A 54,989-nucleotide genomic window follows, 5' to 3' on the forward strand; every position below is an offset into this window, starting at 1 on the left:
TTTAACCACTTTATCCGCTTGTCGTTAAGCCATACAGAGATCATAACATATTTTGACCGCAGTCGCACCAAGATCCATGCGAGCTGTGACGAAAAACGAATCACTCCATGCGTGACGTAATCATCATGTGGAATTTTCCCAAAAATGGGCTTTAAAAAACCAAAGAGGCAATGCCTCCTTGGTTTCACTTCAACCCTTTTTACATTTCTTGATCAACTTCAGCTTCAGCTGTTTTTGTATCAAATTGAATGCCAACGACATGAATGTTAATTTCATTAATCGTTAAGGCCGTCATGTTTAAAAGGGTTTGACGGATATTTTCTTGAACAGCAGTGGATACCTTTGGAATGGATAGGCCAAATTCAACCACACAATACACATCAATTGTGATGCCTTCATCAGAGACATCTACTTTCACACCTTTACGGTGATTTTTCTTCCCAAAGCGTTCTGCCACATCAGCAGCGAAGTTGCCGCGCATTTCCGCAATTCCTTCGACCTCTGATGCAGCGATCCCAGCAATGACTTCAATCACTTCTGGCGCAATTTGCACTTTTCCCAATTGATCTTCATCAAGGTTCATTTCAAGCAAATTGTTTTCTGACACGATCATTCACCTCCGAAAGCTGTTATTATTTCATAATTTGATACGTTTCTAAAAACTTCGTATTAAAATTACCGCTCACAAATGTTTCGTGCTCTAGTAATCTGAGGTGGAATGGAATCGTTGTGTAGACTCCTTCAATGACGAATTCTTGAAGCGCACGTTTCATTCTTGCAATTGCTTCTTCTCTCGTTTTACCATATGTGATCACTTTCGCAATCATACTATCGTAATATGGCGGAATCACATAACCAGGATAAGCGGCAGAATCAATACGTACTCCTAAACCGCCTGGCGGAAGGTACATTTTAATTTCACCAGCAGAAGGCATGAAGTTTTTCTCAGGGTTCTCTGCATTAATACGACATTCAATCGCCCAGCCTTCGTATACGACATCCTCTTGCGTAAGGGAAAGCTTTTCACCTGAAGCTACTTTGATCTGTTCTTTGATCAAATCAACACCAGTGACCATTTCCGTTACAGGATGCTCTACTTGGATACGTGTATTCATTTCCATGAAGTAAAACTTCTCTTCATTATAATCGTAAATGAATTCAACCGTTCCGGCACCTGTGTATTCAACAGCTTCGGCTGCTTTTACGGCAGCTTCACCCATTTGCTCACGAATATCTGCATTTAGTGCAGGTGATGGCGTTTCTTCCAGAAGCTTTTGCATTCTTCTTTGGATAGAACAATCACGTTCACCTAAGTGAATGGTATTCCCATGCTGATCAGCAAGGACTTGAATTTCAACGTGTCTAAAGTCTTCAATGAATTTCTCCAAATAGACACCTGGGTTCCCGAAGTTTTGTGCTGCTTCCTGCTGCGTAATGGTGACACCGTTAATGAGCTCTTCTTCTGTGCGAGCCACACGGATACCTTTACCACCACCGCCTGCAGTTGCTTTAATAATGACAGGATACCCAATACTAGCTGCTGTTGAAACAGCATCATCAAGATCTTTTACAATTCCTTGAGAACCAGGGACAATTGGAACTCCAGCTTGCTTCATTGTTTCTCTTGCCACATCTTTCGTTCCCATTTTGGAAATTGCTGACGCAGTTGGTCCAACAAAGATGACATTACATTCCTCGCAAAGCTCTGCAAAGTCTGCATTTTCAGCAAGGAAACCATATCCTGGATGGATGGCATCTGTACCTGTTAGTTTTGCGACACTGACAATATTTGTCACATTTAAATAACTATCTTTTGAAGCAGTCGGTCCGATGCAATATGCTTCATCAGCCATTTGAACATGCAGCGCATCACGATCCGCTTCAGAAAATACCGCAACTGTTTCAATTCCAAGCTCTTTACAAGCACGGATGATTCTAACTGCGATTTCTCCTCTGTTTGCAATTAATAGCTTTTTAATCATGATCGTACTCCTTACTCTGCTTTCACTAGAAAGAGGGGTTGTCCGAATTCTACAAGCTGACCGTTTTCAGCTAATACTTCGACGATTTCGCCTTTTACTTCTGCTTCGATTTCATTAAACAGTTTCATCGCTTCAACGATACATACAACTGAGTTTTCCTTCACTTTAGAACCTGTTGTCACATATGGATCTGCTTCTGGTGAAGAAGAAGCGTAAAATGTGCCAACCATTGGGGATGTGATTTTATGCAGGTTTTCAGACGCGGCTCCCTCTTGTGCAGGGGCTTCGGTCTGAGCTGGAGCTTGTGCTTTAGGAGCTTGTTGAGCTGGAGCTGCTTGGACAGGAGCCACTGGTGCTTGTGCCGCAACTTGCTGAATGACTTCTTTATTTTTCTTTAACTTGATTTTTGCGCCTTCATTTTCGTACGTAAATTCATCAATTGTTGATTCGTCAATTAATTTAATTAGTTCATGAATCTCTTCAATTTTTAACATGGATTTGCACCCCTATGTATGGATTTATCTTTTTTTATAGGCTAGTACTAAAAGTACATACTATAACCATCTTACAGGAGGATTTCGTTGAATTCAACTATTAATGTGATGAGACACCTCGCGCAAGCACCTGAAAAAGGGCGTCAACCCGCATGAAAAAACGCCCTTTTCAGAAAAGGGCGCTTGTGCATTTTTTATTGATTCGATGGCTCAAAAGTGACGGCTACGTTATCAAGCCCTCTCATTTCTTTTGTGACCAAATCAATAATATCTGCTGCTTGGGACTTTGATTTTTTATCAGAACGAACCGTGATGTTCACTTTATCTCCTTCTGCACTGACGAGCGCATCTTTATATCCTTTTGTTTTGATCAATGTCTCCAGCTGACGCTCTGTTCCTTCTGCCTCACTAAGCGCTGTCATTTGATCATAAGCTTCACTTTTTTCTTGCGCTGTTGCATCATCGCTAGACACGATTTCGTTATACTCTTCACGCTGCTTGCTGCGCTTATCTTCCAGTTCAAGTCTGTAGGTTGTGAAAAGTTCATCGTCGGTCTGCTCTGATACAGCCTTTCCTTCTTCTCCACTTGTTTCAACATCTTCTTGTTTCGCATTGGTTTCTTTGTCAGTTGATTTCTCTTCTGCGTTCTTTTCGGTTCCTTTATCAGTCCCTTTTTCTGGCTCAGTCTTTTTCTCTTCCATTCCTTTTGATTTTGTATCTTCTACTGTCACAGCATTCTCACCTTGTGGGGACATGATATAGTACACACTTAATACGACAACTAAACTTAGCATCGTTAATAGCCAAACCGTTTGTTTTTTTAACATCATTCCGAATCCTCCTTGATTTTTTTAGGGGCAACAGCCACTCTATGGCTCGGTACATCAAGCACTCGTGTAACCGCTTCAATGATGGTTTTCTTTATTTGAACGTTGTCTACTCCTTGAGCAACAACGAGGACACCTCGAATGTCTGGCTTTTTCGTTTGGACAACAACAGGTGTTTCTTCATTGCCACTTTTAATAATGACAACCTCTTCTTCTTTTGTTTGATCCGTGACACTTCGCACGCCGCCTTCTTTGTCTGTTTCCTCGGTCGTAGTGCTTTTATTGGATTTGTTTTTTTCAAACACTTTTAAAGAAGTTGCGTCTACATTTACCACGATGGATACATCCTCAACACCAATGATCGTTTCTAAAATCTCTTTCAGCTGATTTTCGTATTCTTGTTCAACATCCTCTATCGAGTTGTTTGACTTACCTGAAGAGGATGGTTTGAACACCGCCTGCTCTTCTGAGGATGTTTTTTTAGACGCAGGAACAGCAGCCTCTTGTTTGCTTGATGGCGGTGACAAAATTTGACTGACTAACATGAATGACACGCCGATGATGAAGACAAGCAGTAAGTAATGGTGCTTCGTTAATTTTGGTTTCCCTTCACCTTTTTCAGGTGCTTGGAACATTGATTTCAGTTTTTGTCTCCAGTCCTTGTTATTCATGATCTGCTGCGTCACCTCCCTCAATGTTGAGCGCAATGTGTTCAGGCCGTGTATTCCAAACATCTGCAAGCGTCTCTTTCACCCTAGCCATCTCTTTTGCTGACGTCTCGGCGCTTTCCTCCTTTTGCCTGGAGAGATCAATGTCGACCTTTGCCACCGTTTCTACAGCATCACCTGTGAGCGGGACAAGGACTGCTTTGATGCGAAATTGATCTGCCTCCATATTCTGATCAAGGTGCTCCTCATCTGCCAACACTTCTACGTGTTTCATTTCATAGCTCTCCTTCTCCAGTGGCTCCTTTGCGCTTTTTTCTAGTTGGACAGCCATTTGCTTTAAAATATATGCACGCTGTGAAGCTTGTATTTCTTTTTTTTCTAAATTCATCTGATTTTTTATTTCTTCTGATTGCGCTTGGTCCTTCCCTTTCATGATTTCTGAGAAAATTTGGTCCGGATCTGCCCGGAATAACGCAAAGATCGGATTGAGCATCACGACAATTAACAATAAGCTGACGACCATTTTTGCATACTTCTGCATGCTTGAATTGGGAAGCAAAAGATCAATCACAATCGCAAATAAAATAAATAGGATAATACTTGTGATCCATTCTGTGAGAAAACTCAAATGGTGTCCCCTCCTTACTTCATCATCATGGTGAGGTTGCCAGCTGTGATGATAACGGTAATGCTTAAAAAGAACATAAGCGATACAACAGCTAATGCAGCAAATATATAAAGAACACTTTTTGAAATGACATCAAGGCAGCTAATAATCGGCCCGCCCCCTAATGGCTGAAGAATCGCAGCGGCCAGTTTATAAATCAGAGCGAGCGACAGCACTTTAATCGCTGGGAAAGCCGCAATTGAAATCAAAATGGCGACGCCTACAAGGCCAACCGTATTTTTCAGCAGCACAGAGGCGCTGATAACGGTATCTGTCGCATCAGTAAACATTCTGCCAAGGACAGGGATGAAATTTCCGGTAATAAACTTGGCTGTACGAAGAGCGATTCCATCAGTGATAGCAGCAGATGCCCCCTGTACAGAAATGACGCCGAGGAATACAGTTAAAAAAACAGCGAGCCCGCCAATGGCGACATTTCTTAACAGCTGGGCAAGCTGGGTCACTTTGTATTGTTCGGTCAATGTACTGACTATGCTCAAGATCGCTGATAAAAAGATGAGCGGAAGAACGACATATTGAATAAAAACACCGCTCGTGTTCATTAAAAACAAAATCACAGGATGAAAGAATCCGGCTGAGACAAGCCCGCCTGATGAGGCAATAAGTGCTAATAAAAGAGGAATAAGAGCAAGAATAAAACTAGTCATCGTTTGAATGGCTTCTGTTGCATAAGAGATCGCAACATGAAAACTGTTTAATGCAATAATAATAAGCACCATATAAACAAGAGCGTATGCAACTTTACTAACAGTGCTTTGTTCAAACGCATTTTGCAAAAGCTGTAAAAGCGAACAAAAGATGGTGAGTAATATAAGTGTGCCTAAGAGCTTTCCATTGGCAATCAGCTCATGAAACAGATAATGAACAAAAGCCTTCAGCCACGTTTGGGGAGACAGCTCTTTATCGCCATCGATCATTTCCTTCACTGTACCTTTTTGACTTTCAGGCAGAAAGCCGCCATACTCGCCCAATATCGTTTCCCAAAAATCACTGATAGAATGAAGTTCTAAGGCATCAGCCTGTCCACCCGCAACTTCTTCTGCGACCGGTTCTTCACTTGATAAAGGCACACTTTCTTCTGCACCTGCATACGGAACAATCATCCAAAAGAACATCATAAGCCCTAGCACAGCTGTCACCCGTTTCATCATCATCACCTCTTTTCCATCAAGTCATGGACGGGATCATACCTAGGATCGTCTCAATGATGACCGTTAAAATCGGTACCGCCATGACCAAAATAAGAATCTTGCCGCCAAGCTCTATTTTTGAAGCGATGGCGCCTTGTCCCGCATCCTTTGTGAGCTGGGCACCAAATTCTGCAATATAGGCAATGCCAATGATTTTCAAAATGGTTTCCACGTATTTCATATTGACGCCTGCACTTGCTGCAATTTTTTCAATCATGGAGATAATGGCATAGATTTGATCGATTAAATAAAGGAAAATGACACACCCAGTAAACACAACAAGCATAAAGGCGAAGGTTGGCTTTTGTTCTTTGACGATTAATGCTAGAAAAGTAGCGATTAAACCAAGTCCAACAATTTGAATAATTTCGATTTGTAAGCCCTCCCCTATCCTTGAAATAGAAATACGGCTTTAATCTTCTTAAACAAATCATCCACAATGGTAGCAACCATAAATAAAATGTAGATAAATCCAAGCAGTGTGACCCACTGTGCGTACTCTTTTTTCCCCATTTGATCTAAAATCGTATGGAGAAAAGCCACGACGATACCCACTCCCGCAATTTGGAAAATGACGTTTACATCAACGCCCATGCTCTCGACTCCCTTCCTCTCACATCAATAACAGAATCAGTAGTAACCCACTTAGAAAACCAAGACTTCTCACCATTTTTTCATTTTTCGCTTGGGCAACTTCAGCTTCTTTTTCCTCTGATTCCAAATGGCCTAAAGCTAGCTTGATATATTTTTGCTGAGCCGTCACATCATGCTGACCAAGGGTTTCTCCAAAGTGCTTCAGCGCCTCATATTCGCCTTTTTTTAATACGGTTTTTTTCCATACATCCTCTAGACTTTCATTCCATGCATGCCTCGCAGAAAAGGTTCCGACGTTGAGTTTTTCTGCAAATTGTTCAAATAGCCGATTCACAGGCGGTCCTACTTGGGACGCAATTTGGTCAGCGGCTCTAGCTAAAGGTGTTTGACCATACATAATTTCAGCTTCAAGAGATTGGAGTGCAAACCGGAGCTGGCGGATTTGCTTTGGCCGATCACTGTACCGCTTCGCAAACTCGAATCCTCCCCATGTCGTAGCCGCAACAATGAAAATAGCACCAATAAGCTTTAACATACGTCCACTCCCCGCTTCCGCTTCAGCTCTTGTCCCTCTTGGTCAAATATCCGTCCGATCGTGCCAGGCCCTTTTTCTCTATTTAATTCCACATATCGATCAAACACACGAAGCTGCCATAACGGTTCAAATGATGGCCGTTTAGATAAGTCTTCAAGAGAATACCCATGAGCTGAGACGATAATGGTGACTCCCGCATGGATTGCTTCTAACAGTGCCTGTACATCTTCACTTTTTCCGATTTCATCGACAATGATGACTTCTGGGCTCATGGATCTGATCATCATCATTAACCCTTCAGCCTTTGGGCACGCATCAAGTACATCAATCCGGTGCCCAAAAGAATGCTGCGGCACTCCTCTTATACAACCTGCGATTTCAGAGCGTTCATCTACAATCCCTGTTTTTCTAGGAGAAATGGCTGTTGTTCCTGTACTGACAAGACGTGCTAGATCACGCAGCAAAGTCGTTTTCCCGGTTTGCGGCGGACCTATAATCAGTGTGTTACACCAATGTTTTTCATATAAATAAGTGAGAAACGGCAGAGCAATTCCGATCTTCTCTTTTGCGATGCGAATATTAAATGAAGAAATATCTCTTAAGCCTTTGACGAATCCATTTTCGACGATGACCTTTCCAGCAAGCCCAACCCGATGTCCGCCAGATATGGTGATATAGCCCTGTTTTAACTCTTCCTCCAGTGTGTACATACTGTAATTACTGAGCCTTCCTAATAACTGAGCCGCATCTTCACCTGTTGTATGATAGGAAAGAAAGCGGGGTTTTCCTCCTTGCATCAGCTCAATTGGGCGATCGGTGCGAATGCGGATTTCTTCTATTTGCGCCCACTCTGCTTCTTTTAACATGCTGAGTTCTTGTCCAATTGAGTGCGGGAGAATATCCAACAAACTCCGCAACGAATTCCCCTCCTTTTTTTCTTCTCTAAAATGTATGATGCATGCCGTTAATTATGCCAAGCCATTTCACTTATAAATTCCAACAAGTATAAATACGACACCAATGAAAATAAACACAAGCTTCGCATAGGATAACTGCCCTGCAATTTGGTAGATTCCAATCGTCATCGTGATAATAAAAATGAGCGGCCCAATGATCGCTAATATACTATTGATGACAACCGCTTTACGCACATCATTTGTCACTAAAATGAGGATGGCGGCCGTCAGTTCAATCGCGGCAGATAAAAACCTCATCCCAGCCATGGCAGCGACTGATGGGTGTATACCCGGGAGAAATTGTTTCATATAGAACCTCCAGCTTTTTTTACACTATATGCTTCACTAGCTAGAAGTAGTCTTGTTTTTCAAAAGGAAGAGAGATGGATGAGAGAATAGAGTAAGGGGTGTCATAACGAGGCGTCCTATTTTTCAAATAAAAAAAGACTGTAAACACGAAGTTTACAGTCTCAGATAGTTGACAAAGGGATAAAATGAACTTGATTTTATCCCTTTGTCTTCTTTTCAGCGTGATAGAAAACCTTTGCAGTCTAGGAAGAACGAGTACTGGCGCGGAGCGAATTTGACATTCGTGAGCACCAGCACGCAGGACTGACAAAGAATGCGAGGGTTTGCCTACACGCTGAGACTGTAAACACGAGGTTTACAGTCTCTCTCCGTTCATTACGCTCTTGAAACGTATGAACCGTCAGATGTATTGATCACTAGTTTATCACCTTGGTTCACAAAGAAAGGAACGTTCACGATTAAACCAGTTTCTGTTTTTGCAGGTTTTGATCCACCTGATGTCGTATCACCTTTAATACCAGGCTCTGTTTCTACTACTTCTAGTTCTACAGTGTTTGGAAGTTCTACTCCAAGTGTTTCATCACCGTACATGACGATTTGAACCGACATATTTTCAAGCAAATATTTCAGCTCATCTTTGATTTGCGCTTCGCTTAGTTCAAGTTGTTCGTATGAGCTTGTATCCATGAATACATGCTGATCGCCATTTGCATATAAATACTGCATTGTTTTTGTTTCAATTTGAGCTTTCGCTACTTTTTCACCTGCACGGAATGTTTTCTCTTGAATCGCACCTGTACGCAGGTTACGCAGTTTCGAACGGACAAACGCTGCGCCTTTTCCTGGTTTTACATGTTGGAAATCCACTACACGCCAAATACCGCCGTCCACTTCAATTGTCAGGCCTGTACGAAAATCGTTTACTGAAATCATTTTGTCATCCTCCTACATTTCACCATCATAATATGATAAGTTCTTTCGGTGAGTGGGTCAATCGTTTATTGCCGTCAGCTGTCAGGACAATATCATCCTCAATTCTCACGCCGCCGACATCCGGCAAGTAAATGCCTGGTTCAACTGTCACAACCATTCCCTCTTCTAACACGACATCTGAGCGTGAGGAAAGGCCAGGTGCTTCATGTACTTCCATACCAAGACCATGTCCAGTCGAATGCCCGAAGTATTGACCGTAGCCATACTTTTCAATGATGTCTCGTGTGATGCGATCAGCTTCTTTTCCTGTTAAGCCTGGCTTGATTTTATCCACACCAGCGTTTTCTGCTTCTAATACGATATGATAAATTTCCTTTAATTTGTCGCTTGGTGTTCCTACAGCAATGGTTCTTGTCATGTCTGAACAATAGCCTTTATAATAGGCACCGAAATCCAGTGTCACCAAGTCGCCAGATTCAATCACCTTTTCGCTCGCTCTCCCGTGTGGCAGGCTTGAACGAACGCCAGAGGCAACAATCATATCGAATGAAGATCCTTCTGCCCCTTCTTTTCTCATGAAAAATTCAAGCTCGTTCATGACCGCAATTTCTGTCAGGCCCGGCTTGATGTACGTGAGAATATGATCAAAGGCATGATCTGCAATCTTCGCAGCTTCCTCTAATATCTTAATCTCTTCATTAGACTTAATCAAGCGCAACTTTTCAACTGATTCCGAGACTGGAACAAGCTCGATACCGCTTGCTTTCCCCGAGTACTGCTGGTAGGTGGCAAATGTCATATGGTTTTGTTCAAAACCAAGACGTTTCACCCCAAATTCGTTTGCCGTTTGGACAGCAGTTTCCACAATGTTTCCTTTATGTTCAATGATGTCATAGCCCTTTACTTGATCCTTGGCTTGCTCCGTGTAACGGAAATCCGTAATAAAGGCGGCTCGATCCTTTGAAACGATGGCAAGACCGGCTGATCCAGTAAAACTCGTCATATAATGTAAATTAAAGCTGCTCGTAATCACTAAACCATCTATGTCTAATTCGGCTAAAAGTTTTCTTAGTTTTTCAAGTTTCATGATACTGCTCCCCCTTCACTGACTAAATAACGAATCGCCAATTTATATCCTTCTAAACCAAGTCCAACGATTTGACCTTGGCATACTGGAGCAAGAACCGAATGATGGCGGAATTCCTCTCTCTTATGAACATTTGTGATATGTACTTCGATGACAGGTAACGTAATACTTGCAATGGCATCTCTCAGTGCATAGCTATAGTGGGTAAAAGCACCCGGGTTAAACACGACGCCATCGTACTGATCTTCTGCTTCATGGAGCGCATCGACCAAATCTCCCTCGTGATTCGATTGAAAGAACGTCAATTGAATATTTGCTCTTTCTGCAAACTGAAACAAATCCGTTTCTAAATCTGTTAATGTTTTACTTCCATAAACTCCTGGCTCTCTCTTGCCGAGCCTATTTAAGTTGGGCCCATTCAGCACTAGAAAATGAGGCATATGACCACTCCTTCACCCTAATTCACTCTATATCGATGTCTGTTTCTTTTTCCTTAGAAACCTTTCGTTTCCAAAAATAATTTTATCATATGAATGGTGGATTTACACTTTATTCTGTCTTTTTCCCGAGTGCCCTTGCAAGCTTCTGACTCGTTAATTCATTGTATTCAAATGAAATACTGTATCCGACAAACATGCCATATAAAATATATAGGCAAAATGTCGTCACAATGGTGCTTTGCTGCAAATCTTGCACTTGCTTCACATCGGGGAATATAGGATTAAATACATAAAAAACAAGCAGCCATAAAATCGCGCCATAGATCAGCCCCATCCAAAAACCTTTGATCCGTTTGAGCAGTCCATAATAAATAAAGGCTGCTCCAATAGATAAAATCCCTAAAAGTACAATACTCATAAATGTACCAAGTCCGCCTTTTTTCCATTCACCAAGCACAAATGGCTGCAACAGCATATTTGGACTCACCTCTGAAAAATGAAACATATGGGTCAGAAATCCGATAAAGCCCCAAAAAACTCCGCCGGCAAAACCTGTAGCTGCTGCCCTTGCCACCATTGAAGACGTTTGTACTGATTGATTTTTTTCTTCTTGGTTTTTCTTTTCATCACGTTTCATATGAACACCTCCAGCAAGTAGTATGTCCAAAATGTCATGAAAAAAAAGGATTTCCGTGCGAGAGTGTAAAATTTTTATAACAGGGTATACTGGCTAAAAAGAGGTAGATAGAATTCTAGTAGATAATCGACCTGTGAGCTAGTGATTTCCCCTCTTTTCCTGTACAATAAAGGTATAAGGAAATGCATGTAAATTACAGGAAACAGGCAGGTTGATGAAATATGTCCAATCAAACAAAACCTCCAGCATATGGAGGGCAGGCAGTTGTGGAAGGTGTCATGTTCGGAGGTAAAAAGAACTATGTGACAGCGATTCGGCGTAAGGATGAGTCGATTGAGTTTTTAAAGCTTCCCCGGACCTCCAATAAACGAACCGCCTTTCTTAAGAAAATCCCTTTTGTCAGGGGTGTTGCTGCACTTGTTGAAGCAAGCGCAAACGGCAGTAAGCACTTAAACTTCTCCAGCGAGCGCTATGACTTAGATCCTTCTGAAGATCATTCTCTTGAAAAAGAACAAAAAAGCTCGAAATTATCAATGATCTTTGGCATTGCTGTGATCGGAGTTCTCTCTCTTCTTTTTAGTAAATTTGTCTTTACTTTAGTGCCTGTCTTTTTAGCCGAACTTGTGCGTCCGGTGTTTTCTGGAAACTTCGCACAAATTGCAGTGGAAACATTCTTTAAATTGATCCTGTTATTAGGCTATATTTACTTTATTTCCATGACCCCTTTAATTAAAAGGGTATTTCAATATCATGGGGCAGAACATAAAGTCATAAACTGCTATGAACAGAATCTTGACATCACAGTGGAAAATGTCCAAAGCCAATCTCGCCTGCATTATCGATGCGGCAGCAGCTTTATTTTATTCACTGTCATTGTCGGCATGTTCGTCTATTTACTCGTACCGACAGATCCTTTATGGGTGAGAGTTCTGAATCGCTTGGCGCTTATTCCGGTTGTTCTGGGCATTTCATTTGAAGTGCTTCAGCTCACAAACAAACTCCGTGACGTGCCAGTGCTTAAAGTGCTTGGCTATCCTGGCCTTTGGCTGCAATTGCTCACAACAAAAGAACCCTCTGATGATCAAGTCGAGGTAGCCATTGCAAGTTTTAATGAACTTCTTCGTTTAGAGGAAGCATCTGCGAAACAAGCATCAGATTCTGCTCATCAAGTGATCTAGTTTATAAATCCGGTAAATTCTTTCGGAGGTGGACAGTTATGAATCGCCGAGTACATCCTGCTTTTACCATTATTTTCGCTTTAGGTGTTTTGGGATTTGTGTATTTACTCACAACGAATCCAGGCAGACTCTTTACGATGCTGCTATCAGTTGTGATCATTGGAGCGGTTCTATTTTTCTTATTTAGATGGCTGATGAATCGAAGAACTGGAACAGAAGGAAATCTTTATCGTAAAGCAGTCAAACAATCAAAACGTCGCTACCAGCAGCCTAAACCAAAAACGAAAAGCCAGATGAAAAACCGGGTCACTCATTTGCGAAGCGTGCCGACTGACCACAAGTCTAAGCCCGTCCTTCTCAAAAAGAAAAGCCAAACACATTTGACAGTCATTGAAGGCAAGAAAAACAAAAAGAAAAATCGCGCCTTATTTTAAAATGTCCAGCTCTTTAAAAATTGCTCGGCCTTCTGTCTGCCTAGATCGACGAGCGCCTTTTTCTTTTCTGTCATGAGATGAAAATCAGTGGCAATGACGTGTTCTACAGGGATAAAAATAATATGACGTTCGTGTTTTGTGGCAATATGTCTTTCGTCATGAGCACCACGCATCGTTTCAAATAGAGCGCCAAACAGTTCAAACGCATTGCGGATGGAATGTTGAGGGCGTTCTTTTTCGTTTGGGGTTAATGTGACACCGACAAACGGTCTTTTTTTCTCTTCAGCAAAAAGCCAAATCGGAAAGTTGCTGAGCACGCCGCCATCCACTATGGTACAAATTCCTTTTGAAGACCTCAGTTTGACAGGTTCGAAAAAATACGGCAGACTGCAGCTCATCCGAATGGCTCTGGCAACAGAAAACCGTTCTGGGTTTAATCCATAGGAAGGAAGGTCATCTGGAAGGACGAGGATTTTGCCATTTGTTAAATCAGAAGCGACGATTTTGAGCGTATCTTTTTTCAGATCTCCGAATACGGTGACGCCTTTTCGTTTTAACACGTCTGTCAGCCATTTTTCTAGACGGTCACCTTTGTAAAGGCCAAGACGCCAATAAATAGACACCCACCTGAGCATTTTAAACGGGATGAATTGACACCTTCGGTCAAGCAATTGATGCTCATCCATTTCGTCTAACAGCTCCCGAATCTCCTGACTCGTAAAACCCGCTGCGATGAGTGAAGCAATGATCGCTCCCGCACTTGTTCCAGCGAGACGGACAAATTGAAATCCTCTTGCTTCAAGCGCTTCATAGGCGCCTGCAAGTGCTGCACCCTTAATGCCTCCACCTGAGAACACACCATCTATCTTCATCAAGGAGCCCCCTTTTCTGTCACACTATTAATAGTGTAGGAGCATTTGCCTTTCATTAGAACTATATTCAAAAAGGACACCCATGCTAAGGGTGTCCTTTTTCTTAAGATTCTTGATTTGTTTGTTCGTTTTTCTTTTGAATCGCTTTCAGCTGAACGGATCGCTCATCATTTTCTTCAAAGAATTGGACGAGGTCGCCGATGCGGTCAATGCTGTTCCAGCTGAGATGATGCTCAATACCTTCTACATCATCATAAATTTTCTCTTCATCTACACCAATGATTCTTAAAAATTGCTCTAGCAGTTCATGTCTGTATACGAGACGTTTTCCAATTTTTTTGCCTTTCGGGGTTAAAATTAGACCACGATATTTCTCATAAATGAGGTATTCATCTTTATCTAGCTTCTGAACCATTTTTGTTACAGAGGAGGGATGGACAGCGAGGGCTTCTGCAATATCAGATACTCTTGCATATCCTTTTTCTTCTATCAGCATATAAATTTGTTCAATATAATCTTCCATACTAGGTGTAGTCATAAAACCCCTCCAAAATGCACCTTTACTTAATAATCATAACAATTCTACACCATCGCCCATTAAAAAACAAGAAGAGTCCTTCGTCTTAACGCTTGTAATTCCAATCATCTGTGGCGTATTTCGTTTTGGCGAGGTGATGAACAAATGCCAACTCTTCATCTGTCAGCTCATAAGGCACAAGCTCGATATTTAATCCTTTTTCAAACCCTCGTTTAAATGCAACACGCGCATCGTCTATCGTACATGTTCGATCTGAAATTTCATTGATCGCCACCGCTTTGTTTTTAAAGCTACGCTGCATCCGCTCTCTCACCCGGTCGTTTGGATACAGAAATAAATCAAACAATTTGTCCTCATCAAGATCAATTAAAATCGAGCCATGCTGGAGGATCACACCTTTTTGTCTTGTTTGCGCACTGCCTGCTACTTTTCTGCCTTCTACAACAAGCTCGTACCATGAAGGCGCATCAAAACATACAGACGATCTTGGATTTTTTAAGCTTTCTTTTTCTTTTTCTGTACGAGGAATGGCAAAATATGCATCGAGTCCTAGTTCTTTAAAGCCCTCTAAAATCCCTTCTGAAATGACGCGGTATGCCTCTGTCACCGTCGCCGGCATCTCTGGGTGCTCTTCTGACACGATCACACTGTAGGTCAATTCCTGATCATGAAGAACGCCGCGGCCTCCTGTAGGCCTGCGAACAAATCCAAGACCATAGCGCTCAACCGCTTCCATGTTGATTTCTTTTTCAACATGTTGAAAATATCCAACAGATAATGTCGCTGGATTCCAACCATAAAAACGGATCACAGGCGGGATCAGCTTCTCGCTATGCCAATAAAGCAAGGCTTCGTCCATGGCCATGTTAAAGGCTGGGTCTTGGTTTCCTGTATCAATGAAACACCATTTCTCTTTTTGCATATAAAATCCCTTCTCTTTTACGTAGTCAATGTTAGATAATGGTGGTGACCACCGATTTTCTCTCTTCATCAGTCTATCAAATAGGGAAGGAATTGAAAATAATTCTTACCATTTATGATGACAAGTTTCTTTTGCTTTACTATAATAGTATTTGTCTAAAACGTACCATCAGACAGGTGACTGTGCTGATGCTCAAGAAGGAGTCGAGTCGTATTGCCAATATTCAACTATATCGTCCTCTCACTTTGTGGACTTTTCGTTCTTTATTCCATCGGCAGTTACATTTATCAGCAGCGCATAATGAAAACGCTGACGGAAGCAGAATTTATCAAAGGTTACCGCAAAGCCCAACTCATTGATGTGAGAGAACCAAATGAGTTTGAAGGTGGACATATTTTAGGCGCAAGAAACATTCCCCTTTCACAATTAAAGCAGCGCAAAAATGAAATACGCCCTGACAAGCCTGTTTATCTCTATTGCCAAAATAATTTGAGAAGCGGAAAAGCTGCTCAAACGTTACGTAAAAATGGCTGTCGTGAGATTTATAATTTAAAGGGCGGCTTTAAAAAATGGGGTGGCCGCATTAAAACAAAGAACTAACAAAAAAGACTCTGGGAGCTATTGCCCCCATGAGTCTTTTTATTTTCTTTCAAAAACCAGCACTGGATTCCGTGCAGCCTTTGTTTCATCCATTCGTTTCACAACGGTTGTATGTGGTGCTTCCTGTACGATTTCTGGGTTCTCTTCCGCTTCTTTTGCAATTTGAATCATCGCTTCAATAAATGCATCAAGGGTTTCTTTTGATTCTGTTTCAGTTGGTTCAATCATGATACATTCCTCTACATTTAGCGGGAAGTAAATCGTTGGCGGATGATAGCCAAAATCAAGTAATCGTTTGGCAATATCAAGTGTCCGCACACCTAGTTTCTTTTGACGTTTACCTGAAAGGACAAATTCATGCTTACAGTGGCGGTCAAATGGCAAATCATAATGAGCACATAAGCGGCGCATCATATAGTTTGCATTCAACACCGCATGATCCGTTACAGCCTTTAAGCCGTCTGGTCCCATAGAGCGGATATACGCATACGCTCTGACATTGATACCAAAGTTCCCATAGAACGGTTTCACACGACCGATGGATTCTGGACGATCGTAATCAAAGAAATAACGACCTTCTTTCTTCACAAGCACTGGCTTTGGCAAATATGGAATCAAATCCTTTTTCACGCCAACTGGACCTGAACCAGGGCCTCCTCCTCCGTGTGGACCTGTAAAGGTTTTATGAAGATTTAAGTGAACCACATCAAATCCCATATCCCCCGGTCTTGCTCTGCTTAATACAGCATTTAAGTTCGCTCCATCATAATAAAGCTTCCCGCCTGCTCCGTGGACGATTTCAGCCATTTCTAAAATATTTTCTTCAAAAAGGCCGAGTGTATTTGGATTTGTGAGCATGAGAGCCGCCGTTTCTTCATTGACAACACGGCGCAGGTCGTCTAAATCGACAAGCCCATGTTCATTAGATGCCACCGTAATCGTTTCAAATCCAGCTACTGTTGCAGATGCGGGATTTGTTCCATGAGCAGAATCAGGCACGATGACTTTTGTTCGTTTAAGATCTCCTCTTGCTTCATGGTATGCACGAATCATCATGAGCCCCGTCCATTCGCCATGTGCTCCTGCCGCAGGCTGTAATGTCACGGCGTCCATTCCTGTAATTTCTTCTAAATGGTCACCTAAATCATAAAGTAACTCTAATGCACCTTGCACAGTGTCTGCCTCTTGAAGTGGATGCACGTTCGAGAAACCTGCAAGACGTGCCACCTTTTCGTTAATCTTTGGATTATATTTCATCGTACAAGAGCCTAGAGGATAAAAGCCAGAATCGACCCCGTGATTACGCCTAGATAATGCTGTGTAGTGACGCATAATATCCAGTTCAGAAACCTCTGGCAGCTCTGCATCTTCATGGCGGATATACGCTTCATCAAATAAATCTGGGAGCTTCTCCTCAGGTACGTCTAAATCAGGCAGGCTGTAACCAATTCTTCCTTCTTTGGATAATTCAAAAATAAGCGGCTGATCTTGTTTATTCATGACGATCCCCCAATTCCTTGATGAACGTATCAATTTCTTCTTTTGTTCTTAGTTCTGTCACAGCGACGAGCATATGCTGCTGAAGCTCTGGATAATCCCGTCCCAAGTCATATCCGCCGATGATTCCTTTTTCAAGCAATCGCTCATTCGCTTCTTTCACAGGTTCATTCAGTTTCAACACAAATTCATTAAAATGAGCACCCTCTATTTCAGCCTGTAACCCATGTTTTTCTGCCTGCGTCTTGGCATAATGGGCCTTTTGTACGTTTTGATAGGCAATGTCTTTGATACCTGTTTTCCCAAGCGCCGTCATCGCAACAGAAGCGGCTAACGCATTTAATGCTTGGTTTGAACAAATGTTTGAAGTCGCTTTGTCTCTTCGGATATGCTGCTCGCGCGCTTGAAGGGTCAGCACAAATCCTCGCACACCGTTCTCGTCTTCTGTTTGCCCGACTAAACGCCCCGGCACTTTCCGCATTAATTTTTTCGTCACAGCGAAATATCCACAATGAGGTCCGCCAAATGCAGCTGGAATGCCAAATGGCTGCGCATCACCAACGACAATATCTGCCCCAAGCTTTCCTGGTGGTGTCAGTAAACCAAGTGCAAGCGGGTTACTTGAGACGATGAATAAACTTTTCCCTTTATGCGCAATCGGTTCAATGTCCTTTAATGGTTCAACAACACCGAAGAAGTTTGGGTATTGTACAAGGACCGCTGCTGTTTCGTCGCAGACGGCTTCTTCTAATGCGGCTAGATCGGTCTGACCTTTTCGCGCAGGTACCTCGACGACTTCAATATGCTGTCCTTTCGCATATGTTTTCAGCACCGCTCTTGATTCAGGATGAACCGTCTCAGATACCACAATCTTTTTCTTTTTTGTATGTCCTGCTGCCAGCATAGCCGCTTCAGCTAATGCCGTTCCGCCATCATACATCGAGGAGTTGGCAAGATCCATGCCAGTCAGCTCAGCAATCATTGTTTGAAATTCAAAGATTGCCTGCAATTCACCTTGAGAAATTTCAGGCTGATAAGGTGTGTACGCTGTATAAAATTCAGAACGTGAAATCACATGGTCGACAATCACAGGCTGGTAATGATCATACACACCAGCACCTAAAAACGAGGCATAAGCCACTGTATCTTTATTTTTTGCAGCAAGACGAGACAATTCCCGCACTAGCTCTGTTTCAGATGCGGCTTCTTTGATGTTGTACGCACCTTTGAATCTGACTTTCTCTGGGATATCTGAGAAAAGCTCATCAATTGACTGAACACCGATGACATCCAGCATTTCTTTTTGATCTTGCTCTGTTTGCGGCAAATACCTGTGCTTCATCCTCTATTCCTCCTCGTTATTTGGCTCTTTTATAAAATGGTGTGGCGACGATTTTGGCTTTTAGACGTTTTTTACGAACTTGCACTTCCACTTCTGTCCCAAGCTGCGCCTCTGATGTTTCAATCAAGGCAAGCCCAATATTTTTCTTTAATGTTGGAGATTGTGTACCGGTTGTGACTACACCAATCTGCTTATCTCCTGAGAAGACCGGATAGTCTGTCCGCGGAATCCCCTTATCTATCATTTCAATCCCGACAAGCTTTCGCTTCGGTCCTTCTTCTTTTTGTTTTTGAAGTGCATCTTTTCCGATAAAATCTGCTTCTTTATCCGTTTTTACAGCAAAACCAATGCCGCCTTCTAAAGGAGAAATATCCTTCGTGAGCTCTTGGCCATAAAGCGGGAGTCTTGCTTCAAATCTTAAGGTGTCACGTGCACCGAGTCCACATGGGATCAGTCCTTTCGGCTGTCCGGCTTCTAATAAAGCGGTCCAAAGGTGAACAGCATCTTCTGACTGGCAGTAGATTTCAAAGCCATCTTCTCCTGTATAGCCAGTTCTTGATACAAGCACCTCTTTTTGCGCAATTATTGCTTTTGATAAAAACGTAAATGGCTTCAGTGATGTTACCTCTTCATCCGCAACATCTTTGATGATGTCAGCAGCAAGAGGTCCTTGAAGGGCTAACAAGGCGGTTTGATCAGAGACATTTTTAATGAAAACGTCTTCCTCACCTTGATGTTTCAGCAGCCAATCCACATCTTTTTCAATATTTGAAGCATTGATCACAAGCAAATAGTTGTTCTTTTCTTTTTGGTAGACAAGCAGATCATCCACCGTTCCGCCATCTTCATAACACATGGCTGTATATAGTGCCTTACCGTCTGTCAGCTTTGACAGATCATTGGTTAATAACCTTTGTAAAAAAGGAAGGGCTCCCTGACCTGTGACTTCCACCTCACCCATGTGAGACACGTCAAACAGCCCTGCTTTTGTTCGAACAGCTTCATGTTCTTCTTTAATGGAAGAAAATTGGACAGGTAATTCCCAGCCCCCGAAGTCAATGGTTTTTGCGCCAAACGTTTCATACGCATGAAAAAGCGGTGTTCGTTTCAACATCAATCGTTTCCCCCTTTTTTCTTACAGTGCATCACAAGCTGAATTTTCAGAAAAAAATCACAGCAAAAAAGGACAGAGCGCTCCCTTTTATCAAAAAGAAGTCTCTGTCCTTGCACCTGAAAGTTTACAGCACAACATCATTGTGCGTTTTCCCCTTTGGTGGTTTGCTAAAAATCGCTGCGCAAACACTCTCCAGAGTTGCGTCCGGTAAGAGTACTTTTGCCTGAGAGATTCACTGAACCAATTCAGCTTGCTCCTTCGGCGCCTGTCAGTGCAAAATAACCGCTAGGTCTCTCCCCATACCATCATCCGCTCATATTCTTCACCTTTATTGGACATACTATCAAAATGGGTGACTTATTCTCTAGATCACTTACCAACATCCTACCATTAGAAATGGATGAAGAGCAACAGAAAAATCATTAACATTTTTAAAATAATCATTCATTATCGTTCGCTTTTATTGATATATAACATCTTTTAAATCGCTATGAAAAAATGAAGCGTTTAAAAACAGAACGATTTTATCATCACTCTACCAGAAAGGCAGGCGGTCACATTGAATATTCAAACGATATTTGATCAAAAATGGGCAAGTGAATTTCAAAAGCGGCTTACAGCAGACGGTCCCTGGGCGAATTGGGATATGTACCGTTTAGCAGCACAAGTACAAAAAGTGACAGCCATTGATTCATTTGAAGGACTGCAAGCACCTGCGCACCTGCCTGCATTTACTCCTTTAAAACACCAGCTCGAAGTCGCTAGAAGAGTTGTAGAAGAGATGAATGGGAAAGCCATTTTAGCAGATGAAGTGGGTCTTGGAAAAACCGTTGAAGCAGGACTGATTATCAAAGAATACATGATTCGCGGACTTGCCAAAAAGATTCTCATTCTCGTACCCGCCTCCCTTGTGTCCCAATGGGTACAAGAACTGCGGTCGAAATTTTACATAGATGCTGTCGAGCAAAAGAAGAGCTATGTGTGGGAGCAGTGCGATGTTGTGGTTTCCTCAATTGATACAGCCAAAAGACAGCCACATCGAGACACGATCTTATCCATCTCCTACGATATGGTCATTATTGATGAAGCACACAAACTGAAAAACAATAAAACGAAAAACTATGAGTTTGTGAGAAATTTGAATAAAAAGTTCTGCTTACTGCTCACAGCCACACCTATCCAAAATCGAATAGGAGAAATTTTTAATCTCGTTTCTCTGTTGAAGCCAGGCCATTTAGGTAATGAAACACAGTTTAAAGACCTCTTTGCCAAAAAAGACCTTCAACTTGAGGACCATGACCGGCTAAAACAGTTAGTCAATAAAGTCATGATTCGGAACCGGAGACAAGACACTGGCATCGAATGGTCAAAGCGGCATGTAAAGACGATTTCTATTGATTTCTCCCCAACAGAACAAGCACTATATGATGAAATTTGTAAGTTAAAAGAAAACCCTTCCTATACGAAGCACATGTTTTCAATTATGACCTTAGAAAGAGAATGCTGTTCGAGTCGTGAGGCCGTCTATATGACCATTAAAAAAATGCAAGAAGAGGAAAAACACATTCTAGGTGCTTCTGCGATGATGCACATCATGGAGAAAATTAACCAGGTAGAACAAAATTCTAAAGCACTTGAAGTCGTTAAACTCATTCAACAATTAAATGAAAAAGTCATTATCTTCACTGAATACCGTGCGACACAAATTTATTTACAATGGTTTCTCCAGCAAAACGGCATCAGTTCGGTTCCTTTTCGAGGCGGGTTTAAACGGAGTAAAAAAGACTGGATGAAAGATTTATTTAGAGAGCGGGCGCAAGTGCTCATCGCGACAGAAGCAGGCGGCGAAGGGATCAACCTTCAGTTTTGCAACCAAATCATCAACTACGACCTTCCGTGGAACCCAATGCGCTTGGAACAAAGAATTGGACGTATTCACCGGCTCGGTCAAGAGCGGGATGTCCACATTTACAATATGGCAACTAGCGGGACAGTTGAAGAACATATTTTAAAACTTTTATATGAAAAAATTCAGCTGTTTGAAAACGTCATTGGTGATCTAGATGATATTTTAACCCGAATTGATATCCAAGATGCTGAAACAGAATTGCATCAAATTCTCTTCCAGCACGAGTCTGACGTAGACATGAAAAAGAAATTAACCCAATTTGCTTCCTATTTAACAGAAACACAAACACCGCTTTTAGAAGAAAGACAGCAAGGTTCATAAAGGAGAGTTGACCAATGGAGCAGCGCGAGATTCACACATTTCTTCTCCGTTTCTTTCAGGCAAATCAATGCGACATACTTGAAGAAAGTGCAGGGCACATGACCGTACAGCTGACAATCGAAATGGATAAATTGATCATGAACCGTCCTTTTTATTGGCATTGGCTCGAAAAAACGGGAGGCGTACCTGAGCCGCGGCAATTGACTTTGATCACCGATCAAAAAAAAGCTGATGACTCGGTCGAAGGAGAATTTGTCCACTTCGGCTCCCCTCGTTTATTCCAAATATTCGAGGTTGTGAAACAGCAAGGCCGTTTTATTCGGCTGTACGAAAAAGTCAGACCGCTCACAAACAGCCAGATCGCACTGGAGCCGTGGCTTGGTCTCAATGTCAAAATATCCTATCTGGCAGACCGTAAAAAAGACAAACTGCTGTCTCTTGGACTTCATCTGATACGCGGAGAAGTCATTGAACAATTTCAAGAGAAGCTGGAAGCGCGTGAGCTATCGTCTCGAATTCCTGATTATTGCTTCACAATGAGTACGATGATTAAGCCAGAGAGCGGCGTCAAACGGCTTTACAGCCTGATGGAACGTTATGCCAATGAAGAGCCGGATGATTGGGCGGTAAGAGCTGTTCAAAAGTGGAAAGAAGACTCGGAACTTTTAAACCAATTTTATGAAGGGACTTCAGACACATCTGTAGAATATGAAATAGAAAGACAAGCACTTAAAACTTTATACGAACCAAAAATCAGTCTTACGATTGAAAATGGCGGACTTTTTTACTTACAGCAAAAAAGAGGAGGCTGACTTAGCGAGTCTCCCTCCCTTTCATGTGATATCAAATTTTCGATCAATCAAAAGCAACGTTTGTCTGTTTGTATTGGGCGGAAACATGACGCAAGCAATCTATGAGGTCTTATCACCTGTGTTTTTCCATTTCATGCGTTAAGTGCCTGAAATACACGATTCAGTATTTTAGGAGGGTATTTGTATGGAAAAGAAAACGAAGTTATTAGACAGTGAATGGGTTCAATTATTACGCGAAGCGCGCAAAGCAGGACTAACAGTAGAAGAAGTCCGTCATTTTCTCAAATCACGCGAAAAGTCCTCTGAGTCTCCCCCTATGGCAAGAAGTCATTCTATCAAACCTTTCTGAATGTGCTATAATATCGAAAGGAAGGTGATGACATTGATTGGCCAGCGTATTAAACAATACCGCAATGAAAAAGGCTACTCACTATCAGAACTGGCCGAAAAGGCTGGGGTAGCGAAGTCTTATTTAAGTTCAATAGAAAGAAACTTGCAAACAAACCCCTCCATTCAATTTCTTGAAAAAGTCTCCGCTGTTCTGGACGTCTCGGTTCATACACTGTTAAACGAAAATGATGAAACCGAATACGATGGTCAATTAGATAGTGAATGGGAAAAACTAGTTCGAGATGCAATGACATCAGGGGTTTCGAAAAAGCAATTTCGTGAATTTTTAGATTATCAAATCTGGAAAAAAAAGCAAGAAGAGGAGTAATGCGCATGTTTTAGCGCATACTCCTCCAATTGCTATGCAGATCTTGTTATCAGTCTAAAGACTGACTTTATTTTTTATCTTCGCTGTGTGCTTTTTCGTTTTCTTTCACGTAGCCTTTTTCATCCGTATGCTTTTTTGGATTGATCGTTAAACCATTCCACTGAGTCGCTTCGAAGGAAAGATCAACTTGAATCGCATCGCCTTGGTATTTATTTTGGATATAGTTACCCGCTTTATCCTTCGTCTGGTCATTGACAAATTCAATGATCATTTCCATTTTATCGTAATCAAACGGATTCTTTGGAATGCCGTCATACTCTGGAGCTGTTGATCCATCAACGGTGGCAACATTAATTTTACCACTTTCATGTAAAAACTTCTCATCGACGGCATGACGAAGCTTTTCAAATGCGGTCTGATCCTGCTTTGACGTTAATAGATGCAGGTCAAGCAGGTTTGCATGGTCTAAAATAATATTTTTCGGGTATCCATTCCCACCTTCGGCTCCAACCGTTAGAACACTCACCTGAAATTGGCTGAGGAATTCTTCAGCTGTATTCTTCCCGCCATTCTTCGCTGATGTTCCATCTTGAAACTGGCTATAATCAAGACTCATCAGCACTTGATTAATTGCAAGAGACCCTTTATTTTCAAAATTAAATTCCTTCTTTATACGGTCACCAGGTTTTATGTTCGCAAGGTTGATGGCGCCGGAATTCTCTTTTGCAGATAGATTCAGCTCTCCTGTAGAGTAGACCGCGTTTGCCGTCTCAACATCATTAAATGCAGCCCACGTTCCCCCTCCAATTAAAGCAAGACCTAACGCTCCCGATAAAACACCTAAACGAATTGATTTTTTCATTGCCATGATTGAACCCCCTAATAAATTGTTTTATTGAAACCTGATTTAGGTTACAAACGAAAATTTATGCTTGTTCCTCTGACATGTGTAACTCAGCCGTATGTCTTCGATGTTTGGCAGCACCAACAAAATGAATGGTTGAATAAACAAGCAGCATCACCCCTGGAATAATGAGCAAAAGAGCGGTCCCAGCAGAAGTTCCTGCATACGAAAGAAGCTTTCCTGCATAAGGAATGTTCACGCCCGTATACTGCGCAGTCACTTGATTCGCTTTGACGAGCGTGCCGTCTTGATACATATTGTGGTCTCCTTTTGTCTCAAAGGCTTTATTTACTCCTTTTCCTTTCACCCCAACAATGCGGTGAGTCACAAAGGATTGGTCTTGCTTCGTTTGAAACGTAATAATATCCCCTTTTTTGAGTGTTTCAGGTGAGGTGACATGTTTCACAACAATCAATGAACCAGTCGAAAATTCCGGTTCCATTGATCCAGATAATACTTGCTTGAACTCATAACCAAAGATCTGAGGATCTCCGCCTGTTGTCCTTGATGACAGCACGACAATAATACACACAATCATCATCGTGAAGACCAGCGCGTAAAGAATACTCCCAGACATTTTCATCCACTTTTTCATACCTTTCTCCCCTTTACATATCATATTTCATTCAGCAAGCAACCCCTATTTAGGACGCCTTTTCTTGACAGTTTGAAAGCTGCATATGTTGAGACGTAAAGAATGGCTTTTCAGCACCACCAAACCCTTTAGGATAATAGATTTTAAACAAATAAATTCCATTTGTTTTTGCTTTAACTGCCGTGACAGTCGTCGTTTCTTCTGATGAGAGGGACTGTATAGCACCTTTTTCAATAACATGGCCATCTTGTAATGGCACCTGAACACTCTCTACTTTATGTAGTTCCCACTTCCATTCAGAGTGCGCGATGGGTTGTCCAATATTTTTTAGTGACATGCTCAGCTTTTGAGGCGCACAGACTGTCCCCTCAATGATCGTTTGATCGATCAGTTTCAAATGACTTCTATCCCATTTCTTCGGCTGGCAATGCTGATCTGTCTCTTCGAAATTTTCACATGTTTTCATGACAAAATTCGAATGCTCAACATCGTTAAAAGAAGCGTTAGTAGACGTAATAAAAAAAGAAGTGAAAATCAAACAAATAGCACAAAATAGTACAAAGAGCAGCTGTTTCATTGAATCTTTCAACTCCTTGAACAATTGTTCTTTAAAAAGAACGATTACACTCAGTATAAGGAATTACCTATAAAATCCAAAACGTCAAATTAGTCCATTTTGTTCTTAAACAAGAACATTACCGAGAAAATTCTTCCATTTTCTCATTCTTTCGCCATATTCAATATTTTTTTCTGTGACATTTGTACTTCTTAAAAATTTACATAAAAGTGCAGGATTTGGTCAGGATAATAATTGGTGAGGTGATGTTAGTTGAAATATGGAAGAATCATGATCATGCTCAGTTTACTGTTAAGCCCTTTGATCCAAAGCGCCCATCTAGCTGAGGCAAAAGGAATCACTGCTGCCGCAGATCAATGGGAAATAAGGGCAGTCAAAGAAGCAAAAAAACGGTATCCGTTAGCACATGTTTTATTCAAACAAAAAGTGTGGGATCGGCACCGGGAGAAAGAATCCGTGAAGCAATATCATATTATGTTGAAAGATCAGGCCAAAGAATTTGGGGTATATGTCACCATTTCCTATAACCCTTACTCGAACAAGGTCAATAAAGTCATTGTTGTGGAAGAATACAGCTAAAATGGCATGAAAAAAACCGCCTGCTGGCGGCTTTTTACTTTTGTCGATGACGTTGACGTTTTTTTAGCATCATTGAGAAGCCAAAAGGCAGAACACCGAATAAACGCTGAGAAAATGGTGGTTTTGTCTCCATTTTTTCCTGTTTATGTTCTTTCCGCTCGTCACGTGGTGTATTCATATATTTAATGATTTCCTGCGTCATATATTTTACATAATCATTTGTCTTCATCGAACACTCACCTCTTCTTCCTTAAAGTGTTACCAAGAAGAGTATCGTTTTATACACTCGCTAATAAGTGCTGATCCATTGATTGATTTCTCCTGTCTCCTTATTCATCTCTAGTTCCCGCTCATCAGTTACACCACCCTTTGTCTCGATGTTAACCAAGAGGCGGACTAGCTTTTTTCTGTCATCGCACCCAATTCGCTTCAACGTCACTCGACCTTCTTCTGTGACAATTGGGCTCAATGGCTGATCACAAATACGATTTAATTTGTTTGCAGCTTCACTTAGACCTAAACGAAATAACTGCTGTTTTTGATAAAAAGAAATCGCGAGCTCTGCACTTTTCAACTCTTTTTGAAACCCAATGGTCATCGATCCTAGAATCAATAAAAATAAAAGAATGACAGCAAATACGTGTGGATAAATAAACCCATCTTCTCTTTTCACGTTTTAGGAATCACTCCTTTGTAAGTGAAAAAAACAGCTTCATGTACTTGACCAAATACATCTGTGACTTGGAGAGTGGTGGTTTGCTCTTTTGTTCTTACATGGAATTGTTTCACCTTTTGTAATAAGGGGAGATGACCTGCCTGATCCGTTCGTTTACGAAGCATCTCTTGATAAGGCTCAATCGTCACCACTCGCCCTTGATTTGAAATATACTCCAGTGCTGTTCCATTTTTCACCGCTCTTACAGCGACAGCACAATTTAGATCCTCCTCTAATTGCAGGACCGTTTGTTTCCACTCCATTTGCGAAAATTTGTTGATTTCTGCAAACGGATGAGCTTTTTCAGCAATTGATAAAAGCAGCATGCAGCCAAAAGAAAGCAGCAAAAATAGCTGCAATTGCCATATTGCTTGAGCGAGTGTAAAGCCTTGTTCATCGCTCCAAATGTCGAAAGCAAATCGTCTTCTTTTTTTGTACTTTGTATGAAACACATCCCTTCTCCTGACCCCAAATGAATTCATATGTGATCTCGCCTCGTTTCTTTGTACTTGATTCATTTTGACCTTCTATAAAAGCTGTATTCATATACTCATGTAAGATTTGATAAGCTTCCAGTTTAGCCCTTAATTCTTCTTTCCCAATTGTCAGTTTTTCAAAGGATGGCACGAGCACAAGAGCAGCAAATAGAAAGAGGTGGCAAGAAAAGAGCATCTCAAACGTACTAAATCCTTTATTGTTTCTGAACATGAATCCGCCCGCTCCCTAAGTAAATCGTGAGTTTATATATTTGACTGCCAAATTGAACAATGAGAGAACCGCCGCTATTTGGATGTCCGTTTTTATTAAAGTGAAGGCCTTTTTGAAATGTGGATTGCTTGATGGTGCCTTTTTTGTGTGGATTAGAAGCAATGATCTGCTCACTATTCTGCTCGATGACTTGATAAGATACATTGGTCGGGTGAAACTCAACTTTCACTCGTGTTTTTTTAATAAATGCAGTATAAGATGCCAATTGAAGATCTTGTTTTAGCAAGTTCACTTGCTTTTTTGCTTCAGCACTTTCTAATATATTGGGCACTTTTCCACCTATTATCGATAATAAGATAGAGAAAATCATGACGATCAAGAGCTGCTCAATGAGTGTAAATCCTTTCTCCTGGAAAAGCGATTTATTCATTTTTCACATCGCCGTTTTGAATGAAAATTGCCTTTCCATTCGGACAAGTTAATCCTTTTTTGACATAGCCTTCTTTTTCTAATTCAGCTAAAGATGGCGTCTTGCCGTCATGCTCTAATTCATATGCCATTACCTGTGTACTCACCATTGATTTCAGCCCTTCACAGCCCTTTGCTTGAATGCTTTGATGATGCCGAGTGATATTTGGAATGGTGATCAATAAAAGAATGGAGATCACAAGCATGACAATTAACATTTCTAACAGTGTAAATCCTTTATCATTCATGCCTTAGTCCTCCTTTTCACACTTGTTCCATTAGTTGATACATTGGTAAAAGAATAGATAAATACACAATGAGTATAAGAAATGCTGTTAAGCCATAGATGACAGGCTGCAGCCATGAAACCCATTTTTCAATTTTCAATTCTGCATTGTCTAAAAGAAATTGACTATACGTGTACATTTCTCTTGCTAGCATCCCACTTGCTTCCCCATGCTTAATGACAGCCGCAAAATGCCTTTCGAAAAAAGGAGACCGGCTTATTTGATGTTCCATACTCTCACCTTTTCTTAACTCTCTTATCAGTTGTTCAGACATTTCTTGAAGGAAAGGTAAATAGGTCTGCTGTTTAAAAGCTTGCAAACTTTCGTAAATCGATAACCCAGCTTGAAGAAGTCCGCTAAGCTGAAGAGAAAAAAGATACGTATGCATCAGCTGCACCCCTTTAAATACCACCGGCAGCCTGCTGATGACTTTCAGTTTCTCAAGGGTCGATTTTTTCTTAAAAAAGAGCTCATAATATCCAAAAAGACAGATGCATATACAACCGATCATGAGCAGCAAAGCGTGTAGGAACTGGAAGAGGCCAAACATCCCTTGAATCAGCCATGTCATGCTTGTATTCATAGATGAATATAATAAAGAAAATTGAGGGACGATCATTTGCTGAACAATGATGAGCACAACAAAAACCGTAAACATAAGAAAAATCGGATATCGTAACATACGCTTGAATGTGTCTACCTGCATGATTTTTTTCTCTAGAAATCGGGCGCTTTGTTCAAGAGCTCGCGCTAGGCTGCCATGTTTCTCTGAAAAACAAAGAATAGCGACGGCTTCCCGCTGAAAATGAAGTCGCTCAAGTACAACGTAAAAAGGCTCCCCTTCAAGCAGCCACTGAATGCCTGGCGTTAATCGCTGTTGCTGTTTTTTTGATAACTGAATATTCACCATTGTTAATGCCTCAACCAATGTATATCCAGCTTGAATCAATTGAGCCAGTTTCGATAAGAATTCAGCTTGTTCTTTTTTAGACCATGCTTTAGAGGTTCGCTTCTTCATAAACCCAGCGATGATATGTGCTTTTTGATAAATAGCCGAGTGCCACTCCTTTCCGAATTAACCTTTGCAGTGTTTCGTATGACGAATGAGCGTATTCTCCTTTTGCCTCTTTGATACACTCACCAAGCTCCTTTCCGTAAAGCAATTCAAATACATTTGTTCGTCTGACTGGCCGATTTAGTTTGCAATAAAGCTCACACGTTTCGCCGCAAAATGGACATGCGAGTTCGATTAACCGCTGAGCAGCAATAGCAACCATTGTTTGTTCGAGTTCATTCATCGTCACACCAAATTCGAGCATTCGATAAAGAGCTCCTTTTGCATTCTTTGCGTGCAATGTGCTCATGACTAAATGACCTGTCAAAGCTGCTCTAATAGCTGTTCTGGCTGTTTCCGCATCTCTTATTTCTCCAAGCACAATCATATCTGGATCATGTCTTAAAATAGCGCGTAAACCTGCCGCATACGTGATACCAGCTTTTTCATTTACTTGAACCTGCAGCACTTCTTCATTTCTTGTTTCCACAGGATCTTCAAGGGTAATAATATTCCGATTAAAATGTTTTTTGGCAAACTGAATCAATGAATAAAGTGTTGTCGTTTTCCCTGAATTTGTTGGTCCTGTAAATAAAATGAGCCCATGCGAATGATTCAGAAACGATAATAATCTCGCTGAAGCCTTCGGGAACAGTGACAAATACTTTGTTTTCGGCACATGATCCTGCGGTAAAATCCGAATCACTAGACTTTCATCATTTACAGTTGGTAGTGTAGAGAGCCGAACAAACACTTGACCGCGTCTTAACATCACAGCCAATGATCCATTTTGTGGTCTCCTTCTTTCACCAATATCCATAGAAGATAAAAATTTGAAATGAGCAATGAGCCGCTCTCCGCTCTTTTTGTCAATGATCCGCTGCTGAATGAGGTCAGCGTCTACACGAAAAGAGACTGAAGCTTCCTTTTCTCTCGGAACAATATGCACATCAGATGCTCTCATGCGGCACGCCTCTTCTAGCAGCTCTTGCCCCAAATATTCAATACCATACAAGTGGTTCACTCCTTTCAGTGACCATATTGTATGATGGCGGAACGTGCCTGACAAAAACGCATTTCATGATTTTCATGACTGAAAAGGGTTAAAAATGTTCAATTTGAGGTGTATTTCATCTATAAATAACAGAAGGACATATCAAAAAATTTGACTTTTACAACAACGGGTTCCGTTCAGAGGAGAAAATAAAAAAGAAGTGCTATTGGCACCTCTTTTTTGATGATCATTTCATTTGGTTCTTTCACTATGGATGATCTGTTACAAGGAGGTGTCTCCAAATTTAATCCTCCTTAATAGATTACTGATTTGAAGATAAAGAATAGCCTTTCGTGTCTGATTTATGGATAAAAAAAGAGACCAAATCTGTATACGAATTGGTCATCTCATTCATATGCTCATTATATTGTTTCTCCTTGTCAACGGACCCGTTACTTTTACTAGTAACATTTTTTGGTTCACGTTGCTTCTTGCTGCTGCTCTTCAAAGATACGAAAGCCTCTTTTTTCTAAAGCTTTTGCAAGGCTGTGTTCAGTATTTACTTTTGAGAAATCAATGCCGAGTTTCACTACAGTTTGAGCGATTTCTGGACGAATACCTGATATAATCGTCTCAATTCCTAGCAACTTCGCACTATCAACCACTTTAAACAGCTGATAAGCAACCATCGTATCAACAACGGGAACGCCAGATATATCAATAAATAAATGGGTTAGACGCAGTCTAGATGCCTGTTCTAGTACTGATTCCAAAATGATTTTCGCCCGGTACGTATCAATTTCACCAATCAGCGGCAAAATACCGATCTCTTTTGAAACTGGAATAACAGGCGCACTAAGCTCTTGAATCATTTCTCTTTGTGCATTAAGCTGATTGATTGTCACGCGGTCATACTCTTCTGATAAACGCGCAATCATATCATCAAATGTAGCGTGAAAATGCTGATTCCAATCGCACACATCTTTGAGTGTCACTTCAAGCTCCGTTTGTTGTGTAAAGGTCTCAATTCTGGAACAAAAAATGTGGCGGAACACCTTAAATTGTCCGATGATTTCATATAAAGGTACTTCATGAACAGCTCGATCGCGGGCAATATCAACTGACCACTTTTTTAGATGATCTTCTACTTTATCTGATAGCGTGACTAACGTTGCTGCAATGGTTTGGATAAATGCTGTGTTTTGTTCTTTCAGCTTCTTTTCTGTCTCCTCTGAAGCATGTTTGGAATATAATGAGCCTTCTTCTGTTCTTGTTTTCAGCCATTCTTCGGTCATGACAGGGGCTTCTTTAAGAATAAATTCATATAATTGCTCAGATTTTTCATTTTTCATTTCTGTCGTTCGCTCCTTTTTCACTTACAACTAGTGACAACCAACTTTTTATGTATAAATGACCGTAGATGGTGAACAATAGCATTACACGTTTCATATTGGGCTATAGCCAAGTGGTAAGGCAATGGACTTTGACTCCGTGATCGTTGGTTCGAACCCAGCTAGCCCAGTTCAGCACAAAAACGAAGACGGCTGAAACATCATTCAGCTGATCTTCGTTTTTGATTAGGAAACCGATTGATGAATCGCTTTCTTTTTTGAAATTTTCATGAGTTCTCCTGGATTATAGCCGACCACTAATTTATTTCCATCAATGATAATAGGTCTCCGGAGCAGCTTCGGTTTTTCAATGAGAAGCTGAAGTACCTCATTTACTTTTAGATCATTAATATTTAAATTTAAGCTTTTAAAAGCTTGGCTTCGAGTAGCTAAAATTTCATCCATTCCTTCTGTTGTTAAGGAAAGGATTTTTTTCAATTCGTCTAGTGTTGGCGTTTCTCTGAAAAGGTGACGCTCTTTAAAATCAATTTGATTCGCCTTTAACCAATGTTTTGTTTTGCGGCAAGACGTGCAGCTTGGGTATGAATAAAAAGTAATGTCACTCATTAGTCTTCCTCCTTAGGTCGTTAACCTTTTCTCTTATGGACTAAGTACCCTCATGCATTTAGGCATAAACACTTTTTCATCACTTTTTCAAAAAAATTTTTTCTAACGAAAGAATGAATGTTCACACGTTGTCAAAAATGTAAATGTTTACATAACAAGTGATCATCAGCTATAATATGAATCAAAGGGGTTTTTTAAGGGGAGGGAAAGAAATGAATCGCATGTTCCGCGTTCTTGGGTTTTGGACGGGTATTTTTGCTGTCATGTTCTATTTAGGACATATGAAAGATGCATCCTTGCTGTTCTTCGGTCAAACCGTTCTTTTTGTATTTTTATCCTACTTGAATTTATCCGAAAGAATGTATATTTACATTTTCGGAGCGTACTTGACGATTTTCTTTGCCGGATTTACATATTATTCGATTTTCATCATGGTTCCCGGTACCGGACATTAATAGAAAAAAGCATCTCCTTTGAAAGAGATGCTTTTTTCGTGCGTGCTATTATAAAGAAAACCCATTGATAAACGGATTTTGCTCCTGTTCTGTAAGCACAGTTGTTTCCTCTCCATGTCCACTTAACACAAGAGTTGATTCTGGCAATGACAACAATTTGTCATGTATCGATTGAAGCAGCACTTCTTGATTACCGCCAGTTAAATCAGTTCTCCCGATACCGCCTTGGAATAAAGTATCACCAGAAATGACAAATCCCTCTTCCGCTGAATAGTAAGACACACTGCCAGGTGAATGACCTGGTGTGTGGAACATTTCTAATGTAAACGATCCAATTTGAAGAGGTCCTTCTGACGTAATCAATTGTTCAGCTTCTTTGACCGTAATTCCGTTACCAATTAGTCGAGCTGAACCGTTTAGCTGAGCATTTGTCAGCCATTCTTTTTCCTTTTCATGGACATAAAGCGGAATTCCCCATTCTTGACGCACCTCATCTGCTGCACCAATATGATCAAAATGGGCATGTGTCAATAAGACAGCAAGTGGTTTCAGCTGTTTTTCTTTCACATAAGAAATTAGCTTTTGCGCTTCGCCGCCTGGATCAAAAATTAAACATTCTCCCTGTTCATTTTTCCAAATATATGCGTTCGCTTGCACATAGCCTAGCGGCATTCTTCTCCAATTCATTTTCATCACCTACTACTTTTTTCATTCTTTTTTATTATGAAGGCTATTCAATAAAAATTCAAACAATCGTCAACTTGAATGTACTCGACAAGCTTTATGAAAACGGTTAAAATGAAAAGAAAGGAAATCAAGGGGATTGATGACAAAGGGGGACTTTCATATGATGCTCGTCATTATTTTTGGTCTAGTCACGATTTTAGCCGCTCTCGGCATCTATCGCTCACTCAAAAAAGTGAACGTACTGGCCATTGCTTTCGCTGGCGCCACATTTTTGGTTTTTGGATGGTTTACCGTCATGACCATCATCTATAGCGGTTATCCAACTGCACATTAAAAGCCTGCAATAAGCAGGCTTTTTCTATTGATTCAAATGTTTATTCACGCTTTCTAATTTGCTTGAAAGGGTGGTCGTTTGATCTCTTCTGTCATCTATGCGGATATTGGTTGCTACTCGGTGTAAACCCTTTTCAAACGGAGCTTCATGAATACGCTGAATGACCTCAAATAAAACGGATAGCTCCCCTTCAATTAATGTATTCATTGGTGTGAGCTGATATTTGATTTTCCCTTCTTGTTGAAAGCCCTCTAACAATCTTTGTACGTCTGCTACATATGCACTCACGCTTGGTGTCTCAGTGCCTATTGGAATGATGGTGACATCTGCTATTGCCATGGTTCTTGCTCCTTTCAATGACATCCTATTTCTTTCTCGTTCTCATTGTAACCCATCGTGATTCAAAAATGCCATGATCATGTGGCGTTTAAGCTTGGTTTGTCCCGTTCTATCGTCAAATCTGCTCTCTCTACCTTCCCAATCTTTGTGAAAAGGAGTAAGCATATACCTGAAATAGCCTCTATCAGTCCTCCTGCTGCAATGACATAACCTGAACCGAATAACGTCGCCATATAACCACCAATGAGAGCGCCTAACGGTATCATTAAATAAGAGATCATGTTAATAATCGCATACACTTGTGGCTGATCCTCCGCTTTTACTGACAATTGAATCATTGTATGTTCAGGTACATTGACTGCACTGATGGCTGCACCTAAGGCAAATGCAGATATAAACACAAGTGGTAATAAGGCATTCATCCCTGTAATGAAAAATGCAATTCCATCAACGATCCCTGCCCCGATAAACAACAGACCGTATCGATTCACTTTCACCTTTGTTAAAACGAATCCCATCAAAAATGCACCTAATGCCGTGGTCACTTTGATGAATGAATATACTACTGGTCCACTATGTAAATCTTCTGTTAAATAAATAACCGACAATGCCTCCCACGGTGCCGCAGCAAAATTGGAGCAGACACAAAAAATGGCTAATGGAAACAAAATATGATGACTTTTCACAAGTGAAAATCCTCTTATTAATCGTTTTCCGTATGATAATCCTTTTTTACCTTTATCCATGATCGCTTCCGTTTTATATGTAATCAGCAAAACCAGCAAAGCGGACATGAGGTAAAGAGGAATAATCACAAGCATTGTATATCCTACCCCTACAAATGCAATCATGACACCACAAATCGTCACAGTCACAAGCCTGACCACATGACTGGCTGATTGAATGGTTGCATTCGCCTTTTGTATCACATCTTCATGCACAAGCTTTGGAATAATGGACACCGAAGCTGGTTCATAGGAACCACCAGTCGCTGAATGCAGCAACATACCGCCAATGATGAGTGCCAAAGGAGAAAAATCATAAAAGTAACTCACCACAATCACAAGTATAATCGCCGCCCGAGTTAAATCAGCAAAGCACATCCAAAATTTCAATTGATGCGGCTTCATCATTGGGGTAATAAACGGCCCAATAATGGCTTGAGGGACAAAACTAACGGCAATAAAAAATGCTGTTCCAATTGCTCCTTTTCCCCCTAGCACTAAAAGCCACAAAATGGTGTTAAAAGACAAACTATCAGCAGTAATTTTACACATTTTAGAAACAAATAGATAAGTAAAATTCCGTTTCCACAGGCTTTGAGCATTCAATCATCGACATCTCCCTAATTCATATCCTTTTTTTTACATCCACTCTTTCACAATAGCTTACAGGAATGCTCTCGTCAATCACATCAGCACGGTTTTTATTGACCATAAGAAATTGATTGGTTTGAACGTATTAAATGATTGTTGACAAAGGGCGAAAATGAACTTGATTTTAGCCCTTTGTCTTCTTTTCAGCGTGATAGAAAACCTTTGCAACCCTAGGAAGGACGAGTACTGACGCGGAGTGAATTTCACATTCGTGAGCACCGGCACGCAGGACTGACAAAGAATGCGAGGGTTTGTCTACACGCTGAAAGCACCGATTAGGTGCTTTTAATACTTACATGCTTCCCACAATAACCGCTTTGTTTTTTCATAGATCGAATCAAATTGACTCATAGAAAGCGGGTTCTTTCCTCGCCCAAGTTCCACCGTATAGCCCTCACTTTTACATTGATAAATAAACCAATCTCGATAACCTGCATAGCTATCAAGATATTGAATCGCTTTGTAACCGCTCACCCGTTCTAACCGTTCGACCGTCTCTTTTGAAATGGCCGGTTCGTGGCCAAGAAAACCCCAGTATATCTCTTCTCCTTGTGTATGAAGGGCAATTAACCGGTCAAAGCGTTTTCGTAAGGCGAGATGTGCCATTGCTTTCGCTTCTGGTTCTGTTAACGGCTGATGCCCTGGGAAATCCCTATAAGACGGTGCCTTCGGCTTATTACGATAATATTCGATTTCCCAATAAGCAGGAAATTGATTGTTTAAATCAATTCCTCGAATATTCGCCTTCCATTCTCGATAATCGGAAAATCCACCATTTAGCGGTGCGAACTCCTCACGGCACAGCCCTAAAGATTCTGGACCATTGCGAACCAAATCAACACCGTCTGGATTTACCATCGGGACAATAGACAAAGCAGTGGTCTGCAATATACGAACCGCTTCATGATGTCTTGCTTGCACTGGGTCCGAGGCCGCTAAACAAAGTGATTTAAGCCATTTTAATAAAACGGAGGTCGTGATCCATTCATTTGCATGAAAAGAGGCATTAACATGTATGGAATGTAAATGTTGTACAGGCTCCGTACGGATTTCATAAATGGGCGTATCAAGCACTGATTGACCAATCACACTCATCTGAAGAAAAGGAAAAACAGCTTTCAAATATTGAAGCTCTCGTTCTAAGTGAGCGCTATCATATTCAAATGTGCCGCTGATCCAATCATCTGATTGCTGGAGCCGGTAAGGCGCAATGAAGCTTTGCACCTCACCTACCGATTGAAATGAATGGGTCCCTTCTGGAAGTCTATACCCCGGTAAAAGGAGGTGCTCCGTATTTGACTGATTGGACAAACGGAAAGCTTCTTTTCCTATACCAAGCTGCTTTGCCACATCCTCCTTCCTTGCCTCATCCAGATGCCATTCAATTGTGCCAAACGACTTTTTCATTTACATCCCTCCTCTTACACTATATGAACCAGTAAGTAAAAAAAGAAAACCTCTGCATGTAAATAGCAGAGGTTTTCTTTTAAATTAAGACGCCTTTTTTAGCTCAGTGTCATCTTCTTTTTTAGATGGTGAATGGTCCGAGTTGTTTCGGTCATAAAATCTAAGGAGATCTCCATAGATAATTTGATCAGAGAATTGAAGCTCTTGTTTTGCCTTTTCTTCATAAGACTGACAACCAGACTCATCTTCTCTCGGCTCACCCGTTTCTTTGTTGTAGCACACACCAGCTGTGAAAACACTGTCCTTCGTAATAAAACTTCCATCTCGAAGCACTGTGAAGTCATTTGTATCTTTTGATAATAGGTCATGACCAAATTGAATTTGCTTACTTGTATCGATTCCTAGAAGGTTCATGACTGTTGGACGGATATCTACTTGCCCGCCAACTGTATCAATCTCTTTTGGATGTTTATCCGTGATACCAGGAATGTGTACAACAAATGGTACTTTTTGAAGCTGAACTTCTTCAAAAGGTGTAATGTCTTTGTTTAAGAATTGTCCCATTGCTTCGTTATGGTTTTCAGAAATCCCGTAGTGATCACCATATAACACAAAAATGGAATTATCGTATAACCCTGCTTCCTTCATTTTTTTAAAGAAAAGCTTTAGTGCCTCATCTTGATAACGCACTGTAGGGAAGTATTTGTTCAACGTTTTGCTCTTTGAGTCATATTCATCAATGAGCTTATCTTCTTCATCTAAGTCAAATGGAAAATGGTTCGTTAATGTAATCAATCTCGTATAGAACGGTTGCGGGATCGTTTTCATTAAATCTACTGACTGCTCAAAAAACGGACCATCTTTTAGTCCCCAGCCAACTGAATTTTCTTCATTTACATCGAATGATTTAATATCAAAAAATTTGTCGTAGCCAAAGCTGTCATAGATCAGGTCACGGTTCCAGAAACTTTTGTTATTCGCATGAATAACAGAAGAATGATAGCCTTCCTCTTTTAACAACTCAGGTGCGGCTTTGAACTCGTTGCTTGGATTTGTGAAAAATACAGCTCCTCTTCCAAGTGGATAGAGTGAATTATCAACAATAAACTCGGAGTCGGATGTTTTCCCTTGACCCGTTTGATGATAGAAATTACTGAAATTGTAGCTTTTCTTGATCAATTTGTTTAAGAACGGCGTGATCTCTTTCCCATTCAATTTTTCATTGATCACAAAGCTCTGAGTAGACTCAAGCGATACTAAAATGACATTTCGTCCTTTTGCTTGACCAAACGTCTTTTCATTACGGTCTGTTTGATTTGCGCTTACATAGTTTTCAATTTCAGTTAAGCTATTGCTGTCGGCAAGTGCTCGCTGAGCGGATTGCTTCGATTGCAGAACCCCATCATAAATATGGAAGTTATATAAGCTGATGTTTTTCACTAGCATCTCACGGTCAAATGAACGAGTTAACAGCTCTGGTCTTTCTGTTTCAGCCAAACCAAGGTTAAAAAAGAAAGTGGCTGCAACAAATAAATAATAAGCTGCACGTCCCTTACGTGAAATCGTTACATCTGTTCTAAAGGAAGGCTGTTTTTTATAGAGCCAAATTAAAATGATGATATCAACAAACATCAGAAAATCAACTGGTTCAATTAAAGAGGTAATACTTGACCCGAGGTCACCCATATTGTTTGTTTGAAATAGGACGGGGATGGTTAGAAAATCACTGTAGAATCGATAAAATACAATGTTAGCTAATAAAATAAATGTCAGAACAAAACTCATCACGATGATATATCGATTGCGATTTTTTTCTTTAAAGAATAAACCGATACCGAAGATAAACAAAAGAAAGCTAAGCGGATTAATAAACAGGATAAATTCCTGCATGAAATTTTCAATTTTGATATTAAAACTAGATTTATAGATAACATAGGTTTTCACCCACATTAACAAAGTCGCAATCAGTAAAAATGAAATCGCCTTTAATCTTTTCTTTCGCATTGTAACCTCCTTATGCTAAAAACGCACTCAGGTTAGGGACATCCCCAATTATTGGTGCTTCTTCAAAAATAACTAAAGTATATCTTATCCTGTCTATGCTGGAAAATCAATGTCTTTTTCCCCATGACAAACTTATGAATATGCTAAACATTCAATTTCATGCCTATCTATCGCTGATTTTAATAAAAATGACATCATTATGACATTTTTGTTCAAGACAGCCACTTGTTTTTTGCCATCCATGCACCGCCGATCACGCCTGCATCGTTTCCTAGTGAGGCAATCACCACTTCAACATCCTCAGCACATGGCGGGAAGGCATGATGTTTGACGACACGCTCTACTTTACTGCGAAGAAGCTCGCCCGCTTTAGATACACCGCCGCCAATGACGATTTTTGTTGGGTTTAAGGCACTGGCTAGATTCGCAAGGACAAGACCAAGATGGGTTGTTACTTCATCTACGACATGCATCCCAAGTTCGTCTCCGTTTTCTGCTGCCTCAAATACATCCTTTGCAGACAGCGAAGTAAGTGAGCCAAGTGATGATGTATGGCTCTTTGTTTGTAATGTATCTTTTGCGATTCGGACGATACCTGTGGCAGACGCAATGGTTTCAATACAGCCTGTTCTCCCGCAGTTACATGGTGCTCCTTGAAATGGAACGGCACAAATATGACCAATTTCTCCACCAGCACCTGTTTCGCCTTGAACCACTTCTCCATTGACAATAATACCGCCGCCAACCCCTGTGCCCAGTGTAACCATCAGGATGTTTTTGGCGCCATCACCTGCACCCTTCCACATTTCACCGAGTGCAGCAATGTTCGCATCATTTTCGATGACAGATGGAAGTCCTGTCTCTGCCTCTAAATGGTCTTTCAAGGGATAGTTTGTCCAGCCCAGATTCGTTGTTTTATAGACAATTCCGGATACTTTATCCACTGGTCCAGGTGCCCCCATACCGATCCCAATTAGGGCTGATTTCGGCATGCTGATCTCAACTAGTTTATGGTCAATTGACTTGGCAATGTCGACTGTAATTGTCTGCCCAGATTTATCCGTAGGAATCTCCCACTTATGCTGAATTTCACCATAAAGATTAATAAACGCAAGCTTAATTGTCGTACCGCCAAGATCAACTCCTACAAACCAATCCCCTGTCATATGTCCTCCACCTTCACATTGTTTTTCGATTTAATTTGGCTAGTTCCATTTGAAGGATGGTCATTGCGTTTGACCATTCAGTTCGATCGATGATGCCCGATGTGTACATTTCCTTCAATTCATCTGCCATAAATTCTAATTCCACTTCACGATCTCCGAAATACACGTAATTTCCAAATCTCATGAGCAGCTGCTGTACATCATATAACGTTTTCATTATTTTCACCATTTCTCTAAATCAACAGATAGGATAAGCGTATTCATAAATACGCTTTCAGTCAAGTCATTCAACGTGTTTGAGTGTTTTCAATATATTGTTTCAACTTTAAAAATTGGTCATTTTGCGGATCTTGTTTTAATGCTTTTTTGATGAAGTCGTCTGCTTCCGCTGTCTCGCCTTTTTCTACATACAACAACGATAAGTGATACAATTTATTCGGCTCATTTGGATCTTTTTCAAGCGACTTTTGCAAATACTCAATGGCCTTGTCAAGATGTCCAAGCTGCGCTTCGGAAAGCGCATATATATGAAGTGCTTCAGCAGAGGCATCCTTTTGCTTTACATATTCCTCTAGACGCTGACTTGCTTCGCTATAGTTCTTTTCATCAAATAAACTTGCTGCCTCGCTAGTTGCCGCCGCTTCTTTTTGATCGTCTGAATGAAACCCTGTATACAATCCAAAGCCGCCAATAAGGAGGAGAAGAAGACTAGCAAGAAGCATTTTGACAGGCTGAAACTGTTTAGGAAGACGGACCGCTAAAGCGGCTAAAAATCCGCCAGCAAGCCCCCCAAGATGCCCTGCATTATCAATCCCTGATACAGTAAAACCTATCCCTAAGTTGATGAGGATAATCACGATAATATTTGTCCCCATCGTACGAAAGAAGAGCTTCCGGTTAGAGATCGCTAAATATAGCAATGCGCCTAAACAGCCAAAGATCGCACCTGATGCTCCTGCTGCGATGGCTGTATTAAACACAAAGCTCGCTATGGAGCCAAAGATGCCGGAAATTAAATAAATTAGCAAAAATCTTCCTGAACCATAAATTCTCTCAACAGCCGCTCCAACGGACCAAAGAGCAAATGTATTAAAGAGTAAATGCGTCAAACCAATGTGTAAAAACATAGGTGTCACAAAACGCCACCATTCACCCTCTAAAATCAGCACATTATTTTTCGCACCGAATGCTGTTAAAGTGGCTGTATTGGTACTTCCACCAGATAATTCAAGTAAAAGAAACATCACCACTTGAACTGCGATTAACAAGTAGGTAAAAATCGGTCTGCCATTTTGAAAAACGGCCCGTTCTCGTTCACGTTGCTTTTCCTGATCTTGAAATGCCTGAAGCACGTTCATTTTAAGCTGCATCACATCTTCGGCTGTATCTGCCTTCGCCTCTTCTACATCAATCGAGAGTGATGTATTCAGCCATTTTTGCAGCTCGTGTCCATCGTTTTGAAGGGTTTCTTCATTCAGTAAAACAGGTGTCACCGTCACCTTTTGTTGTTTTTGCGGTTGACCGTTTATGTCTTCCCAATCATCTACTGGATGATCAGCTGTAAATTGTAGCTGCAGGAGATGGAGAGAACGTTTACGCATGGCTTCTCTCAATTGATTCATCCGAAAGGCCTGCTCTTCCATATCTCGAACGATCTCCTGTCTAAAATTCACATCTCTTCTATAGAGACGGATGAGATCATATCCTGAGTTTCGTGGTGCTTCAAAAAAGATTTCATCTTCTGGGTACGGACTTTGAATCATCTCGTATCCTTTTTGTCTGAGTTCATCAATCACTCGCCAAAATAGACTATCTATGACATTCATTCATTCGCGCTCCATTTTTTACATTATTATAGCAAGAATTACTCTTATACGCATTTCTCAACAAAAAAATCCCGGCTTTTGCGGGATTAGAATGCTTGGCGAATAAATTTCGTCCGAAAATATGGGATTTTCATCAGCCATTTAATAAAAAAGTGACGCACTTGGTTTTGACCTAAGATCAAATTCATGAGCCGATAACGATTTTGCACAAGAACGAATGCAAACAGTGTGAACACAATGCTCCAAATCATTTTATTCATCATATTCCCTCCTATGTTCGTATCGTGGCTTAAATAGGATTTGTTTATGCATGAACCATCATTTTTATCTCTTACCATGCGATCTACTTTCACACTCTAATCCCTTGTTCTTTTGATTGAATATAATAGAACTCTTCAAACTCTGATTGATCATAAGAAACGTCAAATTGATGAAGGGCGATTAAATCTTTGAACGCTTTGATATGCTCTCTTCTTATTTTTCCGACTCCAAAAAAATCAAGGTGTGTATGCCAAAAATAAACCCATGAATCATGTTCGAGTTGTAAGTCAAAAGTATTCACTTCCTCCCACAAATTACGGAAGTATCTTTTCTTTCCTCGAAATTTTTTCATATATGACTCCTACTAGCTAAAATGCCCTGAGCTAATGAAACGAGCTCAACACAAAAAGCCCGTTTTTGGACAATGAGCGGGCTTTCACTTTTGATATAACGTACCTTTTTCACTGACAATCATAGATACCGGTATGTCGTGCGCTTCAGCCGGAATATGCCTCGTCTGCTGTAAAGACAAACAAAGGGCAATGGTTACGCCGTGGTAGTCCGCTAAGTAGCGATCATAATAGCCCCCACCAAACCCAATCCGGTAACCACGTTGATCGAAGCACACCCCAGGGACAATGATCAAATCAATGGCTTCTTTATGAACAGCTGTAGACTCAAGAGGGTCTGGCTCCAATAGTCCAAAGTAGCTGGATGTCATCTTTGTTTCAGGTGTATATTCATAAAACACCATCTCTTTTGTTTTCGGAAAACAGGTGGGAATACAAACTGTTTTTCCTTCTTCCCACGCTTTTTCAATCAGAGGCATTGTCGGTATTTCTTTTCCCCTAGACATAGTCAAAGCAAGCGTTTTCGCCTGTTTCCATTCTGGCAGTTGCAACAAGTGTTCATGAAGTAGAGAAGCGTGGCGATTGAACTCTTCAGCGCTTATCTGATCAAGCATGGCCAATGTTTGAAGGCGGAGCTCCTTTTTCATACAGGTTCATCTCCCATCATAAAAAAACAGCAGGAAAATTCCCTGCTGCTTACTTTGTTTCACGATGTAAAGTTTGTTTTTTATCACGTGAGCAATACTTTTTGAATTCAACGCGATCTGGATTGTTTCGCTTATTCTTTTTAGTAATATAGTTACGCTCACCGCATTCAGTGCAAGCTAGAGTAATATTTACGCGCATGTTTTTCCCTCCAAACTAAAATCAATTCACATTCAGACCTAACTATAATACCACTTCTAGCTAAGGAATGCTAGAATGTTTTTTCACCAATTTCATTTTTCAATGCATTCCACCCGCATCCTGATCCATATTGTCTGGTCATGTGATGAAAAATCGCCTTCTCCCCTATAAAAACACGTTCTTTGTCGTACTGTATACATAAGAACCCCCTCTTTGTTCCACAGCTTTTTTTCATCTGATCCGTCTTCTTTTATTTTAACAGCGGGCAAGGTTTTCATACTTGGTTTCCCTATAAAAAGAAAAATGATGAAAAAAAGGTGATTTTTTCAGCAATTCCTTTTGAAACTAGCTTTTTTATGGTATAAAAAAGAAGGGTCGAAAACTGTCTGAAACAATCATGAGAGCCTTTTTTGGCTTTCAGCATTAAAATATGAATAAAAGGTGATGAAACATGGAAATTGCAATTATCGGATTGCTTGTTGTCAGTATTGTACTGATCGCATTCTCATATTTTCAAAGAGAGCCGATTAAAGAAGTCGAACAGGAACTTGAAACACTTCAACTATCTGCAATGCAAGAAATCTATAAACTGAAAAAGAAAATGAAGGTTCTTGAAGAAGAATTGCTTGAAACAAACATCGTTGTCCGCAAGCATTCAGAAATTGATCCATCTATTGCAAGACAAATCATTTCAAAGCATCAAAATGGCATGTCTCCTGAGGCGATTGCGCGCGCTGAGCATGTATCTGTAGAAGATGTGAACATGATCATTAAAGACAACGAGAGGGTGCTTGTATGACGAAAAAAAGCATCCAAACGTTTGCAGCAGGTATGATTCTTGCAACTGGTGTTCTGGCGATCGTCTTTTTCCTTACTGGAAAAGATGAAGCGGCAGCTGATTCTACAACAAAAGAAACCCTCGCAGCGAAAGTGACAGACACTGACGTGAAAAATTACTTAGACTCTAAAAAAGAAGTCTCCGTCAGCCGTGAAACATATCAACAACTTCTTGATTATAAAGAAAAAGCGCTGAAAGCAAATGAAGACGGCGATTCTCAGAACGATAAACAAACAACGGACAAGCCAAAAGGCAAAACGGTTAAATTCGTGATTAAAAACGGTATGAGCACAAGTGATGTTTCAGACATGCTTGAAAAGGACGGAATCATCAACTCGTCTAAAGATTTTAATGATTATGTGATAGACGCAGGCTACCATAAAGAAATTCGTGCCGGCAAATTCAATTTAAAAACAGGTATGACATTCAAACAAATCGTCAAAGCCTTAACAAAATAACATCAAAAACCCGCTGGCGGCATTGACCTCCAGGGGTTTTTTGATTATCCAAATCGTCCTGATATATAATCATTTGTTCTTTGATCATTTGGCTCTGAGAACATCACATTCGTATCATTGACCTCAACAAGCTCGCCCATTAAGAAGAACGCTGTTCGGTCTGATACCCTTGCCGCTTGCTGCATATTATGCGTCACAATGGCAATCGTATATTTCTCTTTCAGTTTCATGATCAATTCTTCAATCTTTAATGTTGAAACAGGGTCAAGCGCAGATGTTGGTTCATCCATTAATAGAATATCCGGGCTTGTGGCAATGGCTCTTGCGATACAAAGACGCTGTTGCTGACCGCCGGAAAGACCTAATGCAGGCGCACTTAATCGATCTTTCACTTCATCCCAAAGGGCAACATCACGAAGCGCTTTTTCAGCGATTTCTTTCAATTGCTGCTTGCTCTTCACCCCGTGAATTCTTGGCCCGTAGACGACATTATCAAAGATAGATTGAGGGAATGGGTTTCCTTTTTGAAAGACCATCCCGACGTTTTTACGCAGTTCCACTAGATCGACACGACCTTTTAAAATATTGTCACCGTTATACATCATATCCCCGGTGATTTTCACACCTGGCACTGTTTTGACCATGAGATTTAAGGTCTTTATAAATGTTGACTTTCCGCAGCCGGACGGACCGATAATCGCTGTGACCTCATGCTCTTTAATGTCTAAATCAATATGCTTCAGTGCGTGATGCTGTCCGTACCAAAGGTTCATATCATTCACACGAAACACTTCTTTTTTGGCTGTTTCAGTTGCTACTGCATTCATCAAAATCCACCCGCCTTATCCGAATCGACCATTAATATAGTCTTCTGTTTTTTGCTGCGCAGGACGTGTAAAGATACGTTCAGTCGCATCGTATTCCACTAGATCACCGTTCAGGAAAAAGGCTGTATGATCAGATACACGTAACGCTTGCTGCATATTGTGTGTGACAATGACAATCGAATAATCATGTTTTAATTCCGATAATAGTTCTTCAATTTTTGCATTTGAGATCGGGTCTAAGGCAGAAGCCGGTTCATCTAATAAAAGCACGCTAGGTTTCATCGCAAGGGTACGTGCAATACAGAGGCGCTGCTGCTGGCCTCCTGATAATGATAAGGCAGAGCGGTGCAAGCGATCTTTGACCTCATCCCATAGCGCTGCCTTTGTTAAACTTTCTTCTACCGCATCATCAAGCACTGATTTCCTTTTTTCACCCGCATATTTTAGCGCATGTGTAATGTTGTTGTAGATGGATTTAGGAAATGGATTTGGCTTTTGGAAGACCATCCCGATTTCTCTTCTTAAATTCACCACATTAATACGGTCATCCAAAATATTTAACCCTTCGTACATGATCGCCCCTTCACTTCGTGCACCTGGAATTAGGTCGTTCATGCGGTTAATGCTGCGTAAAAAAGTCGATTTTCCGCACCCTGATGGGCCGATTAATGCCGTAATTGCATTTTTTTCAATTTCAAATGAAATTTGATTGACTGCTTTTTTTTCACCATAATAAATACTTAAATCCTGCACCTGTAGAATCTGTTCCGCTTGAAGTGGAGCCTTTTTTGCTGCAATCTCTTTTTTTTCTGCTAGCATTTGAACCATATCCCCTTCACACCTCTCACTATTTATTTTGACGTAAGCTTCTTATGAATAAATGAACCAAGCCATCTAGCTGCTAAGTTGAATACTAATACAGAGAGCACAAGTACGGCTGATGCACCATTTGCAATGGCCTCTGCATCTGGAATAATCCCCTGTGTATTGACGTTCCATATATGAACGGCTAATGTTTCTGCCGGTCTAAAAATATTTAGTGGTGACGTATCGGAGAAAGGACTCCAGTTTGTAAAATCAAGACGCGGTGTTGAAAGACCTGCTGTGAAAAGAAGAGCAGCCGCCTCACCGAAAACTCTTCCCGATGCTAAAATTGCTCCAGTTATAATGGATGGAATCGCACCTGGGATCAGAACCGTCTTCACTGTATGCCACTTTGTCACACCGAGCGCAAGCGATGCTTCCTTTTGATCCTTCGGTACAGATCGAAGTGCATCTTCTGTCACCCTGACCATCACTGGCAGATTAAAGACAGTCAGCGCAAGGGCTCCTCCGATAATCGTATAGCCCCATCCTGTTAAATTAACAAACATCAGCAAACCAAACATACCGATGACGATCGATGGCAGAGAAGATAACACTTCAATACATGTACGAATAAAATCAGTCACTTTGTTTTGAGGTGCATATTCTGCCATGTACACCCCGCCGCCCACGCCAAGAGGCACGGTAAACAGCATCGTAATAAATAGAATGTAAAACGAGTTAAACAGCTGATCCCTAATACCGCCACCAGAGCCAATCGCACTTGAGCGGGTAGTCAAAAAGTCAAAATTTAATTCTTTGGCACCGTTGAAGATGATATAAGAAAACAAGCCAACAAGTATCGCCGTAATAATGGCGGCACATAATCCAAAAACGATTGTGGCAAAACGATCGGTCATTTTGCTATTCATTAAATCTTCCTCCTAGATGACAAGTATCTGATAATGAGTATGAACATAAATGATACAACTAGAAGGACAAGTCCCATTGACCAAAGTGTATTGTTTTCAACACTTCCATACGTTGTATGTCCCATGTTTAACGTAATAATGGTTGTTAATGTACCAGCTGTGTCCATAATACTTTCTGGTAGATTACGCGTGTTTCCAATGACCATCTGAACGGCAAGGGCTTCTCCAAATGCTCTTGCCATTCCAAGCACGACTGCTGTCATTAATGTCGGAAGCGCTGCAGGTACAAGAACACGTCTGATCGTTTGCCATCTTGTTGCACCTAATGCATACGATCCCTCACGTAAACTTTTTGGAAGTGAAGCCATTGCGTCAGTTGCAATGGATGTAACAGTTGGCAGAATCATAATAGACAGGACAATCGTTCCTGCTAACACACTGTGCCCTGAACCGCTTGACTTGAAGTGTCCAATAAACGGCACCAATACTGTAAGACCTATGAATCCGTAAACAACGGATGGAATCCCTACAAGCAGTTCAATCACTGGCTGGAGAATTTTCCGTCCCCATGCAGGTGCAATTTCTGTCATAAAGATCGCTCCTGCGATGCCTAGCGGTGCTGCTATGAGTGCTGATAGAAGCGTGACAGCGATTGATCCAAAGATAAATGGAAATGCGCCGTATTGCGGATTTTCTGCTGTAGGGTTCCAATTGATACTGGTTAAGAACTCAATTGGGCTTACACCATTTACGATGAAAGATTGTAAACCCTTAATGCCAAGGAAGATTGTGATGGCAATTGATACAGCAATCATTAAGAATGCGCAAAATTTCACCAAAATACTTCCTCTTACTTCATCCATTTGCCTATTTTTTTTCGAGCTGATCAGTCGATCGCTCGCTTCTGTATGTTCTATCTGTTTCATCTTTTTCTACACTCCTATGAATGTCATAAAAGGAAAAGTGAAAAGCTCCACTTTTCCTTCATCATCAATTCAAGACCTTTTACTTATCTGTTTGTTTGCCTGTTGCGTCTCTTTCTACTTTCATATTAGAGACTGAGATGTAACCTTGGTCTTTAACGATTTCTTTTTGTACTTCGTCACTCATCAAGTAATCTAAAAATTGTTTTGCTAAACCTTCTGGCTCACCTTTTGTATAAGAGTGCTCATATGCCCAAATTGTATATTTACCGCTTTCTACATTGCTTTCTTCTGGTTTCACACCATCAATGCTAAGCGGTGTAATTTTGTCATCTGTTAAATAAGAGAATGCTAGGTACCCAATCGCACCTGGTGTTTCTGCAATCAACTTTTTCACTGTGTTTGAAGAATCCTCTGTGATTCCTTCTGCAGGTGTCGCGCCGTCAAGTGCATATTTCACAAATGTTGCACGAGTTCCTGATGAGTCTGGTCTGTTCACAAGTGTGATTTTTTGGTCTTTCCCGCCAAGCTCTTTCCAGTTTTTGATTTTACCAGTGAAGATTTTTTTCAATTCGTCCTTTGTGATGTCTTTGACACCAACTTCAGGGTTAACAGCTGCCGCCATTCCAACAACTGCTACTTTGTGGTCTTTTAAAGCTTTTGCGTCGATTCCGTCTTTCTCTTCTGCGAATACATCTGAGTTCCCAATTTGTACAGATCCTTCTGATACTTGAGAAAGTCCTGTTCCTGAACCGCCGGCTTGTACTTGAATATCGGCTTTTGGATGTTTATCCATGAATTTTTCTGCTGCCGCAAGAACTAAAGGCTGCATCGCAGATGATCCTGAGATGGTAATGGAACCTGATGCCTCATCTTTGTTTGAAGCATTTCCTTTACTGTCTTTTGAATCTCCGCTTGAGCTGCTGTTTCCGCATGCTGTGACGAATGCTAACAATGCGATAGTAAGGAAAGTAAGCAGCCATAATTTGTTCTTTTTCATTTCAAGAATACCCCCTGAATAATTTGTCCTACGAGTAATACATTAAAGGTTCTTTATTAATTTCGTTTAAATGGAATGTTAAGGTTTTGTAAATGTCGAAGATTTGTAGAGAAATTGCGGGGTTTTTTATGATTTTTGTCAATTTATATCGAAAAGTTTGAAGAAAATATAAAAAAACGCCCACAAAAAGTGAGCGTTTTTACCTAGAATAGGTCTAGTTATTTGTTTCTGCTTCATTTTCAATTTTGTTTTTGTTCTTCGCTTGTGTATCATTGCTTTCCTGTTTTGATTTCAGTTCAAAGTACTTGTCTAATACTTGTTCACCAATATCATTTGTAATCGGATAGCGCTGGTTGTAATCTTGATACACCCAAGGCACGACAACTGAAATCGCTACTTCTGGATTATCAGCAGGCGCATACGCAACAAGTGTTGTGTTATACGTTGGTGTGCCGCGTTTGCTTTTAATCGGGCCGTCATAGAATGATTGAGCGGTCCCTGTTTTGCCAGCTGGATTGTATTTTTTGTTGCCAAAGTTCGAATATGCTGTCCCTCTTGGGTTCTGCATCACAAGCTTGAATCCTTGCTGTACGCGTTTGATCTCATCACTTGTCATATCGAGCTTATTCAGTACATCCGGCTTGACGGACTCTGTTACAGCCCCAATGCCTCTTTGCGGATCTGGCTCTCTCACTTCTTTTACGAGCTGAGGACGTAACCGATAGCCGCCATTGGCAATCGTAGAAACGTATTGCGCCATTTGCAGCGGTGTAAACGTGTCATATTGTCCAATCGCATAGTCAAGTAAAAGACCGGATTGTGTAGACGTTCCACGATAGCCAGTTGCTTCGTTTGGCAGGTCAATACCTGTCTCCACTCCAAGACCAAATTTACTAAAATTGTAACGGAACGTATCAAACGCCTTTGTATCAATTGGGAGCGGCTGATTCTTACGATATTCCCCTTTCCCAATTGCAATCGCTGTTTTAAACATATACACGTTTGATGAACGTTCTAGTGCGGTTAAATCATTAATGAGTCCCATATTTTGATAGGATTTTTTCGGCGGTGACTGAGCGATATAGAGCGGTTCATCGTATTGGGTGCTTCCAATATGAAGGACGCCTGTTTTATAACCTGTCAGCACAGTTGCCCCTTTTACTGCTGATCCCATCGCATATGATGATGTCATCGTTCCTAGTGCATAGTCATCAAATTTGTATGTCCCATTCTTATTGGTAATCTGTTTACCCGCAATCGAGAGCACTTCCCCATTTCTCGGGTCCATCATGACAACAAACGCACGATCAAGAAGTTCTGTGCCGCCTCTTTGCTTCGCACTTTTCAAGTTCTTTTCGATGATTTTTTCCACCGCTTTTTGCAGCTGAATATCAATCGTCAGCACAAGGTCTTTCCCGCTCTTTCCTTCTGTTAACACTTTAGAGCTTGTGACATTGCCTTCTTTATCTGTTGTACTTTGTTCTTTTTCTTTTTGACCTTGCAGGACATCTTCATATTGATATTCAAGATAGCTTTTTCCTACACGATCATTTCGGCTGTAGCCGAGGGATAGATAATGTTCAAGCAGTGACGATGGAAGACCTTCATCACTTGAAGACACACTGCCGAGCATACTGCGGAGCAGTCCTTTATAAGGGTAGCTGCGTGACCAGTCTGTTGTGACATCTACACCTGGCAGTTCGTCCAAATGCTCAGAGACGTAAGCAATTTCACTTGGTTTTACATCTTCATTTTTAATGAATTGAGGCGTAAGTGCATAGCCTGCATCCATTTGTCTTTTAATCGCAAGCACTTGCAAATCTTTTTTCGTCAGTTGATTTAATTCCTTGTCTGTGATGCGTTTCAGCTGGAGCTCGTATAGTTTATCATCAGAGACCTTATCGTCACCCTTTAAATCGGCTTCTTTTTGAACAAGCTTTTTCGCTTCATTCGGATGGGTTAAGATCCAGAAATCTTTTTTATCACGATCTGTGATTTTCTTCGTACTTACGTGAATCATATCTGCTAATTTTGTTGCCACTTTGAGCCGCTCTTCTTGTGAAGTCGTCGAGGTTCTCGTATATGTAATGGCATTTAGCGCTTTATTGCTGACAATCGTGTTATAGTTTCGATCATAAATTTTTCCGCGCGGAGCAGATGAGCTGACATTTACGTCTTCTTGTTTTTCTGCCTGCTTTTTATAATCTTCTCCATTCACAATCTGCACAAAACCGAGTCTGACCACAACACCGGTAAAAATAATGAACGCAGCTAAAAATAATAAATTCAGCCGGATCGGAAGTGTTTTGCGCCCTTCCTTCGCGTCTTTTTTGTTTTTCTTGTTTCTCATCACATCACCTTTTCTATCAAGAAAGAAATGGCACCCCTTTTTGTGTATAAAAGGTGCCATCATCATTTTAGCGGTTTTTCTATCATTTATCTAGAAATTTGATGTTCCATTGGTAAGAAATTTTACCTTTCTCCCTTCATAAGGTTCGTTTGAGAAACAGGCTTTTGACCGTCAGCCTCTTCTATATCAGCTGTTTTCTCTTTTAAATGAATGTCCTTTACAAAATAATAAATAAGGGTGTGCCCCGCTCCGAGTACGACAAGTGAAGCAGGAATCCCAAGCCGATCACCCAGTAAGGTGACAGATAAAAGAAAAAAGACAATCGAACAAATACGCCCTGCATTTAAAAATAGTTCTCTGACGACAATATATTCAATTCGGGCTTTCCTTGCATATCTGGCATGACCGATGACATCGTAAGTTAAAGAGACATACGGAACAAGCAGAAGCGGGTAGCCGATCGCAATGGCTACTGCGTACATAAGCAGTGATACATAGGACAAGTGAAAGACGATTAAAAATAAAGCGCCGTATAAAATAAGCCCGCCAAACATAATCGCTTTTTTACGCCATTTTTTCTTAATCAAACGGGTAGCAAAAAAATAGGCAAAAAAGGCAACACCTGAATTGACTAGACCAAATGTGCCTAAAGCAAGCTCACTGTTTGTTGCAATAAACACAAAGACACTGATTAAAAAGACAAACACGCCTTCACGGAGCCCCTGAAAAAAGTGAGCAGTTGTGATCTTACGCCAATTCTCGTCCGCATGGCGCTCTTTCCAAATTTGCTTAATGATAAATTTTCCTTTTGATTGTCTCCTCTTGAGGAAAAAACTCATCACCACCGCTAGTGAAAACAAAAAAAGCGATAAAGTGAAAATCACTGTATAGCCTGTATCATCCGTTAATTGAGAAATCACAATTCCTGCAATGAGCGGCCCGATCATACCGGCTGTAGAGGTAAGTACTCCTAAAAATCCATTAAAGAAATCCCTTGTTTCAGGTTCAGTAATCTCAAAAGTGAGCACGTTAAAGGCAAGCCAGTAAAAACCATAGCCGATTCCAAGCACACTGCCTAATAACACGAGCCTAGCTGCCGCTTGCTCTCCTGCCATGAGAACAATTAAGTAAAAAGCGGCTAGGAAGATGACACCGAAACGAAGGACAAATGCACGATCTATTTTTTTAGCGAGCCGACCAGCAAATAAAAAGGTAATGGGCTGAAGGACAACTATCGCCAAGTTATAAATCGCAAGGTCTGTAAATCGCCCAGACTGTTTCCATAAATACACGTTCACAAACGTATTCGAAAGCGCAATCGCAAGTGCGTATAATCCGCCAATCGTGAGGAGGAGCAATAAATCTCTTGTGACATCCATGTCCCCGAACATTTTCTTTAATCTGCTCATATCATTCATTCTCCTTTTCTACACAATAGTCTGTCTCATCAAAAGGCAGATATGTAAAAAAAGGAGGGAAAATATAAAAAGACCCGCTCTCAGAGAGAAGCAGGTCTTTTCAAATCAAATCATTTATTTAGCTTCGCTGTAAAGGCGAGCCACTTCATCCCAGTTCACAACATTCCAGAATGCTGAAATGTAATCAGGACGACGGTTTTGGTAGTTTAGGTAGTAAGCATGCTCCCAAACGTCTAGTCCTAGGATTGGTGTTTTTCCTTCAGTTAAAGGAGAATCTTGGTTTGGTGTGCTTGTGATTTCAAGTTTGCCATTGTTCACAACAAGCCATGCCCAACCAGAACCAAAGCGTCCTGCAGCTGCTGCAGCGAAATCAGATTTGAATTTTTCAAATCCGCCTAATTCTTTTTCGATCGCATCTGCAAGTTCACCAGTTGGTGCGCCGCCACCGTTTGGTGAAAGAAGCGTCCAGAATAATGAGTGGTTTGCATGTCCTCCGCCATTGTTACGTACAGCTGTACGAATGTTTTCAGGCACAGAGTTCAAGTTAGCCACTAGCTCTTCAATTGATTGATCTTCAAGAGCTGATACACCTTCGATTGCTTTGTTTAAGTTTGTTACATAAGTGTTATGGTGTTTTGTGTGGTGAATCGTCATTGTTTCCTTGTCGATATGTGGTTCTAATGCATCGTAAGCATATGGTAATTCTGGAAGTTTAAAAGCCATGGTTAAATTCCTCCTTAGAAATGTATGTACTGAAATGCTTCCTTAGTAAGCAAGCAATTCACCCTAATCAAAGAGTATCAAAAGAAACGGCTTGTTTCAACGTTATTGCTCATGATCTGAAACATTTCAGTGTTTATTTTGTATTTAACCCTTCAGAAAGAGTGTTAAACACCGATTTTCCATTTAGCGAAGCACATAAAACAAAAAGATTCCCAGCATCAGTGCTTGAATCAACCCTTTTGCAAATACGCCTGACACAAAACCAATTAATGAGCCAAGCCCAACTTTCACACTTGTCTTCAGATCTTTTTGATGAACGAGCAGCTCTGCGATGACACTGCCGATAAATGGACCAATGATAATTCCAGCAATCGGAATCACAAAAGGACCGGCTAAAAGCCCAATGGTACTTCCCCAAATGGCCGCCCGGCTACCGCCAAAGCGTTTCACCCCAATCAGATTGGAGACATAATCCGCGGCAAATAACACAGCTGTAAACATGGCTTGAATGAGCCAAAAGGTGAGCGTCAATTTCTCAAAGCTAAAAAAGAGCCCATATAAAATAAACCCAAGAACCATGAAAACCACACTAGGAATGATTGGATAGACAAGTCCCACAAACGCAATGATAAATGCACAGCCGATCAAAATCCAATACAGCACGTCCAATCCGCTGCCGCCTCCTTTTTATATGCTGTATACATTATGCCTCATTCCTTCTATCTTAACCAGTAATGAAGGCCGTACTTGTACTGGATGGATAGACATTGATACAATGTGAGAAATAGAAAAGAATGTAGGAAGTGAATCGGTTGAACGTATTTAGTTTATTGTTAAAAGGAATTTATTCACCAAAAGATATTGCCAGAGCTCGTTTTACTGGGATTGGAAAGGCCATTTTATTCATCTTTATCCTTTCGATCATCGCAGCTGTCCCCCAGGGCTATCATATGAGCCAAGAGATTTCAAATGCGATGTCAGGATTTCAACATGTGATTAAAAAAGATTTACCCGACTTTTCCATTGAAAAAGGAACGCTTCAAGCGGATCAAAGCACGCCGATCGAAAAAGAAGAAAATGGCATCACGATTATCTTTGATCCCGCTGAAAAAATAAAATCAAGTGAGCTTGAATCAAAACAAACAGCCATTGCGTTATTGAAAGAAAAAGCAGTGATTGCCATTGACGGACAAATGACAGATATTCCATACCAGCTGCTTGGCGGAACA

The 54,989-nt window shown here is 40.9% G+C and carries 69 protein-coding genes, 1 tRNA gene and 1 riboswitch (1 of these 71 cut by a window edge); of the genes, 14 read left to right on the forward strand and 56 right to left on the reverse strand.

Annotation, left to right across the window (positions count from 1 at the left end; translation table 11 throughout):
- Window positions 1-199: 199 nt before the first annotated feature.
- The 16 genes from NST24_RS11435 to NST24_RS11510 all read right to left on the reverse strand — a co-directional run bounded on the left by NST24_RS11435 (window position 200) and on the right by NST24_RS11510 (window position 11,340).
- Window positions 200-607 carry an Asp23/Gls24 family envelope stress response protein gene (locus tag NST24_RS11435; protein ID WP_017357965.1) on the reverse strand — a complete coding sequence of 136 codons (408 nt, stop codon included), beginning with the start codon at window positions 605-607 and terminating at the stop codon, window positions 200-202.
- 25 nt (window positions 608-632) lie between these two features.
- Window positions 633-1,982, reverse strand: coding sequence for an acetyl-CoA carboxylase biotin carboxylase subunit (gene accC, locus NST24_RS11440; protein WP_024718863.1), 1,350 nt, complete (start codon window positions 1,980-1,982; stop codon window positions 633-635).
- An 11-nt stretch (window positions 1,983-1,993) separates the two neighbouring features.
- Complete coding sequence (accB, locus tag NST24_RS11445) at window positions 1,994-2,476, reverse strand: acetyl-CoA carboxylase biotin carboxyl carrier protein (RefSeq protein WP_096881613.1); 483 nt, start codon at window positions 2,474-2,476, stop codon at window positions 1,994-1,996.
- A gap of 194 nt (window positions 2,477-2,670) precedes the next feature.
- The gene (locus tag NST24_RS11450; RefSeq protein WP_173408461.1) at window positions 2,671-3,303 is read right to left on the reverse strand and encodes a SpoIIIAH-like family protein; all 633 of its coding nucleotides are present in this window, start codon (window positions 3,301-3,303) and stop codon (window positions 2,671-2,673) included.
- Window positions 3,303-3,974: a stage III sporulation protein AG gene (gene spoIIIAG, locus NST24_RS11455; RefSeq protein WP_342461790.1), complete on the reverse strand. Its 672-nt coding sequence runs from the start codon at window positions 3,972-3,974 to the stop codon at window positions 3,303-3,305. Before spoIIIAG ends, NST24_RS11450 begins: the two co-directional genes overlap by 1 nt.
- Window positions 3,967-4,599, reverse strand: coding sequence for a stage III sporulation protein AF (spoIIIAF, locus tag NST24_RS11460; protein ID WP_024718859.1), 633 nt, complete (start codon window positions 4,597-4,599; stop codon window positions 3,967-3,969). Before spoIIIAF ends, spoIIIAG begins: the two co-directional genes overlap by 8 nt.
- Window positions 4,600-4,613: 14 nt before the next feature.
- On the reverse strand, window positions 4,614-5,762 hold the full coding sequence (gene spoIIIAE / locus NST24_RS11465; RefSeq protein WP_342462632.1) for a stage III sporulation protein AE: 1,149 nt from the start codon (window positions 5,760-5,762) through the stop codon (window positions 4,614-4,616).
- A gap of 64 nt (window positions 5,763-5,826) precedes the next feature.
- Window positions 5,827-6,240 carry a stage III sporulation protein AD gene (spoIIIAD, locus tag NST24_RS11470; protein WP_087978339.1) on the reverse strand — a complete coding sequence of 138 codons (414 nt, stop codon included), beginning with the start codon at window positions 6,238-6,240 and terminating at the stop codon, window positions 5,827-5,829.
- Window positions 6,237-6,443, reverse strand: coding sequence for a stage III sporulation protein AC (spoIIIAC, locus tag NST24_RS11475; RefSeq protein ID WP_003153142.1), 207 nt, complete (start codon window positions 6,441-6,443; stop codon window positions 6,237-6,239). The genes spoIIIAD and spoIIIAC overlap by 4 nt, the downstream gene beginning before the upstream one ends.
- A 19-nt stretch (window positions 6,444-6,462) precedes the next feature.
- A complete protein-coding gene (gene spoIIIAB / locus NST24_RS11480; protein WP_007501189.1) occupies window positions 6,463-6,978 on the reverse strand; it encodes a stage III sporulation protein SpoIIIAB in 516 nt (171 codons plus the stop codon).
- Window positions 6,972-7,895, reverse strand: a complete 924-nt coding sequence (gene spoIIIAA, locus NST24_RS11485; RefSeq protein WP_342461791.1) for a stage III sporulation protein AA — start codon at window positions 7,893-7,895, stop codon at window positions 6,972-6,974. The genes spoIIIAB and spoIIIAA overlap by 7 nt, the downstream gene beginning before the upstream one ends.
- Window positions 7,896-7,961: 66 nt before the next feature.
- Entirely contained in the window at window positions 7,962-8,243 is a 282-nt protein-coding gene (locus NST24_RS11490; protein WP_017367580.1) for a YqhV family protein, read from the reverse strand.
- A gap of 375 nt (window positions 8,244-8,618) precedes the next feature.
- Window positions 8,619-9,176, reverse strand: a complete 558-nt coding sequence (gene efp, locus NST24_RS11495) for an elongation factor P (protein ID WP_007501192.1) — start codon at window positions 9,174-9,176, stop codon at window positions 8,619-8,621.
- Window positions 9,177-9,201: 25 nt separating this feature from the next.
- A complete protein-coding gene (locus NST24_RS11500) occupies window positions 9,202-10,263 on the reverse strand; it encodes a Xaa-Pro peptidase family protein (protein WP_007501193.1) in 1,062 nt (353 codons plus the stop codon).
- Window positions 10,260-10,703, reverse strand: a complete 444-nt coding sequence (gene aroQ, locus NST24_RS11505) for a type II 3-dehydroquinate dehydratase (RefSeq protein ID WP_007501195.1) — start codon at window positions 10,701-10,703, stop codon at window positions 10,260-10,262. Before aroQ ends, NST24_RS11500 begins: the two co-directional genes overlap by 4 nt.
- Before the next feature lie 109 nt (window positions 10,704-10,812).
- Window positions 10,813-11,340 carry a YqhR family membrane protein gene (locus tag NST24_RS11510; RefSeq protein WP_057079319.1) on the reverse strand — a complete coding sequence of 176 codons (528 nt, stop codon included), beginning with the start codon at window positions 11,338-11,340 and terminating at the stop codon, window positions 10,813-10,815.
- A 221-nt stretch (window positions 11,341-11,561) separates the two neighbouring features.
- Between NST24_RS11510 and NST24_RS11515 the strand changes: the two genes are divergently transcribed.
- On the forward strand, window positions 11,562-12,518 hold the full coding sequence (locus NST24_RS11515) for a DUF1385 domain-containing protein (RefSeq protein ID WP_039165998.1): 957 nt from the start codon (window positions 11,562-11,564) through the stop codon (window positions 12,516-12,518).
- A 38-nt stretch (window positions 12,519-12,556) separates the two neighbouring features.
- Window positions 12,557-12,952, forward strand: a complete 396-nt coding sequence (locus tag NST24_RS11520) for an SA1362 family protein (protein WP_024422959.1) — start codon at window positions 12,557-12,559, stop codon at window positions 12,950-12,952.
- Here the strand turns inward: NST24_RS11520 and NST24_RS11525 are convergent.
- The 3 genes from NST24_RS11525 to NST24_RS11535 all read right to left on the reverse strand — a co-directional run bounded on the left by NST24_RS11525 (window position 12,949) and on the right by NST24_RS11535 (window position 15,284).
- Window positions 12,949-13,824, reverse strand: a complete 876-nt coding sequence (locus NST24_RS11525; protein WP_041091753.1) for a patatin-like phospholipase family protein — start codon at window positions 13,822-13,824, stop codon at window positions 12,949-12,951. The two genes, NST24_RS11520 and NST24_RS11525, sit on opposite strands and share 4 nt — an antisense overlap.
- A 103-nt stretch (window positions 13,825-13,927) precedes the next feature.
- Window positions 13,928-14,362, reverse strand: coding sequence for a transcriptional regulator MntR (mntR, locus tag NST24_RS11530; RefSeq protein ID WP_003215946.1), 435 nt, complete (start codon window positions 14,360-14,362; stop codon window positions 13,928-13,930).
- An 85-nt stretch (window positions 14,363-14,447) separates the two neighbouring features.
- On the reverse strand, window positions 14,448-15,284 hold the full coding sequence (locus NST24_RS11535; protein WP_017357972.1) for a biotin/lipoate A/B protein ligase family protein: 837 nt from the start codon (window positions 15,282-15,284) through the stop codon (window positions 14,448-14,450).
- A gap of 219 nt (window positions 15,285-15,503) precedes the next feature.
- On the opposite strand from NST24_RS11535, the gene NST24_RS11540 reads away from it, so the two are divergent.
- Entirely contained in the window at window positions 15,504-15,884 is a 381-nt protein-coding gene (locus NST24_RS11540) for a rhodanese-like domain-containing protein (protein ID WP_024718853.1), read from the forward strand.
- 39 nt (window positions 15,885-15,923) lie between these two features.
- Here the strand turns inward: NST24_RS11540 and gcvPB are convergent, their stop codons facing one another.
- The 3 genes from gcvPB to gcvT are packed head-to-tail and all read right to left on the reverse strand — an operon-like array spanning window position 15,924 to window position 19,837.
- Complete coding sequence (gene gcvPB / locus NST24_RS11545; protein WP_024718852.1) at window positions 15,924-17,384, reverse strand: aminomethyl-transferring glycine dehydrogenase subunit GcvPB; 1,461 nt, start codon at window positions 17,382-17,384, stop codon at window positions 15,924-15,926.
- On the reverse strand, window positions 17,377-18,723 hold the full coding sequence (gene gcvPA / locus NST24_RS11550; RefSeq protein ID WP_035702787.1) for an aminomethyl-transferring glycine dehydrogenase subunit GcvPA: 1,347 nt from the start codon (window positions 18,721-18,723) through the stop codon (window positions 17,377-17,379). The genes gcvPB and gcvPA overlap by 8 nt, the downstream gene beginning before the upstream one ends.
- Before the next feature lie 16 nt (window positions 18,724-18,739).
- Window positions 18,740-19,837 (reverse strand): glycine cleavage system aminomethyltransferase GcvT, encoded by a 1,098-nt coding sequence (gene gcvT / locus NST24_RS11555; RefSeq protein ID WP_342461792.1) that lies wholly within the window; start codon window positions 19,835-19,837, stop codon window positions 18,740-18,742.
- 201 nt (window positions 19,838-20,038) lie between these two features.
- Window positions 20,039-20,146: riboswitch (glycine riboswitch) on the reverse strand.
- A gap of 250 nt (window positions 20,147-20,396) precedes the next feature.
- Here gcvT and NST24_RS11560 point away from each other — a divergent pair.
- From NST24_RS11560 to NST24_RS11575, 4 genes are all read left to right on the forward strand, one after another.
- On the forward strand, window positions 20,397-22,067 hold the full coding sequence (locus tag NST24_RS11560) for an SNF2-related protein (protein WP_342461793.1): 1,671 nt from the start codon (window positions 20,397-20,399) through the stop codon (window positions 22,065-22,067).
- A 14-nt stretch (window positions 22,068-22,081) separates the two neighbouring features.
- A complete protein-coding gene (locus NST24_RS11565) occupies window positions 22,082-22,879 on the forward strand; it encodes a YqhG family protein (RefSeq protein ID WP_342461794.1) in 798 nt (265 codons plus the stop codon).
- Window positions 22,880-23,063: 184 nt separating this feature from the next.
- A complete protein-coding gene (locus tag NST24_RS11570) occupies window positions 23,064-23,228 on the forward strand; it encodes an anti-repressor SinI family protein (protein ID WP_008342197.1) in 165 nt (54 codons plus the stop codon).
- Window positions 23,229-23,261: 33 nt separating this feature from the next.
- Complete coding sequence (locus tag NST24_RS11575) at window positions 23,262-23,597, forward strand: helix-turn-helix domain-containing protein (RefSeq protein ID WP_017357978.1); 336 nt, start codon at window positions 23,262-23,264, stop codon at window positions 23,595-23,597.
- A gap of 67 nt (window positions 23,598-23,664) precedes the next feature.
- Here NST24_RS11575 and NST24_RS11580 read toward each other — a convergent pair whose 3' ends face one another.
- The 3 genes from NST24_RS11580 to tapA are packed head-to-tail and all read right to left on the reverse strand — an operon-like array spanning window position 23,665 to window position 25,673.
- Window positions 23,665-24,465, reverse strand: a complete 801-nt coding sequence (locus tag NST24_RS11580) for a TasA family protein (protein ID WP_008342195.1) — start codon at window positions 24,463-24,465, stop codon at window positions 23,665-23,667.
- A gap of 58 nt (window positions 24,466-24,523) precedes the next feature.
- Entirely contained in the window at window positions 24,524-25,096 is a 573-nt protein-coding gene (locus tag NST24_RS11585) for a signal peptidase I (protein ID WP_017357979.1), read from the reverse strand.
- A gap of 49 nt (window positions 25,097-25,145) precedes the next feature.
- The gene (gene tapA / locus NST24_RS11590; protein WP_342461795.1) at window positions 25,146-25,673 is read right to left on the reverse strand and encodes an amyloid fiber anchoring/assembly protein TapA; all 528 of its coding nucleotides are present in this window, start codon (window positions 25,671-25,673) and stop codon (window positions 25,146-25,148) included.
- 252 nt (window positions 25,674-25,925) lie between these two features.
- Here tapA and NST24_RS11595 point away from each other — a divergent pair, with 252 nt between their 5' ends.
- Window positions 25,926-26,252 (forward strand): DUF3889 domain-containing protein, encoded by a 327-nt coding sequence (locus tag NST24_RS11595; protein ID WP_342461796.1) that lies wholly within the window; start codon window positions 25,926-25,928, stop codon window positions 26,250-26,252.
- 34 nt (window positions 26,253-26,286) lie between these two features.
- Here NST24_RS11595 and NST24_RS11600 read toward each other — a convergent pair whose 3' ends face one another.
- The 9 genes from NST24_RS11600 to NST24_RS11640 all read right to left on the reverse strand — a co-directional run bounded on the left by NST24_RS11600 (window position 26,287) and on the right by NST24_RS11640 (window position 31,830).
- The gene (locus NST24_RS11600; protein ID WP_008342191.1) at window positions 26,287-26,481 is read right to left on the reverse strand and encodes a YqzE family protein; all 195 of its coding nucleotides are present in this window, start codon (window positions 26,479-26,481) and stop codon (window positions 26,287-26,289) included.
- A gap of 60 nt (window positions 26,482-26,541) precedes the next feature.
- A complete protein-coding gene (gene comGG, locus NST24_RS11605; RefSeq protein ID WP_251211210.1) occupies window positions 26,542-26,925 on the reverse strand; it encodes a competence type IV pilus minor pilin ComGG in 384 nt (127 codons plus the stop codon).
- Complete coding sequence (gene comGF, locus NST24_RS11610; protein ID WP_216894677.1) at window positions 26,922-27,419, reverse strand: competence type IV pilus minor pilin ComGF; 498 nt, start codon at window positions 27,417-27,419, stop codon at window positions 26,922-26,924. The genes comGG and comGF overlap by 4 nt, the downstream gene beginning before the upstream one ends.
- Window positions 27,361-27,675, reverse strand: coding sequence for a competence type IV pilus minor pilin ComGE (gene comGE, locus NST24_RS11615; RefSeq protein WP_047945462.1), 315 nt, complete (start codon window positions 27,673-27,675; stop codon window positions 27,361-27,363). Before comGE ends, comGF begins: the two co-directional genes overlap by 59 nt.
- The gene (comGD, locus tag NST24_RS11620; protein WP_342461797.1) at window positions 27,659-28,105 is read right to left on the reverse strand and encodes a competence type IV pilus minor pilin ComGD; all 447 of its coding nucleotides are present in this window, start codon (window positions 28,103-28,105) and stop codon (window positions 27,659-27,661) included. Before comGD ends, comGE begins: the two co-directional genes overlap by 17 nt.
- Window positions 28,098-28,391, reverse strand: coding sequence for a competence type IV pilus major pilin ComGC (comGC, locus tag NST24_RS11625; protein ID WP_008342186.1), 294 nt, complete (start codon window positions 28,389-28,391; stop codon window positions 28,098-28,100). The genes comGD and comGC overlap by 8 nt, the downstream gene beginning before the upstream one ends.
- Before the next feature lie 16 nt (window positions 28,392-28,407).
- Window positions 28,408-29,448, reverse strand: a complete 1,041-nt coding sequence (gene comGB, locus NST24_RS11630) for a competence type IV pilus assembly protein ComGB (protein ID WP_342461798.1) — start codon at window positions 29,446-29,448, stop codon at window positions 28,408-28,410.
- On the reverse strand, window positions 29,429-30,499 hold the full coding sequence (gene comGA, locus NST24_RS11635) for a competence type IV pilus ATPase ComGA (RefSeq protein ID WP_024718839.1): 1,071 nt from the start codon (window positions 30,497-30,499) through the stop codon (window positions 29,429-29,431). Before comGA ends, comGB begins: the two co-directional genes overlap by 20 nt.
- 458 nt (window positions 30,500-30,957) lie before the next feature.
- Window positions 30,958-31,830, reverse strand: coding sequence for an STAS domain-containing protein (locus NST24_RS11640; protein ID WP_035390819.1), 873 nt, complete (start codon window positions 31,828-31,830; stop codon window positions 30,958-30,960).
- Window positions 31,831-31,929: 99 nt separating this feature from the next.
- Here NST24_RS11640 and NST24_RS11645 point away from each other — a divergent pair.
- Window positions 31,930-32,000: transfer RNA gene (locus tag NST24_RS11645), tRNA-Gln, on the forward strand.
- 55 nt (window positions 32,001-32,055) lie between these two features.
- On the opposite strand, the gene NST24_RS11650 is transcribed toward NST24_RS11645, so the two are convergent.
- Window positions 32,056-32,436 (reverse strand): Spx/MgsR family RNA polymerase-binding regulatory protein, encoded by a 381-nt coding sequence (locus NST24_RS11650; RefSeq protein WP_007501232.1) that lies wholly within the window; start codon window positions 32,434-32,436, stop codon window positions 32,056-32,058.
- Window positions 32,437-32,648: 212 nt separating this feature from the next.
- Here NST24_RS11650 and NST24_RS11655 point away from each other — a divergent pair, with 212 nt between their 5' ends.
- A complete protein-coding gene (locus tag NST24_RS11655; protein ID WP_003217440.1) occupies window positions 32,649-32,891 on the forward strand; it encodes a DUF2626 domain-containing protein in 243 nt (80 codons plus the stop codon).
- A 48-nt stretch (window positions 32,892-32,939) separates the two neighbouring features.
- On the opposite strand, the gene NST24_RS11660 is transcribed toward NST24_RS11655, so the two are convergent.
- Complete coding sequence (locus NST24_RS11660) at window positions 32,940-33,578, reverse strand: MBL fold metallo-hydrolase (RefSeq protein ID WP_202734344.1); 639 nt, start codon at window positions 33,576-33,578, stop codon at window positions 32,940-32,942.
- A 160-nt stretch (window positions 33,579-33,738) separates the two neighbouring features.
- Here NST24_RS11660 and NST24_RS11665 point away from each other — a divergent pair, with 160 nt between their 5' ends.
- Entirely contained in the window at window positions 33,739-33,912 is a 174-nt protein-coding gene (locus tag NST24_RS11665; protein ID WP_003217333.1) for a DUF2759 domain-containing protein, read from the forward strand.
- A 24-nt stretch (window positions 33,913-33,936) separates the two neighbouring features.
- On the opposite strand, the gene NST24_RS11670 is transcribed toward NST24_RS11665, so the two are convergent.
- The 11 genes from NST24_RS11670 to rpmG all read right to left on the reverse strand — a co-directional run bounded on the left by NST24_RS11670 (window position 33,937) and on the right by rpmG (window position 43,487).
- Window positions 33,937-34,251: an MTH1187 family thiamine-binding protein gene (locus NST24_RS11670; protein ID WP_017367597.1), complete on the reverse strand. Its 315-nt coding sequence runs from the start codon at window positions 34,249-34,251 to the stop codon at window positions 33,937-33,939.
- Window positions 34,252-34,328: 77 nt separating this feature from the next.
- Window positions 34,329-35,582 (reverse strand): MFS transporter, encoded by a 1,254-nt coding sequence (locus tag NST24_RS11675; protein ID WP_048001385.1) that lies wholly within the window; start codon window positions 35,580-35,582, stop codon window positions 34,329-34,331.
- 330 nt (window positions 35,583-35,912) lie between these two features.
- The gene (locus tag NST24_RS11680) at window positions 35,913-37,034 is read right to left on the reverse strand and encodes a M14 family metallocarboxypeptidase (protein WP_056705261.1); all 1,122 of its coding nucleotides are present in this window, start codon (window positions 37,032-37,034) and stop codon (window positions 35,913-35,915) included.
- 84 nt (window positions 37,035-37,118) lie between these two features.
- On the reverse strand, window positions 37,119-39,038 hold the full coding sequence (locus NST24_RS11685) for an LTA synthase family protein (protein ID WP_342461799.1): 1,920 nt from the start codon (window positions 39,036-39,038) through the stop codon (window positions 37,119-37,121).
- Window positions 39,039-39,250: 212 nt separating this feature from the next.
- Entirely contained in the window at window positions 39,251-40,204 is a 954-nt protein-coding gene (locus tag NST24_RS11690) for an ROK family glucokinase (protein WP_008342319.1), read from the reverse strand.
- Between the two features lie 13 nt (window positions 40,205-40,217).
- Complete coding sequence (locus NST24_RS11695; RefSeq protein WP_008342322.1) at window positions 40,218-40,421, reverse strand: YqgQ family protein; 204 nt, start codon at window positions 40,419-40,421, stop codon at window positions 40,218-40,220.
- Between the two features lie 70 nt (window positions 40,422-40,491).
- Window positions 40,492-42,030 (reverse strand): rhomboid family intramembrane serine protease, encoded by a 1,539-nt coding sequence (locus tag NST24_RS11700; RefSeq protein ID WP_342461800.1) that lies wholly within the window; start codon window positions 42,028-42,030, stop codon window positions 40,492-40,494.
- Between the two features lie 86 nt (window positions 42,031-42,116).
- Window positions 42,117-42,290 carry a hypothetical protein gene (locus NST24_RS11705; protein ID WP_017367602.1) on the reverse strand — a complete coding sequence of 58 codons (174 nt, stop codon included), beginning with the start codon at window positions 42,288-42,290 and terminating at the stop codon, window positions 42,117-42,119.
- Window positions 42,291-42,379: 89 nt separating this feature from the next.
- Entirely contained in the window at window positions 42,380-42,643 is a 264-nt protein-coding gene (locus tag NST24_RS11710; RefSeq protein ID WP_342461801.1) for a hypothetical protein, read from the reverse strand.
- An 84-nt stretch (window positions 42,644-42,727) separates the two neighbouring features.
- Window positions 42,728-43,288: a 5-formyltetrahydrofolate cyclo-ligase gene (locus NST24_RS11715; protein ID WP_342461802.1), complete on the reverse strand. Its 561-nt coding sequence runs from the start codon at window positions 43,286-43,288 to the stop codon at window positions 42,728-42,730.
- Window positions 43,289-43,337: 49 nt separating this feature from the next.
- A complete protein-coding gene (rpmG, locus tag NST24_RS11720; RefSeq protein WP_008360061.1) occupies window positions 43,338-43,487 on the reverse strand; it encodes a 50S ribosomal protein L33 in 150 nt (49 codons plus the stop codon).
- Between the two features lie 451 nt (window positions 43,488-43,938).
- On the opposite strand from rpmG, the gene NST24_RS11725 reads away from it, so the two are divergent.
- Together NST24_RS11725 and NST24_RS11730 are read left to right on the forward strand one after the other, a co-directional pair.
- Window positions 43,939-44,286, forward strand: a complete 348-nt coding sequence (locus NST24_RS11725) for a hypothetical protein (RefSeq protein ID WP_003217285.1) — start codon at window positions 43,939-43,941, stop codon at window positions 44,284-44,286.
- On the forward strand, window positions 44,283-44,783 hold the full coding sequence (locus tag NST24_RS11730) for an endolytic transglycosylase MltG (protein ID WP_008342335.1): 501 nt from the start codon (window positions 44,283-44,285) through the stop codon (window positions 44,781-44,783). The genes NST24_RS11725 and NST24_RS11730 overlap by 4 nt, the downstream gene beginning before the upstream one ends.
- Window positions 44,784-44,827: 44 nt before the next feature.
- Here the strand turns inward: NST24_RS11730 and pstB (NST24_RS11735) are convergent, their stop codons facing one another.
- The 9 genes from pstB (NST24_RS11735) to NST24_RS11775 all read right to left on the reverse strand — a co-directional run bounded on the left by pstB (NST24_RS11735) (window position 44,828) and on the right by NST24_RS11775 (window position 54,429).
- On the reverse strand, window positions 44,828-45,610 hold the full coding sequence (gene pstB / locus NST24_RS11735) for a phosphate ABC transporter ATP-binding protein PstB (protein ID WP_017367606.1): 783 nt from the start codon (window positions 45,608-45,610) through the stop codon (window positions 44,828-44,830).
- A 15-nt stretch (window positions 45,611-45,625) separates the two neighbouring features.
- Window positions 45,626-46,429, reverse strand: coding sequence for a phosphate ABC transporter ATP-binding protein PstB (gene pstB / locus NST24_RS11740; RefSeq protein ID WP_186365908.1), 804 nt, complete (start codon window positions 46,427-46,429; stop codon window positions 45,626-45,628).
- 32 nt (window positions 46,430-46,461) lie between these two features.
- Window positions 46,462-47,346: a phosphate ABC transporter permease PstA gene (gene pstA / locus NST24_RS11745; protein ID WP_007501259.1), complete on the reverse strand. Its 885-nt coding sequence runs from the start codon at window positions 47,344-47,346 to the stop codon at window positions 46,462-46,464.
- Window positions 47,346-48,272 (reverse strand): phosphate ABC transporter permease subunit PstC, encoded by a 927-nt coding sequence (gene pstC, locus NST24_RS11750; RefSeq protein WP_017357999.1) that lies wholly within the window; start codon window positions 48,270-48,272, stop codon window positions 47,346-47,348. Before pstC ends, pstA begins: the two co-directional genes overlap by 1 nt.
- A 79-nt stretch (window positions 48,273-48,351) precedes the next feature.
- Window positions 48,352-49,269: a phosphate ABC transporter substrate-binding protein gene (locus tag NST24_RS11755; RefSeq protein WP_017367609.1), complete on the reverse strand. Its 918-nt coding sequence runs from the start codon at window positions 49,267-49,269 to the stop codon at window positions 48,352-48,354.
- 214 nt (window positions 49,270-49,483) lie between these two features.
- A complete protein-coding gene (locus tag NST24_RS11760) occupies window positions 49,484-51,619 on the reverse strand; it encodes a penicillin-binding protein 2 (RefSeq protein ID WP_017358000.1) in 2,136 nt (711 codons plus the stop codon).
- 122 nt (window positions 51,620-51,741) lie between these two features.
- On the reverse strand, window positions 51,742-53,028 hold the full coding sequence (locus NST24_RS11765; RefSeq protein ID WP_008342348.1) for an MFS transporter: 1,287 nt from the start codon (window positions 53,026-53,028) through the stop codon (window positions 51,742-51,744).
- A 123-nt stretch (window positions 53,029-53,151) separates the two neighbouring features.
- Window positions 53,152-53,760 carry a superoxide dismutase SodA gene (sodA, locus tag NST24_RS11770; RefSeq protein WP_007501264.1) on the reverse strand — a complete coding sequence of 203 codons (609 nt, stop codon included), beginning with the start codon at window positions 53,758-53,760 and terminating at the stop codon, window positions 53,152-53,154.
- Window positions 53,761-53,943: 183 nt separating this feature from the next.
- Entirely contained in the window at window positions 53,944-54,429 is a 486-nt protein-coding gene (locus tag NST24_RS11775; RefSeq protein ID WP_007501265.1) for a DUF456 domain-containing protein, read from the reverse strand.
- Window positions 54,430-54,572: 143 nt separating this feature from the next.
- Between NST24_RS11775 and NST24_RS11780 the strand changes: the two genes are divergently transcribed.
- Window positions 54,573-54,989 carry the 5' portion of a DUF1189 domain-containing protein gene (locus NST24_RS11780; RefSeq protein ID WP_342461803.1) on the forward strand. It continues 336 nt past the right edge of the window, so the window shows 417 of its 753 coding nt (coding positions 1-417); the start codon lies at window positions 54,573-54,575; its stop codon lies beyond the right edge, outside the window.

The organism is Bacillus sp. FSL R5-0286, assembly GCF_038593245.1.
Classification (GTDB): Bacteria; Bacillota; Bacilli; order Bacillales; family Bacillaceae; genus Bacillus; species Bacillus altitudinis.

Bases quoted from the DNA above. Each gene is read 5' to 3' on its own strand.
- accC (WP_024718863.1), bottom strand. From the start codon at position 1,982: ATGATTAAAAAGCTATTAATTGCAAACAGAGGAGAAATCGCAGTTAGA.
- accB (WP_096881613.1), bottom strand. From the start codon at position 2,476: ATGTTAAAAATTGAAGAGATTCATGAACTAATTAAATTAATTGACGAA.
- NST24_RS11450 (WP_173408461.1), bottom strand. From the start codon at position 3,303: ATGTTAAAAAAACAAACGGTTTGGCTATTAACGATGCTAAGTTTAGTT.
- spoIIIAG (WP_342461790.1), bottom strand. From the start codon at position 3,974: ATGAATAACAAGGACTGGAGACAAAAACTGAAATCAATGTTCCAAGCA.
- spoIIIAE (WP_342462632.1), bottom strand. From the start codon at position 5,762: ATGATTGTTCCGTATGCAGGTGCAGAAGAAAGTGTGCCTTTATCAAGT.
- spoIIIAC (WP_003153142.1), bottom strand. From the start codon at position 6,443: ATGGGCGTTGATGTAAACGTCATTTTCCAAATTGCGGGAGTGGGTATC.
- spoIIIAB (WP_007501189.1), bottom strand. From the start codon at position 6,978: ATGTTAAAGCTTATTGGTGCTATTTTCATTGTTGCGGCTACGACATGG.
- NST24_RS11490 (WP_017367580.1), bottom strand. From the start codon at position 8,243: ATGAAACAATTTCTCCCGGGTATACACCCATCAGTCGCTGCCATGGCT.
- efp (WP_007501192.1), bottom strand. From the start codon at position 9,176: ATGATTTCAGTAAACGATTTTCGTACAGGCCTGACAATTGAAGTGGAC.
- NST24_RS11500 (WP_007501193.1), bottom strand. From the start codon at position 10,263: ATGAAACTTGAAAAACTAAGAAAACTTTTAGCCGAATTAGACATAGAT.
- aroQ (WP_007501195.1), bottom strand. From the start codon at position 10,703: ATGCCTCATTTTCTAGTGCTGAATGGGCCCAACTTAAATAGGCTCGGC.
- NST24_RS11510 (WP_057079319.1), bottom strand. From the start codon at position 11,340: ATGAAACGTGATGAAAAGAAAAACCAAGAAGAAAAAAATCAATCAGTA.
- NST24_RS11515 (WP_039165998.1), top strand. From the start codon at position 11,562: ATGTCCAATCAAACAAAACCTCCAGCATATGGAGGGCAGGCAGTTGTG.
- NST24_RS11520 (WP_024422959.1), top strand. From the start codon at position 12,557: ATGAATCGCCGAGTACATCCTGCTTTTACCATTATTTTCGCTTTAGGT.
- NST24_RS11525 (WP_041091753.1), bottom strand. From the start codon at position 13,824: ATGAAGATAGATGGTGTGTTCTCAGGTGGAGGCATTAAGGGTGCAGCA.
- mntR (WP_003215946.1), bottom strand. From the start codon at position 14,362: ATGACTACACCTAGTATGGAAGATTATATTGAACAAATTTATATGCTG.
- NST24_RS11535 (WP_017357972.1), bottom strand. From the start codon at position 15,284: ATGCAAAAAGAGAAATGGTGTTTCATTGATACAGGAAACCAAGACCCA.
- gcvPB (WP_024718852.1), bottom strand. From the start codon at position 17,384: ATGAATAAACAAGATCAGCCGCTTATTTTTGAATTATCCAAAGAAGGA.
- gcvPA (WP_035702787.1), bottom strand. From the start codon at position 18,723: ATGAAGCACAGGTATTTGCCGCAAACAGAGCAAGATCAAAAAGAAATG.
- gcvT (WP_342461792.1), bottom strand. From the start codon at position 19,837: ATGTTGAAACGAACACCGCTTTTTCATGCGTATGAAACGTTTGGCGCA.
- NST24_RS11565 (WP_342461794.1), top strand. From the start codon at position 22,082: ATGGAGCAGCGCGAGATTCACACATTTCTTCTCCGTTTCTTTCAGGCA.
- NST24_RS11570 (WP_008342197.1), top strand. From the start codon at position 23,064: ATGGAAAAGAAAACGAAGTTATTAGACAGTGAATGGGTTCAATTATTA.
- NST24_RS11580 (WP_008342195.1), bottom strand. From the start codon at position 24,465: ATGGCAATGAAAAAATCAATTCGTTTAGGTGTTTTATCGGGAGCGTTA.
- NST24_RS11585 (WP_017357979.1), bottom strand. From the start codon at position 25,096: ATGAAAAAGTGGATGAAAATGTCTGGGAGTATTCTTTACGCGCTGGTC.
- tapA (WP_342461795.1), bottom strand. From the start codon at position 25,673: ATGAAACAGCTGCTCTTTGTACTATTTTGTGCTATTTGTTTGATTTTC.
- NST24_RS11600 (WP_008342191.1), bottom strand. From the start codon at position 26,481: ATGAAGACAAATGATTATGTAAAATATATGACGCAGGAAATCATTAAA.
- comGE (WP_047945462.1), bottom strand. From the start codon at position 27,675: ATGTTCAGAAACAATAAAGGATTTAGTACGTTTGAGATGCTCTTTTCT.
- comGD (WP_342461797.1), bottom strand. From the start codon at position 28,105: ATGAATAAATCGCTTTTCCAGGAGAAAGGATTTACACTCATTGAGCAG.
- comGC (WP_008342186.1), bottom strand. From the start codon at position 28,391: ATGAATGATAAAGGATTTACACTGTTAGAAATGTTAATTGTCATGCTT.
- comGB (WP_342461798.1), bottom strand. From the start codon at position 29,448: ATGAAGAAGCGAACCTCTAAAGCATGGTCTAAAAAAGAACAAGCTGAA.
- NST24_RS11640 (WP_035390819.1), bottom strand. From the start codon at position 31,830: ATGAAAAATGAAAAATCTGAGCAATTATATGAATTTATTCTTAAAGAA.
- NST24_RS11650 (WP_007501232.1), bottom strand. From the start codon at position 32,436: ATGAGTGACATTACTTTTTATTCATACCCAAGCTGCACGTCTTGCCGC.
- NST24_RS11655 (WP_003217440.1), top strand. From the start codon at position 32,649: ATGAATCGCATGTTCCGCGTTCTTGGGTTTTGGACGGGTATTTTTGCT.
- NST24_RS11660 (WP_202734344.1), bottom strand. From the start codon at position 33,578: ATGAATTGGAGAAGAATGCCGCTAGGCTATGTGCAAGCGAACGCATAT.
- NST24_RS11665 (WP_003217333.1), top strand. From the start codon at position 33,739: ATGATGCTCGTCATTATTTTTGGTCTAGTCACGATTTTAGCCGCTCTC.
- NST24_RS11670 (WP_017367597.1), bottom strand. From the start codon at position 34,251: ATGGCAATAGCAGATGTCACCATCATTCCAATAGGCACTGAGACACCA.
- NST24_RS11680 (WP_056705261.1), bottom strand. From the start codon at position 37,034: ATGAAAAAGTCGTTTGGCACAATTGAATGGCATCTGGATGAGGCAAGG.
- NST24_RS11685 (WP_342461799.1), bottom strand. From the start codon at position 39,038: ATGCGAAAGAAAAGATTAAAGGCGATTTCATTTTTACTGATTGCGACT.
- NST24_RS11690 (WP_008342319.1), bottom strand. From the start codon at position 40,204: ATGACAGGGGATTGGTTTGTAGGAGTTGATCTTGGCGGTACGACAATT.
- NST24_RS11695 (WP_008342322.1), bottom strand. From the start codon at position 40,421: ATGAAAACGTTATATGATGTACAGCAGCTGCTCATGAGATTTGGAAAT.
- NST24_RS11700 (WP_342461800.1), bottom strand. From the start codon at position 42,030: ATGAATGTCATAGATAGTCTATTTTGGCGAGTGATTGATGAACTCAGA.
- NST24_RS11705 (WP_017367602.1), bottom strand. From the start codon at position 42,290: ATGAATAAAATGATTTGGAGCATTGTGTTCACACTGTTTGCATTCGTT.
- NST24_RS11710 (WP_342461801.1), bottom strand. From the start codon at position 42,643: ATGAAAAAATTTCGAGGAAAGAAAAGATACTTCCGTAATTTGTGGGAG.
- NST24_RS11715 (WP_342461802.1), bottom strand. From the start codon at position 43,288: ATGAAAAAGGAGCTCCGCCTTCAAACATTGGCCATGCTTGATCAGATA.
- rpmG (WP_008360061.1), bottom strand. From the start codon at position 43,487: ATGCGCGTAAATATTACTCTAGCTTGCACTGAATGCGGTGAGCGTAAC.
- NST24_RS11725 (WP_003217285.1), top strand. From the start codon at position 43,939: ATGGAAATTGCAATTATCGGATTGCTTGTTGTCAGTATTGTACTGATC.
- NST24_RS11730 (WP_008342335.1), top strand. From the start codon at position 44,283: ATGACGAAAAAAAGCATCCAAACGTTTGCAGCAGGTATGATTCTTGCA.
- pstB (WP_017367606.1), bottom strand. From the start codon at position 45,610: ATGAATGCAGTAGCAACTGAAACAGCCAAAAAAGAAGTGTTTCGTGTG.
- pstB (WP_186365908.1), bottom strand. From the start codon at position 46,429: ATGCTAGCAGAAAAAAAAGAGATTGCAGCAAAAAAGGCTCCACTTCAA.
- pstA (WP_007501259.1), bottom strand. From the start codon at position 47,346: ATGAATAGCAAAATGACCGATCGTTTTGCCACAATCGTTTTTGGATTA.
- pstC (WP_017357999.1), bottom strand. From the start codon at position 48,272: ATGAAACAGATAGAACATACAGAAGCGAGCGATCGACTGATCAGCTCG.
- NST24_RS11755 (WP_017367609.1), bottom strand. From the start codon at position 49,269: ATGAAAAAGAACAAATTATGGCTGCTTACTTTCCTTACTATCGCATTG.
- NST24_RS11760 (WP_017358000.1), bottom strand. From the start codon at position 51,619: ATGAGAAACAAGAAAAACAAAAAAGACGCGAAGGAAGGGCGCAAAACA.
- NST24_RS11765 (WP_008342348.1), bottom strand. From the start codon at position 53,028: ATGAGCAGATTAAAGAAAATGTTCGGGGACATGGATGTCACAAGAGAT.
- sodA (WP_007501264.1), bottom strand. From the start codon at position 53,760: ATGGCTTTTAAACTTCCAGAATTACCATATGCTTACGATGCATTAGAA.